The sequence below is a fragment of the Campylobacter concisus genome (genome assembly GCF_003048575.1).
GTDB lineage: Bacteria > Campylobacterota > Campylobacteria > Campylobacterales > Campylobacteraceae > Campylobacter_A > Campylobacter_A concisus_U.
In genome coordinates, this window is sequence record NZ_PIRZ01000003.1 from 173,014 (window position 1) to 230,684 (window position 57,671).

51 protein-coding genes (2 of these 51 only partly in view) are annotated in these 57,671 nt (G+C 37.7%); 42 read left to right on the top strand and 9 right to left on the bottom strand.

Annotated features, from left to right (window positions below):
- The 9 genes from fliG to CVS84_RS05085 form a co-directional block, all read left to right on the top strand.
- On the top strand, positions 1 to 895 hold the 3' portion of the coding sequence (fliG, locus tag CVS84_RS05045) for a flagellar motor switch protein FliG (RefSeq protein WP_021091747.1). 137 nt of this gene lie to the left of the window's left edge; 895 of the gene's 1,032 nt are visible here — the last part of the coding sequence; its start codon lies beyond the left edge, outside the window; the stop codon is at positions 893 to 895.
- Positions 892 to 1,755 carry a flagellar assembly protein FliH gene (fliH, locus tag CVS84_RS05050; protein ID WP_107691422.1) on the top strand — a complete coding sequence of 288 codons (864 nt, stop codon included), beginning with the start codon at positions 892 to 894 and terminating at the stop codon, positions 1,753 to 1,755. The genes fliG and fliH overlap by 4 nt, the downstream gene beginning before the upstream one ends.
- Positions 1,748 to 3,574, top strand: coding sequence for a 1-deoxy-D-xylulose-5-phosphate synthase (gene dxs / locus CVS84_RS05055; protein ID WP_107691423.1), 1,827 nt, complete (start codon positions 1,748 to 1,750; stop codon positions 3,572 to 3,574). The genes fliH and dxs overlap by 8 nt, the downstream gene beginning before the upstream one ends.
- A 72-nt stretch (positions 3,575 to 3,646) precedes the next feature.
- Positions 3,647 to 4,057 carry a Fur family transcriptional regulator gene (locus CVS84_RS05060; RefSeq protein ID WP_054197019.1) on the top strand — a complete coding sequence of 137 codons (411 nt, stop codon included), beginning with the start codon at positions 3,647 to 3,649 and terminating at the stop codon, positions 4,055 to 4,057.
- 139 nt (positions 4,058 to 4,196) lie between these two features.
- Positions 4,197 to 5,603 (top strand): CHAD domain-containing protein, encoded by a 1,407-nt coding sequence (locus CVS84_RS05065; RefSeq protein ID WP_234411903.1) that lies wholly within the window; start codon positions 4,197 to 4,199, stop codon positions 5,601 to 5,603.
- Positions 5,604 to 5,615: 12 nt separating this feature from the next.
- Entirely contained in the window at positions 5,616 to 6,338 is a 723-nt protein-coding gene (gene ubiE / locus CVS84_RS05070; RefSeq protein WP_103618784.1) for a bifunctional demethylmenaquinone methyltransferase/2-methoxy-6-polyprenyl-1,4-benzoquinol methylase UbiE, read from the top strand.
- Complete coding sequence (xseA, locus tag CVS84_RS05075) at positions 6,331 to 7,497, top strand: exodeoxyribonuclease VII large subunit (protein ID WP_107691424.1); 1,167 nt, start codon at positions 6,331 to 6,333, stop codon at positions 7,495 to 7,497. The genes ubiE and xseA overlap by 8 nt, the downstream gene beginning before the upstream one ends.
- A gap of 2 nt (positions 7,498 to 7,499) precedes the next feature.
- Entirely contained in the window at positions 7,500 to 8,579 is a 1,080-nt protein-coding gene (gene serC / locus CVS84_RS05080; RefSeq protein ID WP_107691425.1) for a phosphoserine transaminase, read from the top strand.
- Complete coding sequence (locus tag CVS84_RS05085; RefSeq protein WP_107691426.1) at positions 8,579 to 10,039, top strand: class I SAM-dependent methyltransferase; 1,461 nt, start codon at positions 8,579 to 8,581, stop codon at positions 10,037 to 10,039. The genes serC and CVS84_RS05085 overlap by 1 nt, the downstream gene beginning before the upstream one ends.
- A 29-nt stretch (positions 10,040 to 10,068) precedes the next feature.
- On the opposite strand, the gene CVS84_RS05090 is transcribed toward CVS84_RS05085, so the two are convergent.
- Positions 10,069 to 10,809: a sulfite exporter TauE/SafE family protein gene (locus tag CVS84_RS05090; RefSeq protein WP_107691427.1), complete on the bottom strand. Its 741-nt coding sequence runs from the start codon at positions 10,807 to 10,809 to the stop codon at positions 10,069 to 10,071.
- Between the two features lie 152 nt (positions 10,810 to 10,961).
- Here CVS84_RS05090 and CVS84_RS05095 point away from each other — a divergent pair, with 152 nt between their 5' ends.
- Positions 10,962 to 12,233: an anthranilate synthase component I family protein gene (locus CVS84_RS05095; RefSeq protein WP_107691428.1), complete on the top strand. Its 1,272-nt coding sequence runs from the start codon at positions 10,962 to 10,964 to the stop codon at positions 12,231 to 12,233.
- On the opposite strand, the gene CVS84_RS05100 is transcribed toward CVS84_RS05095, so the two are convergent.
- Genes CVS84_RS05100 through CVS84_RS05115 form a run of 4 tightly spaced genes read right to left on the bottom strand, consistent with a single transcriptional unit; the run spans position 12,230 to position 18,102 of the window.
- A complete protein-coding gene (locus tag CVS84_RS05100; protein ID WP_107691429.1) occupies positions 12,230 to 15,100 on the bottom strand; it encodes a response regulator in 2,871 nt (956 codons plus the stop codon). The two genes, CVS84_RS05095 and CVS84_RS05100, sit on opposite strands and share 4 nt — an antisense overlap.
- Entirely contained in the window at positions 15,090 to 15,845 is a 756-nt protein-coding gene (locus tag CVS84_RS05105; protein WP_087577586.1) for a hypothetical protein, read from the bottom strand. The genes CVS84_RS05100 and CVS84_RS05105 overlap by 11 nt, the downstream gene beginning before the upstream one ends.
- A complete protein-coding gene (gene uvrC / locus CVS84_RS05110) occupies positions 15,842 to 17,659 on the bottom strand; it encodes an excinuclease ABC subunit UvrC (protein ID WP_107691430.1) in 1,818 nt (605 codons plus the stop codon). Before uvrC ends, CVS84_RS05105 begins: the two co-directional genes overlap by 4 nt.
- The gene (locus CVS84_RS05115) at positions 17,653 to 18,102 is read right to left on the bottom strand and encodes a hypothetical protein (RefSeq protein ID WP_107691431.1); all 450 of its coding nucleotides are present in this window, start codon (positions 18,100 to 18,102) and stop codon (positions 17,653 to 17,655) included. The genes uvrC and CVS84_RS05115 overlap by 7 nt, the downstream gene beginning before the upstream one ends.
- Before the next feature lie 30 nt (positions 18,103 to 18,132).
- On the opposite strand from CVS84_RS05115, the gene CVS84_RS09520 reads away from it, so the two are divergent.
- The 15 genes from CVS84_RS09520 (at position 18,133) to CVS84_RS05190 (ending at position 37,052) form a co-directional block, all read left to right on the top strand.
- Positions 18,133 to 18,300 carry a hypothetical protein gene (locus CVS84_RS09520; protein WP_199906111.1) on the top strand — a complete coding sequence of 56 codons (168 nt, stop codon included), beginning with the start codon at positions 18,133 to 18,135 and terminating at the stop codon, positions 18,298 to 18,300.
- Positions 18,301 to 18,415: 115 nt separating this feature from the next.
- Positions 18,416 to 19,804 carry a sodium:proton antiporter NhaD gene (nhaD, locus tag CVS84_RS05120; protein ID WP_107691432.1) on the top strand — a complete coding sequence of 463 codons (1,389 nt, stop codon included), beginning with the start codon at positions 18,416 to 18,418 and terminating at the stop codon, positions 19,802 to 19,804.
- 10 nt (positions 19,805 to 19,814) lie between these two features.
- Complete coding sequence (guaA, locus tag CVS84_RS05125) at positions 19,815 to 21,347, top strand: glutamine-hydrolyzing GMP synthase (protein ID WP_107691433.1); 1,533 nt, start codon at positions 19,815 to 19,817, stop codon at positions 21,345 to 21,347.
- A 1-nt stretch (position 21,348) separates the two neighbouring features.
- The gene (locus CVS84_RS05130) at positions 21,349 to 21,951 is read left to right on the top strand and encodes an NAD(P)H-dependent oxidoreductase (RefSeq protein ID WP_107691434.1); all 603 of its coding nucleotides are present in this window, start codon (positions 21,349 to 21,351) and stop codon (positions 21,949 to 21,951) included.
- A gap of 106 nt (positions 21,952 to 22,057) precedes the next feature.
- A complete protein-coding gene (locus CVS84_RS05135; protein ID WP_107691435.1) occupies positions 22,058 to 22,702 on the top strand; it encodes a cupin domain-containing protein in 645 nt (214 codons plus the stop codon).
- 110 nt (positions 22,703 to 22,812) lie between these two features.
- Entirely contained in the window at positions 22,813 to 23,973 is a 1,161-nt protein-coding gene (locus tag CVS84_RS05140) for a multidrug effflux MFS transporter (protein WP_107691436.1), read from the top strand.
- Positions 23,966 to 24,604, top strand: coding sequence for a uroporphyrinogen-III synthase (locus tag CVS84_RS05145; protein ID WP_107691437.1), 639 nt, complete (start codon positions 23,966 to 23,968; stop codon positions 24,602 to 24,604). The genes CVS84_RS05140 and CVS84_RS05145 overlap by 8 nt, the downstream gene beginning before the upstream one ends.
- A gap of 232 nt (positions 24,605 to 24,836) precedes the next feature.
- Entirely contained in the window at positions 24,837 to 26,081 is a 1,245-nt protein-coding gene (purD, locus tag CVS84_RS05150) for a phosphoribosylamine--glycine ligase (RefSeq protein WP_107691438.1), read from the top strand.
- Positions 26,078 to 26,527, top strand: a complete 450-nt coding sequence (locus CVS84_RS05155) for an RDD family protein (protein ID WP_107691439.1) — start codon at positions 26,078 to 26,080, stop codon at positions 26,525 to 26,527. The genes purD and CVS84_RS05155 overlap by 4 nt, the downstream gene beginning before the upstream one ends.
- A complete protein-coding gene (locus CVS84_RS05160; RefSeq protein ID WP_107691440.1) occupies positions 26,520 to 28,679 on the top strand; it encodes an LPS-assembly protein LptD in 2,160 nt (719 codons plus the stop codon). The genes CVS84_RS05155 and CVS84_RS05160 overlap by 8 nt, the downstream gene beginning before the upstream one ends.
- Positions 28,680 to 29,378, top strand: coding sequence for a hypothetical protein (locus CVS84_RS05165; protein ID WP_021091548.1), 699 nt, complete (start codon positions 28,680 to 28,682; stop codon positions 29,376 to 29,378).
- Positions 29,368 to 31,566 (top strand): polyribonucleotide nucleotidyltransferase, encoded by a 2,199-nt coding sequence (locus tag CVS84_RS05170; RefSeq protein WP_021091746.1) that lies wholly within the window; start codon positions 29,368 to 29,370, stop codon positions 31,564 to 31,566. Before CVS84_RS05165 ends, CVS84_RS05170 begins: the two co-directional genes overlap by 11 nt.
- Positions 31,567 to 31,583: 17 nt before the next feature.
- Positions 31,584 to 32,435 (top strand): universal stress protein, encoded by an 852-nt coding sequence (locus CVS84_RS05175; protein ID WP_021091781.1) that lies wholly within the window; start codon positions 31,584 to 31,586, stop codon positions 32,433 to 32,435.
- Positions 32,436 to 32,745: 310 nt separating this feature from the next.
- Positions 32,746 to 36,363: a DNA polymerase III subunit alpha gene (gene dnaE / locus CVS84_RS05185; protein WP_107691441.1), complete on the top strand. Its 3,618-nt coding sequence runs from the start codon at positions 32,746 to 32,748 to the stop codon at positions 36,361 to 36,363.
- Positions 36,364 to 36,377: 14 nt separating this feature from the next.
- Complete coding sequence (locus CVS84_RS05190) at positions 36,378 to 37,052, top strand: DUF6882 domain-containing protein (protein ID WP_199906112.1); 675 nt, start codon at positions 36,378 to 36,380, stop codon at positions 37,050 to 37,052.
- On the opposite strand, the gene CVS84_RS05195 is transcribed toward CVS84_RS05190, so the two are convergent.
- Genes CVS84_RS05195 through CVS84_RS05205 form a run of 3 tightly spaced genes read right to left on the bottom strand, consistent with a single transcriptional unit; the run spans position 37,049 to position 39,530 of the window.
- Entirely contained in the window at positions 37,049 to 37,711 is a 663-nt protein-coding gene (locus CVS84_RS05195; protein WP_107691443.1) for a cysteine hydrolase family protein, read from the bottom strand. The genes CVS84_RS05190 and CVS84_RS05195 overlap by 4 nt on opposite strands.
- Before the next feature lie 2 nt (positions 37,712 to 37,713).
- The gene (locus CVS84_RS05200; protein WP_107691444.1) at positions 37,714 to 38,697 is read right to left on the bottom strand and encodes a sensor histidine kinase; all 984 of its coding nucleotides are present in this window, start codon (positions 38,695 to 38,697) and stop codon (positions 37,714 to 37,716) included.
- Positions 38,694 to 39,530, bottom strand: coding sequence for a DUF234 domain-containing protein (locus CVS84_RS05205; protein WP_107691445.1), 837 nt, complete (start codon positions 39,528 to 39,530; stop codon positions 38,694 to 38,696). Before CVS84_RS05205 ends, CVS84_RS05200 begins: the two co-directional genes overlap by 4 nt.
- Positions 39,531 to 39,640: 110 nt before the next feature.
- Between CVS84_RS05205 and CVS84_RS05210 the strand changes: the two genes are divergently transcribed.
- The 4 genes from CVS84_RS05210 to CVS84_RS05225 all read left to right on the top strand — a co-directional run bounded on the left by CVS84_RS05210 (position 39,641) and on the right by CVS84_RS05225 (position 43,705).
- Positions 39,641 to 40,972 carry an aminotransferase class V-fold PLP-dependent enzyme gene (locus tag CVS84_RS05210; protein WP_107691446.1) on the top strand — a complete coding sequence of 444 codons (1,332 nt, stop codon included), beginning with the start codon at positions 39,641 to 39,643 and terminating at the stop codon, positions 40,970 to 40,972.
- The gene (locus CVS84_RS05215; RefSeq protein WP_107691447.1) at positions 40,969 to 41,715 is read left to right on the top strand and encodes a hydroxymethylpyrimidine/phosphomethylpyrimidine kinase; all 747 of its coding nucleotides are present in this window, start codon (positions 40,969 to 40,971) and stop codon (positions 41,713 to 41,715) included. Before CVS84_RS05210 ends, CVS84_RS05215 begins: the two co-directional genes overlap by 4 nt.
- Positions 41,708 to 42,313 (top strand): thiamine phosphate synthase, encoded by a 606-nt coding sequence (gene thiE / locus CVS84_RS05220; RefSeq protein WP_107691448.1) that lies wholly within the window; start codon positions 41,708 to 41,710, stop codon positions 42,311 to 42,313. Before CVS84_RS05215 ends, thiE begins: the two co-directional genes overlap by 8 nt.
- A gap of 69 nt (positions 42,314 to 42,382) precedes the next feature.
- Positions 42,383 to 43,705: an aminotransferase class V-fold PLP-dependent enzyme gene (locus CVS84_RS05225; protein WP_107691488.1), complete on the top strand. Its 1,323-nt coding sequence runs from the start codon at positions 42,383 to 42,385 to the stop codon at positions 43,703 to 43,705.
- Positions 43,706 to 43,719: 14 nt separating this feature from the next.
- On the opposite strand, the gene CVS84_RS05230 is transcribed toward CVS84_RS05225, so the two are convergent.
- The gene (locus CVS84_RS05230) at positions 43,720 to 44,826 is read right to left on the bottom strand and encodes an FtsW/RodA/SpoVE family cell cycle protein (RefSeq protein WP_107691449.1); all 1,107 of its coding nucleotides are present in this window, start codon (positions 44,824 to 44,826) and stop codon (positions 43,720 to 43,722) included.
- 52 nt (positions 44,827 to 44,878) lie between these two features.
- Here CVS84_RS05230 and CVS84_RS05235 point away from each other — a divergent pair, with 52 nt between their 5' ends.
- From CVS84_RS05235 to CVS84_RS05295, 13 genes are all read left to right on the top strand, one after another.
- Entirely contained in the window at positions 44,879 to 45,850 is a 972-nt protein-coding gene (locus CVS84_RS05235; protein WP_107691450.1) for an RluA family pseudouridine synthase, read from the top strand.
- Positions 45,783 to 46,457: a fibronectin type III domain-containing protein gene (locus CVS84_RS05240; protein WP_199906113.1), complete on the top strand. Its 675-nt coding sequence runs from the start codon at positions 45,783 to 45,785 to the stop codon at positions 46,455 to 46,457. The genes CVS84_RS05235 and CVS84_RS05240 overlap by 68 nt, the downstream gene beginning before the upstream one ends.
- A gap of 106 nt (positions 46,458 to 46,563) precedes the next feature.
- Positions 46,564 to 46,989: a hypothetical protein gene (locus CVS84_RS05245; RefSeq protein ID WP_234411904.1), complete on the top strand. Its 426-nt coding sequence runs from the start codon at positions 46,564 to 46,566 to the stop codon at positions 46,987 to 46,989.
- Complete coding sequence (trmB, locus tag CVS84_RS05250; RefSeq protein WP_107691451.1) at positions 46,989 to 48,176, top strand: tRNA (guanosine(46)-N7)-methyltransferase TrmB; 1,188 nt, start codon at positions 46,989 to 46,991, stop codon at positions 48,174 to 48,176. The genes CVS84_RS05245 and trmB overlap by 1 nt, the downstream gene beginning before the upstream one ends.
- Positions 48,160 to 48,831 carry a cell division ATP-binding protein FtsE gene (locus tag CVS84_RS05255; RefSeq protein ID WP_084109431.1) on the top strand — a complete coding sequence of 224 codons (672 nt, stop codon included), beginning with the start codon at positions 48,160 to 48,162 and terminating at the stop codon, positions 48,829 to 48,831. The genes trmB and CVS84_RS05255 overlap by 17 nt, the downstream gene beginning before the upstream one ends.
- Entirely contained in the window at positions 48,818 to 49,633 is an 816-nt protein-coding gene (locus CVS84_RS05260; protein ID WP_107691452.1) for an FtsX-like permease family protein, read from the top strand. Before CVS84_RS05255 ends, CVS84_RS05260 begins: the two co-directional genes overlap by 14 nt.
- The gene (locus CVS84_RS05265; RefSeq protein WP_107691453.1) at positions 49,630 to 50,850 is read left to right on the top strand and encodes a murein hydrolase activator EnvC family protein; all 1,221 of its coding nucleotides are present in this window, start codon (positions 49,630 to 49,632) and stop codon (positions 50,848 to 50,850) included. The genes CVS84_RS05260 and CVS84_RS05265 overlap by 4 nt, the downstream gene beginning before the upstream one ends.
- A gap of 73 nt (positions 50,851 to 50,923) precedes the next feature.
- Positions 50,924 to 51,640, top strand: coding sequence for a UMP kinase (gene pyrH, locus CVS84_RS05270; protein ID WP_054196984.1), 717 nt, complete (start codon positions 50,924 to 50,926; stop codon positions 51,638 to 51,640).
- 18 nt (positions 51,641 to 51,658) lie between these two features.
- Complete coding sequence (locus CVS84_RS05275) at positions 51,659 to 51,874, top strand: DNA-directed RNA polymerase subunit omega (protein WP_021091717.1); 216 nt, start codon at positions 51,659 to 51,661, stop codon at positions 51,872 to 51,874.
- Positions 51,861 to 54,050, top strand: a complete 2,190-nt coding sequence (locus CVS84_RS05280) for a RelA/SpoT family protein (RefSeq protein WP_107691454.1) — start codon at positions 51,861 to 51,863, stop codon at positions 54,048 to 54,050. Before CVS84_RS05275 ends, CVS84_RS05280 begins: the two co-directional genes overlap by 14 nt.
- Positions 54,051 to 54,060: 10 nt before the next feature.
- Positions 54,061 to 55,266: a tyrosine--tRNA ligase gene (gene tyrS / locus CVS84_RS05285; protein WP_107691455.1), complete on the top strand. Its 1,206-nt coding sequence runs from the start codon at positions 54,061 to 54,063 to the stop codon at positions 55,264 to 55,266.
- Entirely contained in the window at positions 55,267 to 56,358 is a 1,092-nt protein-coding gene (locus CVS84_RS05290) for a nitronate monooxygenase (RefSeq protein ID WP_021091713.1), read from the top strand.
- On the top strand, positions 56,355 to 57,671 hold the 5' portion of the coding sequence (locus CVS84_RS05295; RefSeq protein WP_107691456.1) for an N-acetylmuramoyl-L-alanine amidase family protein. It continues 126 nt past the right edge of the window; 1,317 of the gene's 1,443 nt are visible here — the first part of the coding sequence; its start codon is at positions 56,355 to 56,357; the stop codon falls past the right edge of the window. Before CVS84_RS05290 ends, CVS84_RS05295 begins: the two co-directional genes overlap by 4 nt.

Genomic DNA, 57,671 nt, shown 5'->3' on the forward strand with positions numbered 1-57,671 from the left:
CACTGAAATTTCAGGCTATATCGCAACCGCAAAAAACATAGACAAACAAGTCGCAAGTGCTGTGCTAGAAGAATTTTACGCGCTAATGCAGTCAAATCAATATATGAGAAGTGGCGGTTTAGAGTACGCAAAAGAAATTCTTTACCGCACATTTGGTCCAGAGGCAGCTCAGAAAATTTTAGACAAGCTTGCAAAAAGTATGGAGAACTCAAAAAGCTTTGGCTATCTTGATAAGATAAAACCACAACAGCTGGCAGACTTTATCATAAAAGAACACCCTCAAACCATCGCGCTAATACTAGCTCACATGGACTCAACGAGCGCTGCTGAAACGCTTAGCTTTTTCTCAGATGAGCTAAGAAGTGAAGTCGTTATTAGAATGGCAAATCTTGGTGATATTAGCCCATCTGTAATTAAGCGTGTTTCAACCGTGCTTGAGGGCAAGCTTGAAAGTCTTACATCATACAAAGTCGAAGTTGGCGGTCCAAGAGCTGTGGCAGAAGTGCTTAATAGACTTGGACAAAAAGCTAGCAAAAGCACGATCGAACGCATTGAACAAAGTGATGATAAACTTGCAACAACGATTAAAGAGCTTATGTTTACATTTGAAGATATTATCAATCTTAATGCAACTGCGATTAGAGAAATCCTTAAAAATGTCGATAAAAAAGACCTTATGGTCGCATTTAAAGGCTCAAGCGATGGTATCAAGGATAAATTTTTATCAAATATGTCTCAGCGTGCAGCAGAAGCCTTTAAAGAGGAGATGCAATATCTTGGTGCGGTGCGTGTAAAAGATGTTGAAGAGGCTCAAAGACGCATAGTAGAGACAGTACAAACTCTAGCTGATCAAGGTGTGTTCCAAGTCGGCGAAGCAGATGAGATGATAGAATGAAAAGCAGCGTAATAACCAGTGAAACTTCTCCAGCTCACTTTATAGAAAATTACAGATTTAAAGTACTTGGAGTTGGAGAGCGAGCTGCAGATAGTGCTCCTGTATTGATAGAAGAAAATAATCTTAGTGAAGAGTTAAGCGAGCAAAATTTTGGGCAAAAGGGTGAAAATTTCATTCCTCAAGCTAGCCACCAAACGCAGACAAACTCACAAAACCACTTTGCTTCTCAGGCTCAAAGTCCACAAATACAGCAAGCAGGCGAGTCAAGCTTTGTCGAAGAACTGCTTAAAAAAACAGATGAGCTAAGCAGCAACATCATCAAACTTCAAATGCAAATAGAAAACCAAGAGAGCGAATTTGCTAAACGCCTTGAGGCTGAAATTTCTCGTGCAAAAGAAGATGGTAAAAATGAGGGTATCGCCCAGGCAAATGCAGCAAATGAAGCAAGGATAAATGAGTTAGAGGCTAGATTTAGCGCTTCAGCTGCAAAGCTAGATGAGCAGTATGTTAAATTTGATGAGTTTTTAAAGAAGATCGAAGAAGAGCTTGGGCAAACTGCTATAAAAATCGCAAAAGAAGTAATCGATAAAGAAATTTCAACCTCTTCAAATCAGATCGCTCATCATCTAGCAAGCTCGCTTATAAAAGAGCTAAGTAATGTCAAAAATATAGAAATTCGCGTAAATCCCGAAGATAGCGAATATATAAAAGAGCAATTTAGCAAGAATGAGCACGTCAAAATAAGCGCTGATGATGCTATAAGCAAAGGCGGTGTGGTTATTATAAGTGATGGTGGCAATATCGATGCGACTATGCAAACAAGGCTAGAAAAACTAAAAATGCTGGTAAATAATGAATAAAGACGTTAAAAGTTTAGATGTTGATGAACTAAACGCGCTTTGTCATGACATCAGGGATAAAATTTTAGCCACCGTTAGCAAAAATGGCGGTCACCTTAGCTCAAATATCGGTGCAGTTGAGATCATTGTAGCGATGCATAAAATTTTTGATGTGACAAAAGATCCATTTATCTTCGATGTAAGCCACCAAAGCTACGCACATAAGCTACTAACTGGACGCTGGGAGAGCTTTGATACGCTTAGAAAATTTAATGGCATCAGTGGCTATACAAAGCCAAGCGAGAGTAAATTTGACTACTTTGTAGCAGGGCATAGCTCTACATCTATATCGCTCGCAGTAGGTGCAGCAAAGGCGATAAAACTTAAAAATGAAGATCGTATCCCAGTGGCTGTCATAGGTGACGGCTCGCTAAGTGGCGGCATGGCGTACGAGGCGCTAAATGAACTGGGCGATAGAAAATATCCTTGCGTCATCATCCTAAACGATAACGAGATGAGTATAAGCAAGCCAATAGGCGCACTTAGCAAGTATCTCAGCCAGATGATGGCGGGGCAGTTTTATCAAAAATTTAAGGGTAGGGTTGAGAAATTTCTAAGTTATATGCCAGATTCAGCTGCATATATGGCTAGGCGTATCGAAGAGGGCATTAGACTCATTACTCCTGGTATGTTTTTTGAAGAGCTTGGGCTTGAGTACATTGGGCCAGTTGATGGACACGACTTAGGCGCACTTCTTAGTACATTTGAAACTGCCAAAAATATGAAAAAACCAGTCATAGTGCACGTGCAGACACTAAAGGGCAAAGGGTATGAATTTGCTGAGGGGTGCTACGAAAATTGGCACGGAGTTGGGCCATTTGATCTAAAAAGTGGCGAATTTATTAAAAGACAGTCGAATAAGTCAGCCACGGCGATCTTTAGCGAGCAGCTATTAAAAATGGCAAGAGAGCACAACGATATCGTTGGTGTGACGGCTGCGATGCCAACAGGCACTGGCATGGACGCTTTGATACAAGAATTTCCAGATCGTTTTTGGGATGTGGCGATAGCTGAGCAGCACGCAGTCACCTCAATGTCAGCCATGGCAAAAGAGGGCTTTAAACCATTTGTCGCGATATACTCGACATTCATGCAAAGAGCCTATGATCAGGTCATTCATGACGCTTCTATTTTAAATTTAAACATCACATTTGCGATGGATAGGGCTGGCATTGTGGGCGAAGATGGCGAAACGCATCAGGGCGCCTTTGATATTAGCTTTTTAAACGCTGTGCCAAATATGGTTCTTTTTGCCCCAAGATGCGAAGAGAGTATGAAAAATGTTATGGAATTTGCCTACTCTTACAAGGGTGTTAGCGCATTTAGATATCCGCGCGGAGCGTTTATCTTAAGAGATGAGTTTGAAGCTCAGCCGCTTGAGTTTGGCAAGGGTGAAATTTTAGCTGACGCAAAGAGTGATATTGTATTTTTAGGCTACGGTAACGGCGTTGGCAGAGCAAATTTGGTCAGAATTTTACTAGCTGACAAGCTTGATGTGATATTGGTTGATCTAGTTTTTGCAAAGCCGCTTGATAGTGAGCTTTTACTGGATCTTACAAAACGCACTAAAAAATGGTACATCTTTAGCGATAGTGCTAAAAGAGGCGGTATTGGTGAGATAGTAAGTGCATTTTTACAAGAAAATAAAATTTCAAATATAAGCGTCATTAGCTTTGAGTATGAAGATAAATTTATCCCCCATGGTTCAACCGCCGAGGTTGAAAAACATCTTGGTATAAGTGCCGAGCAGATTACCAAAAATTTACTAGAAAATAATTAATATCATTTAATAAAGTAACGTTTAATATTATTTTTGCTAGCATAAGCCAAAATAAAAACAAGGAAAAGTATTATGCAATACGTATCATTATTAAAGCAATCTGGGCTAAAAGTCACGCCACAGCGCCTTAGCGTTTTAAGAATTCTTGATCGCCACACGCATCCAACGATTGATGAGCTTTATGATGAAATTTTAAAAGAGAGTCCATCGGTTTCTCTAGCAACGGTTTATAAAAATTTAAATACTTTAAAAGACGAAGGTCTCGTAGTCGAAGTAAATATCGTCAATCAAAAGGCTAGATACGACATCTACGAATATCCACATATTCATGTTGTCTGTGAAAGCTGTGGAAGCGTCGAGGACGTGAGCTACGATGATGCTGAGCTTGGCAAATATCAAGAGGCACTAGAAAAGAAGATTGGAAATATAATAGAACGTCTAAATATCGTAGCTAGCGTAAAAAGCTGTAAACACTGTAAATAAAATTTATGTTGCTATTTAGCAGCATAAATTCCATCTTTTTTCTTATAAAAATACTTTTAAAATAAGCCTAAATTTAGCATTTTTCTCATTGTTTTAAGCACTAACTTGCTAAAATGAACAAAAAATTTTGGAGAAAAATGTGAGTTTGGAGATAGAGCGTAAATTTTTACTCAAAAATTCTCAAATTCTAGATTTTTTAAAAGAAGCTGGAGTAGTCTTTAAGCATCTTGAAATTTCTCAATTTTATACCAAGATAACGCAAAATGAAGAGATCCGCTTTCGAAGTGAAGAGGATAAATTTATAAAAACTGTAAAGATAGGCAAAGATCTAATCAGAGAAGAAAATGAAGAATTTTGCGAAAAAGTGGAGTTTAAAAAGGCTCTTAAAAACCGCATCGGTAGCGTCATCTTAAAAGATAGATATATTTTTAAACTAAATAACAATCCTTGCAATATCGATATTTTTAAAAATGAACTAAACGGGCTTTGTACATTTGAAATCGAATTTAGTGATGAAAATGAAGCCGTCTTTTTCAAACTACCACCGTTTTTAGAAAATTTTTGCCTAAGTGATGTAACTTGCGATAAAAGATATAAGAACAAATTTCTTGCCATCCATGCTAATGAAAATGAGCAAATCGACTACAAAAAAGCCTATAAGATCATAAAAGAAAAAGAAATTCTGCCAAATTTTGCTGCAAATCTAAAAAGTGGTGAGGCGCTAAGAGTCCTTTTTGTTAGTATTTTTAAAGTAATAAAAAGGCTAAAAAGCCAGTATTTGATAGATAAAGATGAAGAGGTCTTGCATGAGCTTCGCGTAAATTTAAGAAAGGTTAGATCGATCCTTAAAATTTTTAGTGGCGTTTTTGATGAGAAAGTGACACTTTTTTTTGGTGAGAATTTTAAAATGCTTGCAAACTCGACAAACAAAAAGCGAGATTTGGATGTATTTTTAAGCTTTTTAAATGAGCAAAAACATGCAAATGAGCCTATATATTTTGTGAAAAAGGCTCTAGATTTAGAGTATGAAAATGTAAAAAGCTACCTTGGCGATGAAGAAAACTACGCATTTTTAAAAGAGTGGGAGATATTTTTAAATGAGGGTGAATTTTATAAGTCAAAACTCTTTGATGTAAGCCTTTCGCGCCTTGGTTCATTCAAGCTTAGAACGCTTTTAGTTTTAGCTCAAAAAAGGCTAAAAAGCCTTAATCAAGACTGCCCAAATGAGAGCTTTCATGATCTTAGGATAGAGCTTAAAAAGATGAGATATACATACGAGTTTTTATGTGAAATTTTCTATTTTGAAGGGCTTAAAAAGTATGAAGAGAAGCTAAAGCAGATGCAAGAAATTTTTGGCAATCTTCAAGACTATGACGTCTGGCTCGGTATCCTTAAAAGACTTCCAGAAATGCCAGATAAAGAGAGGCTTGAGAGTAAAATTTACAAGCAAATTTATAAAAGTAGAGAAGAGATACTAAAAAAGCGTCTTAAATTTATAAAAGCAACTCGTAAAATTTCAAGAAATTTAAAAATTTACTACATATAAAAGGGCAAATTTATGCAAAAACAAGAAAAAATCGTTGATATGTTTAACCAGATCGCTCCGACTTATGACGTCGCAAACAGAGTGCTAAGTCTTGGTGTGGACGTGAGTTGGAGGAAATTTGCCTGCAGATATATGCTAGAAATTTTTAAAAATAAAAGCATAAATATCGTAGATGTAGCTTGCGGTACTGGCGATATGATGGGGCTTTGGAGTGAAATTTCAAAAGAATTTGGCGTTGAGGTGAAAAGCCTTACTGGCATCGATCCCTCAAGTGGTATGCTAAAAGAGGCGAAGGCAAAATTTCCAAATTTTAAATTTATAGAGGCCTATGCTGACAACACGACGCTTGCAAGTGGAGAGGCTCAAATTCTAAGCATAAGCTATGGCATCAGAAACGTGGTCGAGCGAAAGGCTGCGCTTAGAGAGTTTAACAGAGTGCTTGCTCTAAATGGCTACGTAGTCGTACTTGAATTTACAAAACGTCAGAAAAAGGGCCTTATAACCTCGCTAAGAGATTTTTACCTAAGTAAAATTTTGCCAAAAATTGGTGGCTTTATCTCAAAAAACAAAGAGGCATACGAATATCTGCCAAGCTCGATCGAAAATTTCTTGGATGCTAAGAGCTTTTGTGATGAGCTAGTCGAAGCTGGTTTTGAGATAGAGCTTTGCAAGGGCTTTAGTATGGATATCTCGACGCTATTTATCGCTAAAAAGGTAAGAGAAATCAATGCTTAGTGTTTCTGAGCTAAACGAAAAAGCAAAGGCACTGCTTGAAGCCACACTTGACTATGTCGAGGTAAGTGGCGAAATTTCGCGCCTTACTAAGCACGCCTCTGGACACTGGTACTTCACGCTAAAGGACGAAAAGTCAAGCATCTCAGCTGTGATGTATCGCATGAACAACCAAAAAGTGAAATTCCTGCCAAAAGATGGGTTAAAAGTAAAAATTTATGGCAAAGTGACTATTTACTCGCCAAGTGGGTCCTATCAGCTAGTGGCAAGTGCGATGCTGCCTGATGGCGAGGGCGAGCTTGAGCTTGCGTTTAGGCAGCTTAAAGAAAAGCTCGAAAATGAGGGTCTTTTTGATATCGGCGCAAAAAAAGAGATACCAAATTTACCTAAAAAAATAGCCCTTGTCACAAGCGCTACTTCGGCGGCGCTTCAGGATATGTTAAAGGTCGTGACGAGCCGTTGGAAATTAAGCGAAATTTATATTTTTGATGCTTTAACTCAAGGTGAAAATGCCTCAAGCTCGCTTATAAAAGCCTTGCGCAGAGCCGATAAATACGGCGTAGATGTGATTGTTTTAGCTAGAGGAGGTGGCAGCAAAGAGGATCTTTGGTGCTTTAACGACGAGGGCTTAGCTCGTGAAATTTATGCTACAAAGACGCCAGTCATAAGCGCTATCGGACACGAGATCGACTACGTTATAAGCGACTTTGTAGCAGACCGCAGATCGCTTACGCCAAGTGCAGCTATGCTTGATCTGTTGCCTGATGAAGAGGCATTTTTTCAGTATCTTGACAGGCTCAGCGATGATCTTGATAGCGCTTTAAGCTTAAAGATCACCAAAAAGCAAAATTTGCTAAATGTTCTTCTTTCTAAATTTTCATCAAACGCCCTAAAAGCTAGGATCGAGCTAAAATTTAGCGAGGTAGCAAACAAGCAAAACGCTCTAGTAAATGCCGTGCAAAGAAAGATCTTGCTTCTTGGCTCGGCCCTTGGCTCGCTAGAGAAGGCTTATGAGATGAGAGAGCTCTTTTTTGAGAGCACGAAGGGGCTTATCGAGGTTAGAAAAGACGGCAAGAGAGTTGATCTTAGGGATTTAAAAATAGACGATGAGATAGAGCTTATCTCGCAAAATACACATAAAAAAGCAATAATTAAGGAGTAAAAATGAGTAGAAAAATCAACTTTAGCGCAGGTCCAAGCGCGATACCACTAGACGTTTTAGAGCACGCAAAGGTCGAATTTACCGACTATAGAGGCGAGGGCTACTCTATCATGGAGATCAGCCACAGAAGCAAGACCTTTGAGGAGATCCACTTTGGTGCGATGGATAAGATAAGAAAGCTCTATAAGATCGGCGATGAGTATGAAATTTTATTCTTGCAAGGTGGCGCACACTTGCAATTTAGCATGATACCGATGAATTTATACCAAGGCGGCAGGGCCGAGTACGCAAACACCGGCGTTTGGACAAACAAAGCCATCAAAGAGGCAAAAGTGCTTGGCGTAAATGTAGATGTCGTCGCAAGCAGCGAGGATGAAAATTTCTCTTACATCCCTGATGTGAAATTTAGTGATGACGCCGATTACGCCTACATCTGCTCAAATAATACGATTTATGGCACGCAGTATGGGGCTATGCCAAAGACAAAATCTCCACTTGTTGTCGATGCTTCGAGCGACTTTTTCGCTAGACCGCTTGATTTTAGTAGCATTGGCCTACTTTACGGCGGTGCTCAGAAAAATGCAGGTCCAAGTGGCGTTACGATCGTTATTATTAGAAAAGATCTGATAGAGCGTGTAAGTAGCCAAAACGTCCCTATGTTTTTACGCTACAAAACGCACGCAGATGCCAGCTCACTTTATAATACACCGCCAACATTTGGAATTTATCTTTTAAACTTAACCATGCAGTATTTGCTTGATCTTGGCGGACTTGCTGAGGTTGAGAAGATAAATGCCAAAAAAGCAAGTACGCTTTATGACATCATCGATAGCTCAAACGGCTTTTACATGGGACACGCAAAGACCGGAAGTAGATCAGATATGAATGTTAGTTTTACTATCCCAAAAGATCACGCTCTTGAGCCGATTTTTGTAGAAGAGGCGCTAAAAGAGGGCATGATAGGGCTAAAAGGTCATAGACATCTTGGTGGCATTAGAGCGTCTATCTATAATGCTGTTAGCCAAAGTGACGTTGATAAACTTGGCGAGTTTATGAGAGAATTTGCAAGAAAGCACGGTTGATGAACAAAGCGAAAAAAGCTTACGATGAAATTCCTTACTTCTCAGCCGCATTTAGTGACTGCTCGCCAGTTAGGATAGAAGCGGTTGCTAAATTTCTGGGGCTTAAAGCAGCTAGCCTAAAAGAGGCTAGGGTGCTTGAGCTTGGCTCATCATACGGTGGCAATATCTTGCCATTTGCCATTTCACATAAAAACGCAAAAGTCGTTGGTATCGATATCTCAAGCCATCAAGTGGCTGAAGGTAACAAGGTAGCAAAGCAGATAGGTTTAGAAAATTTTACTCTGCTTGAGAGAAATTTTTTGCACATGAACGAAAGCGATATAAAAGAGCTTGGGAAATTTGACTATATTATCGCTCATGGTGTTTATAGCTGGGTGAGCCCAAATGTAAGAGATGCGATGCTTGCCACGATTAAGGCACTACTTAGCAAGGATGGCATCGCTTATGTTTCGTATAATACCTATCCAGGTTGGAAGAGCCTTGATATTTTAAGAGATTTTATGCTTTTTGTAAGCTCAGGCAACGACAGCAAAGAAGCACTTGCTCGCGTAAAAAGCGAGTTAAATTTTTTACAGGATTATTTGAAATTTAGCTTGCAAAACCAAAGCGATGTCGTATACAAAGATAGTATGAAACTTCTTTTAACACAGCTAAATTTCTTACAAGGTATCATCGCAAAGGGCAATGATTATTATATATTGCATGATTTTTTGGAGGCTAGCAATGAGCCAACTTACTTTCATAAATTTGCTAAACATATCGATAAGCATGGACTTTGCTACGTCATAGACGCTTCGCTAAATGATATCTTTGCAAGCTCAACTGGAATTTACCGCTTTGACGCACATATCGAGCAAAATTACAACCCTCGCATCAAAAAAGAGCAACTAAACGATTTTTTATTTAATAGATCATTTAGAAAAAGCCTCATCGCTCACAAGGAGAGGCTTGGCGGTGCTGAGGACTTTGATGCGGTACTTGGAGAGAGCGAGCTCGATAGAATTTATTTTTCATATTTTAGCGAGCAGCCAAGGACAAAAACGCAAGAAATTTTAAGCAAAAGCTATCCACAAAGCTTAAATTTAAGTGAAGTAAAGGCGACACTTGGCGAGAATGCAAATGAAGCTTTTGTGGGACTGCTTGAAATTTTAAATGACGCAAATACAAAAATCTCTTCATCAAAGCTTGTAGCACTCGCTTATGAGCCTAGTAAAACCAAACTAAAGCCTAGAGCTGCTGCGTATCTTAAGTATTTTTTAAATGCTAGCTCACCAGTTATCTCTTTGGCAAATGAGCTAAATGGCAAGCTAAGCTTAAGCCATGAAGAGATCAAAATCGCCTTAAAATTTGATGGCAAAGCTAGTTTAAAAGATATCGCAAAGAGCGTAAATTTAAGTAAAGACGAACTAGATAAGCTTGCTTTTAAATTAAGCGAAGCCTACTTTTTTGAGGAAATTTAAAAAAGAGCGTGGCAAATTTAGCCATGCTCTTACTCAAAAAACATATCTTTTAATATCAAACATATCATCGCTATGTAAAAGACCAAAAACCATTTTTTAAGTGTTTTTTTGTCGGTATTTTGCGTTTTTTTGGTACCAAAGTATGCGCCTATTAGCGAGCCAAGACCTAAAAATGCGCCCTCAACGTATGAGATATGACCATTTAGTGAGAGTGAGATGAAGCCAGCGATGGCCGCAAACATAACGAAAAATACGCCCATAGAAACGGCTTTTTTCAGCTCATAACGTAAAAAGCCAACCAAGATCGGCGCGATAAAGACGCCTCCGCCGATGCCGATACTAATGGCAAAAACACCAACAAAAACACCAACTAAAAATAGCAAAAAGAGCGAATTATTCGCATTTGAGCCGTCGCTGTTTGGTGAGAAGTATAGTTTTATAAGCGAAAAGACAAATGTTGCTAGAAGCATAGACTCAAGTAAGAGTGCAGGCGCGTGCGATACTATGATACCACTAAAACTTGCTCCCACAAGACCCCCAAGTCCCAAAAATACGCCGCGGTTTAGCTTTAAAAGTCCAGCTTTGTAGTTTAGATACGAGCCAAAAGTCGCACTAAATATCATTTGCATAACGCTTATGCCAATAGCAGTTTTTATGTCATATCCAAAGGCGACCATTATAGGAACAACGACTGTGCCGCCCCCGATGCCAAAAAAGCCAGCGATATATCCAACGCCGATACCAATTATAAAAAGTTCAACAAAAAGCATAAATTTCCTTTTATGAGTGCCAAATTTTAGCCAAGTGGTGTTAAAAAAATAGTAAAAAGGTGAAATTTAGGCATAAATTTAGAAATTTGATAAAAATTTTAAAAAGTAAAAGCGAACTTTTTTTATAATCATCAAAAATTTAAAGGAAAAAAATGCTCTTAGAACAACCACTTTTTTATTATGAAGCGATCAGAAAGAAATTTAAAAATAGCTACCTTGCTGAAGACAAGACGCAAACGATAATCGGCATCGACTGCGAATATATTGACGAAAAAGATATGGACTTTTACGGACTTAGAAGCTACTTTGATACTAATCGTAACAGATCACTCGCACCTTTTGCTGGGCTCTTTGGCGTTTTTGCTTATGATGGTGTGAGATATTTTGAATATATCGGAGAAGAGAAAGCTAAAAAGTACGAATTTCCAAAATTTATCTATGCCGATGCAAAAGCTTATCTACACTTTGACAAGATGAGTAAAATTTATACATTTTATGGAGATAAGAATAAATATTATGACTTTTTGCTTGATATGAAAGTTGAATGTAAAAGTAAAGAGCAGAGTAAATTTAGTATAAAAACCGATCTTGGTAAAGAAAAGAAACACTTTGAGGATATGGTTGAGTTAGCAAAAGAGTATATAAGAAGCGGCGATGTCTTTCAGGTGGTGCTTGGTGAATTACTTGAAATTTCAACGAATATGAGCAGTCTAGACTTTTATAAAAAGCTCTCACTTACAAATCCAAGCCCATATATGTTTCATTTTCCTACACCTTATGGCGATGTGGTTGGCTCTTCGCCAGAGCTTGTTTTTGAGATGAAAAGTGAGCAAATTTTTGTGGCACCAATTGCAGGCACAAGGCCTAGAGGAAGCGATGCAAATGCAGATGCAGCACTTGAAAGTGAGCTTTTAAGTGACGAAAAGGAACTGGCTGAGCACAAAATGCTAATTGATCTTGCTAGAAATGACATCGGCAGGGTTTCGGAACCAAAAAGCGTAGCTGTAAAAAATGCTATGCATATCCAAAAATATGAAAAAGTAATTCATATCGTAAGCGATGTCTATGGCAAGTGCGCCAAAGGGCTTGATCTTTTTGATGTCTTAGCTAGTATCTTTCCGGCTGGCACACTAAGTGGTGCACCAAAAATAAGAGCTATGCAGATAATCAATGAGCTTGAAATTTCTGAGCGAAATATCTATGGCGGCGGCATTGGATTTTTACATTTTAATGGCGATGCTCAGGTTGCTATTCTTATTCGCTCAGCCATCTTTGTGTCAGGTGAAAATGGCTTTAGTGATGTATTTGTGGGGGCTGGAGCTGGTATAGTTTACGACTCAAAGAGCGAAAGAGAATACGCTGAAATTTGCCATAAGCGAGCAAGCGTGCTAAATGTATTTAAAAATAACGCAAAAGAGTTTTAGGCGTTAAACTTAATAAATTCATAAGAGCTTTTAGCGTAGCTAGTGCCCATAGAATCGATTTGCTCTCTTACGGTAGCTGAAAGCTCTGCTTTTGTGATATTTTTAGCTAGCACTTTTACAAAAGGAAATTCACTTCTTTCTTGTGCGCCAAATATCAGCACTCTTGTATCAACCTTTTGGCTTTGTCTTATCTTATCAACAACTCTTGTTAGCTCTTCGTAGTTGAAGCCTTTTACGTTTTCATCTATAAGAACGATACCGTAAGTTTTGGTTTTTATCTTTGTTAATAGCTCATCAAAGCTATTTGTGGTTTCAAGTGTGTTGTAAAATTCCCCTAAAGCTGAGCTAAATATTTTATTTTCCATTGGCGATTTCTTAAATAAAATAATATTTTCGCTTTTTGCTAGATAGCTTTCGTCTATTGCAATCTCACCAAAATTTGGCAAAAATTTTCTAAAAATTTGAGCCAGTTCGTCGCTATTTATTGGCGTTTTTATATAGGCATTGAAGTATTCTTTGACGCTGTCTCCATCTATATTTGAAGTATTTGAAAGCATTAGTATAATTGGAATTTTCGCATTTTGTATGGCTGTTTTTATAAGATCAAGATTTTTTTGAAGGCTATTTTTTTCAGCTTCGAAAAATTTTGAGCCAACAAATATAAGGTCAAAATCACCTTGCTTTATGGCTTGTTTTAGATCTTTTTTATTGCAAACTCCAACAACTTCACAGTTAAATTTACTAAAACCACTTGCTGTTATATCTATGTAAATTTCGTTAGTATCGCAGATTAAAATTTTTGGTTTATCGTTTAAATTTTTATTCATAATATCAGCTTCGCCTAAGCAAAGTAGCCTTGTAATGCTTAACGGAGTTAGCGGATCTTTTAAAATGAGCGGATTTTTAATATCTTGGCCTTGCTTATTGGTGTTTCTTAAAAATATAGCATCATAATTTTTTGTAATAGATGGACTAGTGCTTGTTAGCATATCTACTTTGAGCCCAAGGTCTTTTGTAGTCTGCTCAAAAGCTTCGTTGTAAGCGACATTTACATCTTGCAAGAATGCTAATTTATGATTGCATTTTATATCAAAGTCTTTATAGTTTGATGTTGTTTTAAAGATGACTACAAATTTAAACTCATTGCCAATACTTGGAAATGAGTTAATCTCCAGCTTACTTTCTAAATTTTTTAAATAAATTTGAGCGATTTTTAGATAAAACTCGCTCTCATCATTATTTAAGCTATTCTCATCATCTGAAAATATATCTGAAATTTGCTTTTCACTCATGGCAGCTGAGCTATTTTTTATGCTAAAGCTTACAGAACAAAGTCCGCTTCTATCAAACTCTTTTTGAACTTTTTTGATAGCGATGATAATGTTTTGATGTCTTAAAGACATTGATAAAGATGCCAAAAAGATAGAGTTAAATGCGGTTTTTAATGAATTTAGATTTCCTTCTAGTTCATTTGTAAGGCTTGGATCAAGGTAGCTTATAAAATTTATCTTTTTGCTTTGCGAATAGACAATGTTTGCTTGCAAAATTTCTTCAAAGCTTTTTTGAGGATCAAATATCTCGGTTTTATTGCATTCGCTATATTTTTTAACATTTGAGATATTTTTAGCATTGTTATAAAGCGAAGTCATGATATTTGCTTTTTTTTCTATCGTGTCTATAAATACTTGCTTTTTGCTATTATTTGTTTCTATTTTTAAAGCCGCGGTCGATGTAAAAATTTCTTTATTAATAGACTCTAGCTTCTTGCTCACTGATAAAATATATCTATCTTTTATCTGAAAAAAGCTGCTATCTTTTATATAGGTTTCTTTTAGATCTTCATAAGTTTTTATGAGCTTTGATATCGCGTTATCCGCACTTATCTCTTTTGATGATAGGATATAACTCGATATGTATTTTGACTTATCGATAAGTATCTTTAAAAATTTCAACCTAGCAGAAATACCAAGCAAAGATAAAATGAGCAAGCCACAAAGCAAAAACTCAAAAAAGGTCTTTATACCAAAGCTTATTTTCTCGCTCTTGGTAAGTTCTAACAGCTCATTTTTTATATTTATGGCACTATCTAATAAAAGTATAAATTTATCATCTTCATACTGTTTGATTAAGATGATATCTTCGATATTTAGTTTTTCAGAAAATGCGATCTTGGCTTTAGTTTCTCTTATTTTTTTAGCTTGATAGTTGGCTTCAAACTGATTAAAGTCTTTGTAAATATTCTCTTTTAGCTCACTTTTTGGAAGCATATCAAGATTTGGCGTGTTGTCCTTTACGGAATATATATTTTCTCTCACATTACTATTTATTGAAAATAAAGGGCCATTTATAAAGATATTTTTTACGTAGTATTTGGTGTTGTTTGCTAAAGAGAGTTGATTGTAAATTTTACTTAAAGTTGCGGCATAAGCTTTTATTATAAGCGGAAAGTCTCGGTCTAAATCTTGTTTAAAATCGCTATCTATTTCTCCATTTATATTTTGGAAAAATTCGTAAAATAGTTCATCAAATTTATCATTTTGGTTAAGATTTGCTAGCAATTCTTTTAATTTATTTATATTTCGTATCTCAGTGCGATCGTCTTTTCTTATAGAATTTATAAATTTTTGTGTATTTTTTAAAGTGTTATCCCGCAACCTTCTTATATCTTCTTGGCTTTTGCCTATTAGCGTATCGTGCTCTTGTATTACAGATTTTATAGTTTGAAATACTAAGGATTGTTTATATAGTTTTTCATTTAGATCTTTTAGATCTGTAAATTTTTTATAGCTTTCATTTCCGCTATATGCGCAAAAGATCGCTGAAATTATTATTGGCGCTAACAATATATAAAATTTATTATTTTTCATGGATACTCTTTTTGCTATATTTTTTGACGATATTTTCTATCTCGATTAGTCTTTTGGTAAAAAGAGACATCTCTTTCATTTTTCCATTTTGATTGTTATCTAAAAGAGCGTTAAGCTCATTTGCAAGGTTATTAAGCTTTAAATTTAATGCAGCTTCCCTTATCTCATCTACGTATTTTTTGAGCATTATCTCGTCTTTTGCGATTATGGCTGATTGGATCTGGATAAGAATTTCTCTTGCGTTGTGCAAAAATATATTTAAATAGGATGCAAAATCTTTTTTATTTAAATTTAGTATTTTAAGCGATGTTTCAAACCAGGAATCATCGATAAGTGATTGTGTCTGCGTGTCAAAAAGATACCATGCGTTTAGTTTAAAAACAGGCAGTCTTAATGTAGGTTTTACTTTTACCGCTGCTATTAGATTTTGGTTGTTTATTATGTCTTGCTTCTCTAAAAGAACGATAAAAAATTTCTCGCCATTTTTTAAAATAGCATTTTGCAATCTCGCTTCTAGTAAGATCGCACCACCATCTTTTCTTTTTAAATTTACTCTAGCACTATTATCTTTCGTATTTTGTAAAAATTCCAAGAAGCTGTAGTTTGTACTTTCTTGGCTTGTTATGACTAGCTCACTTATATCTTTGTATTGCAACAAAAAATCATCTAAACTATCAAAACCCAATAGCTCAAGTGAATCTTGCGTTATCGCAGATATTTTTAAATTTTCATCATATATTATCACTTCAAATTTCCTTCTTTGAGTACTGCAAGCTTTTCTGCTACGCTTTTATTTGTTATTTTTGCCACTTCGTCTAAATTCGCTTCGCTGATTTTATCAAAACTTCCGTAAAAGCTGATTAATTTCGCGATACTGCCCTCAGATACGCCAGCTTGCTTTAGAATTGATCTTTGCATATCATTTTTCTGCCTTGTTTTTCTGTGAAAGCTGATGACAAATCTATGGCTTTCATCACGCATTTTTTGAAAAAACTGAAGCTTTTTATCGCTCGTACTTAGGCTAAAGCTACCATTTTTTGTGTAAATTTTATCCTTTGCCTCGCCCTTTGCGCGGTGAGCTTTGGCATCGATCTTCTCTTTTGAAATGGCTATCACATCGACATTTGAGCCACTACTTGCTAAAATTTCACAGGCTAAGTTTAAAAGCACTTCGCCTCCGTCAATAACCCAAAGATCAGGCGGGCTAAGCTTGTCAAATCTAAGTGCTCTAGCTGTTAGGCTCTCTTTCATCTGATCGTAGTCGTTTTTAGAGCTTAAGTGCATGTGGCGGTAGTTTTGCTTCGCCCACTCGCCATGCTCATAGCGCACCATCGCTCCAACGCTAGCCTCACCAAAAAGGTGTGAGTTGTCATATGCCTCGACTACGTAAGGCGTGTGAGCTAGGTTAAAGTACTCTTTTATCTCATTTAGTAGCTCATTATCGTGCGTTTTTAGGTATTTTTCGATGCTAACTTCAGCGTTTTTGGTGGCGATCTCACAAATTTTTCGCTTATCGCCTATTTTTGGGCATGCGATATTAAATTTACGTTCGAATCTCTCGTTTAAAATTTCCTCCACCAGCTTGCTATCTTCAAAGTCCTCTTGGACGTAAATTTTGGTGCTAATAATAGGCTGACCAGCTATGAAGCTTTTTAAAATAGCCTGCTTATAAGCCTCGTTTATCTCATCTTTTTGGGCGTTTTTAGCCTGCGCGATGTCAGTTTTTACTCCAGTTATCTTGCCACTTTGTACGCTAAATCTCACCGCACAGATCATATCGTGCACGCAAGCGACCGAGTATGCCTCAAAGTCCTCAAGCTTAGCAAGATCGACCTCGACCTTTGTTTGCATATTTTTAAGCGTTTGCATCTTATCTCTAGTCGCGGCTGCTTGCTCGTAGTCTTCGGCCTTGGCGTAGTTTAGCATGAGCTCTTCAAGGCGAGCGATGAGCAAATTTGGATTTTGTAAGGCCGCGATAGCTTCGTTTACGATCTTAGCGTAGTTTTCTTTTGAAATTTTGCCTTCACACGGGGCATAGCAGCGTTTTAGCTGATAAAAAAGGCAGGCTTTTTTGCCTTTGATGCAGGATTTTTTCTGAACGAGGTTGAAATTTAGATAAAGTGCCTCAAGCAGCTCGCTAGCTCCACTAAAATATGGCCCAAAATAGCGGATATTCGAGCCTTTTACCACCTTTCTAGTGATCTCAAATCTTGGAAAATCATCATTTAAATTTATAAAAATATAAGGGTAGGTCTTGTCGTCACGAAGCAAGATGTTGTATTTTGGCTTAAGCTGCTTGATGAAAGAATTTTCAAGTATTAGAGCGTCTGCTTCGCTTGGCGTGACGATGTATTCAAGATGCACCGCCTCGCTTATCATCTTTGAAATTCTAGGGCTTAGTTTTTCAGCCGGAGCTAGGCTTGGGGTAAATTTAAAGTAGCTTTTGACCCTATTTTTTAAAATTTTGGCCTTGCCAACGTATAAGAGTCTGTTTTGCGCGTCAAAATACTGGTATACGCCAGGCTCGTTTGGAAGCGTTCTTATCTCGTCTATTAGCATCTTGCCTGCTCATTTTTCTTGAGCAAAATTTCTCTTAGCTCTTCAAATTTTTGGTGTATTTGCTCGTCTTTTGCTAAATTTTTAAACTCGCCTTTACTAGCTGGCGCATAAAAGATAGCACCTTGCTCTTTTTGATTAAAAAATTTTAAAAATTTGCTCACGACAAATCTTATATTTTCTTCTTTTTTGTTCTTTGTATAGTTGATTTCGTTAATAGGTTTTGGAGTAAGAATACTGTTAAAAACGCTATTTTTATTAAAATTGCAAAAGGTTTTTAATAACCTTTTTATATCATTTATACTACTATCACGCCTAAGCTCTAAAAGCCCAGTGGGATGAGTAAGAACAAAGGTCAAAACACCTTCTCTAACGTAGCAAAAAGCTATATAAAATCGTTTTGCTTTCCCCATAAGCTCTAAAAGCTGTTGGCACTCATTTGCCATGCTTAATTTTTCTTTATACAAAGGATTTTCGTGGATAGTATCTATCAAAAATTTAGCGTTTTTCATGGGCTTATCTTATCATCTTTTATTTTAATTTTTACTCTTTTTGCATTTAGCGGTTGTGGATATAAAGATGATCCATTTTATGGAAATGCTCCCGTAAAAGAAAAGAAAACTGACAAGATAAACAAAATCTAGTAAAATTTTCGTATTTAAATAAAAATGTAATGTAAGCTTAATAATTTTAACTAACCTAATTTTTAGGCTCATTTAAGTAATATACCAAGATTTTTTATTCTACAAGGAGAGTATAATGAGGTTTTTTGGACTTCTAGGCTTGTTTTTCGCGATGGCTTTTGGTGCTGATGGAGAAACCGCAGCTATTGACTTAACTACTACATGGGCAGGAATTTTATCGCTTATAATTTTTGTTGTTGGATATTTTTTTATAGCAGCGGAAGAAAATTTCCACATTGATAAGGCAAAACCTGCTATTTTTATCGGTACGTTCATGTTTCTACTTATCGGTATTTATATGCTTATAAATGGCATGGATGTGCATTCGCTTGAACATGAGGTAAATCACCTGATTTTAGAGATTGCTCAGATCGTATTTTTCTTGATGGTGGCGATGACATTTATCGAAGCGCTTATAGAAAGAGACGTATTTAACGCACTTAAATATAATCTCGTATCAAAAGGCTATACTTATAGAAAGCTGTTTTGGCTAACTGGTGTTTTAGCATTTTTTATAAGCCCAGTAGCTGATAACCTAACAACAGCGCTTATTCTTTCAACCGTTCTTCTAACGATAGATAGAAATAATACAAATTTCCTAGTGGCTGGCGCAATAAACATCGTCGTAGCAGCAAATGCAGGTGGGGCATGGAGTCCATTTGGCGATATCACTACGCTTATGGCTTGGGCTGCTGGAAAAGCACCGTTTGTCGACTTTTTCGCACTTTTCCCAGCATCTATCATAGGTTGGTTTGTAACGGCATTTTTACTTTCTCGTGTAGTGCCAAGTACTGCACCACATTTTGATGTGGCAAACGAGCCAAAAGTGGTTATGAAAAAAGGTGGCAAAGCGGTTATCTTTATAGGCGCATTTACTATCTTTTGTGCTGTTATGATGCATCAGCTTTTCCACTTGCCAGCGATGTGGGGAATGATGTTTGGCTTCTCGCTACTCAGCCTTTATACTTACTATTTCAAAAAAGCTCACAAAAATGAAGAGCCAATGCATGTATTTCACTATATGTCAAAGATCGAAAACAACACACTATTTTTCTTCTTTGGAATTTTAGCTGCAGTTGGCGCTCTTCATTTTGCTGGATTTTTAAATTACGCTGTATCACTTTATGATAAATTTGGCTCAACTGCTGTAAATATTGGCGTTGGCTTCCTTTCAGCAATCGTTGATAACGTCCCTGTTATGTCAGCTGTTTTGAAAGCAAATCCAGCAATGGGAGCTGATGCAGGCGAGGCAATGAGTCAGTGGCTATTAGTGACACTAACTGCTGGTATTGGTGGTTCGATGATCAGCTTTGGCTCAGCGGCTGGTGTTGGAGTAATGGGTAAATTAAAAGGAATTTATACCTTTGGTGCACATATGAAATACGCTTGGATGGTGGTTCTAGGATATATCGTATCGATCATTGTTTGGTATGTGCAGTTTGAAATTTTTCATATCTATTTTTAAAAGGTTATAAATGAACAATACGATTATAGTTTTGGATTTTGGTTCGCAGTACACTCAGCTAATAGCTAGAAGGCTAAGAGAAGAGGGCGTCTACACTGAAATTTTGCCATTTAATGCAAAGCTTAGTGAGATAAAGGCGAAAGAGCCAAAAGGTATCATTTTAAGTGGCGGCCCAGCTAGTGTTTATGCTAAAGATGCTTATTTTTGTGATAGTGGTGTCTTTGGGCTAAACATCCCTATACTTGGCGTTTGCTACGGCATGCAACTACTTGCTCACACGCATGGGGCTGAGGTTTTGGCGGCTGATCAAAAAGAGTACGGCAAGGCAGAGCTTAACGTTATTAAAGAGCATGAGCTATTTAAAGATACACCTTCAAAACAAATCGTATGGATGAGTCATAGTGACTACGTAAAGGACTTGCCAGAGGGCTTTGAAGTGATCGCTATTAGTGAAAATTCGCCTTATTGTGCTTTTGGCGATGATAAACGAAAATTTTATGCGATCCAGTTTCACGCAGAGGTGCAACACAGCGAGTATGGCACGCAAATTTTAAAGAATTTTGCTAAATATATTTGCGGCTGCGAGAGCACGTGGAACATGGGAAGCTTCGCTAAAAATAAGATAGAAGAGATCAGAAAAATAGTGGGCACTCACAAGGTGCTTTGTGCAGTTAGTGGCGGTGTGGATAGCTCTGTAACTGCGGCACTTTTAGCAGCTGCTGTGCCTGAAAATTTGATCCTTGTCTTTGTTGATAACGGACTTCTTAGAACAAACGAAAGAGAGCAAGTTGAAGCTACATTTAGAACAAAGCTTGGCGTTGAGCTAGTTAGCATAGACGCGAGCGAGATCTTCCTTGGCCGCTTAGCTGGTGTGATAGATCCTGAGAAAAAACGCAAGATCATAGGTGAGACCTTTATAGAAATTTTTGAGCAAGAGGCCAAAAAGCATGGTGATGTGAAATTTCTAGCTCAAGGCACTCTTTATACTGATATCATCGAAAGCTCAGTTGTTGGCTCAAGCAAGACGATAAAGAGCCACCACAACGTTGGAGGTTTGCCTGATTGGATGACTTTTGAGCTTATTGAGCCACTAAGAGAAATTTTTAAAGACGAGGTTAGAAAGCTAGGCCTTGAGCTTGGACTAAGCCGTGATTTAGTATTCCGCCATCCTTTCCCAGGACCGGGCCTTGCGATCCGCATCATGGGCGAGGTAAATAAACCAAGCCTAGAGCTACTTCGCAAAGCTGACGTGATCTTGCGCGATGAGCTAAAAAGTACTGGCTGGTATAACAAAACTTGGCAGGCGTTCTGCGTGCTTCTAAACGTAAATTCAGTCGGCGTAATGGGCGATAACCGCACCTATGAAAACGCCGTTTGCGTGCGCGTAGTGGATGCTAGCGACGGCATGACGGCTAGCTTCTCACGCCTACCGTACGACCTGTTAGAAAACGTCTCTCGCCGCATCATAAACGAAGTAGACGGCATCAACCGCGTAGTTTACGACATCTCGAGCAAACCGCCTGCAACGATAGAGTGGGAATAAGATGAAACAAATCTGCATCATTTTAGCGCATCCTTACGAGAGAAGTCTAAATGCGGCTATTGCAAACGTAGCAGCAGAAAAGCTGCAAAATAGCGGCTACGAAGTTAAATTTCACGATCTATATAAGGAGAAATTTAATCCGATCCTTAGCGGTGCCGAGCTCGTGAGCGATGAAAGCGACGACGAGCTGTTAAAGGCGCATCAAAAAGATATCGTAAGCGCTCACGGTATCGTGATCGTTCATCCAAATTGGTGGGGCGAGCCGCCAGCCATCCTAAAGGGCTGGATCGACCGCGTGCTAAGGCAAGGAGTAGCTTACGATTTTGCGCCGGGCGATAACGGCGGCGGGCTTCCGATAGGGCTTTTAAAAGCTGAAGCCATCGTAGTCTTTAACACATCCAATACCCCAGAGACCAGAGAAAACGAGATATTCGGCGATCCGCTGGAAAGAATTTGGAAAAGCTGCATTTTCGATTTTTGTGGCGTGAAAACCTTTGAGCGGCTGATGTTTAGAGTGGTCGCAGACAGTGACGAAGCTAAGCGAAAGGTCTGGTTAGAACAGGTCAAAGGGGTGCTAGATAGACGCTTTCCTGGGCTTACGTAAATTTGTAAAAAAATGGCTTAAATTTGCCTAAAAGAGATAACCTTTATCAACAAATCCTCCGAAAATTTTAGCTACAATGACGCGTAAATTTACGAAAGGAAGAAAAATGAGTAAAATTTACAATCTAAACACTGACACGAAAGTTGTTTCTAAAAGCGTCGTTAGCAAGAGAATTTTTGATTGCGAGAATGCTCATGTCGATGTATTTGCTTTTGATACGGGTGAGGAACTAGATCATGAGATGCTGTTTTGCGACAGCCTTGCATGGGTTGTAGAGGGCGGTGCTAGCCTATACTATGGCGAAAAGCAGATGCATATAGGCAATGAGCAAGCTTGCCTGATAGAGAAAAAAGTGTGGCGCAAGCTAGTTTTTAAAGAACCAACGAAATATATTTCAATTGATTTTAAGGAGGACTTAATGATAGATCATTTACCTAAGGCAGCTATTTTTAGCTTAGTTGATGCAGTCGAATACGAAAAAGGCAAAATCGTGAGCAAAACGCTCGTAAAGAACGAAAACGGCTCAATGTCATTACTTAGTTTTGACACAGACCAAGAGCTCTCAACTCACGCAGCTCCAGGCGATGCACTACTTATCGCACTTGATGGCGAGATGAAGCTAACTATTGGTGATGAACATTTTGATATCAAAAAAGGCGATACCATCGTGCTTCCAGGCAAAATACCACACGGATTAAAGATAAAAGATAAATTTAAAATGCTCTTAATCGTCACTAAAGACAAAATGTAATACCAAGCCCTATTTTTAGGGCTTTTTCTCTATAGTAACAATAGTAAATTTATACTTAATAAAGCAAAAAGTAAAACCATAATATAATCGCTCCAAAAAAAAGAAAAACTATGAAAAAAGAAAATTCCAAACTATTTTTGTTGCTATTTTTAGGCGCTCTCTCTGCCTTTGGACCATTTGTTACAGATCTTTATTTGCCAGCACTTCCGGCTATTACCGAGTGGTTTAAAACAAGTGTTACAGCTACGCAATTAACGATCACGACATCGATGGCAGGTTTAGCCATAGGTCAGCTCATAGTTGGCCCAATAAGTGATAAATTTGGACGAAAAACGCCACTTACTATCTCGCTTATCGTCTATACGATAAGCACTGTTTTTATATTTTTCTCGCAAAATATCCAGTTTTTTATCTTTATGAGAATTATTCAAGGGCTTGCGAGTGCTGGTAGCTTAGTCATCTCAAGAGCCGTTGTGAGCGACCTTTATAAGGGTCACGAGATGACTAAATTTTTTAGCCTTATGATGGTCGTAAATGGTCTAGCCCCGATACTTTCACCAATTGGCGGTAGTTTTCTACTTAAATTTACCGACTGGCGTGGCATCTTTATGGCGCTTACTATCATTGGCATTTTGCTTTTTATCGCAAATTTTTATTTCAAAGAGAGCTTAAGTCAGTCAAATCGCTTAAAAATGCCTTTGCTAGTGACTTATAGTGTTTTTGGCAAAATTTTAAGAAAGAAAAAATTTATACTTTTTGTAAGCATTCAGACATTTGCGATGGGTGCGATGTTTGCTTATATAGCGTCATCTTCGTTTATCTTTCAAGAATTTTATTCTCTAAGTCCAGTAAGCTATAGCTTTTGCTTTGCTTCAAATGGTTTAGGGCTTGTTATAGGAGCAAGGCTTGCTAGTCTTTTAAATGAGAGAAAAGCGCTCAAAACCGGGCTTTTTGGCACCTTGTTTGCTAGCATTTTTATTGCTTTCATACTTTGCTCTAAATTTGAAGTGATCGGCGTCATTATCGCATTTTTTTTATTGCTTCTTTTTACAGGATTTGTCTTACCAACTGCTTCATCGCTAGCTATGAACGAAGGCAGAGAATACGCAGGCTCAGCCTCAGCGATACTTGGATTTTGTCCATTTTTCTTAGGCGGCGTCGTCTCTCCGCTAGTTGGGCTTGGCGATATATTTTATTCGACTTCTATTGTTATTTTAGCTTGCACATTACTTGCTTTGATATCATTTTTTAGGTTAAAAAGAGTTGCGTAAAATTTATCTTATTTCAAATACAAAAACGACTGATGAGAGCGTTGTAAATTTAAGCGTTAGCAAGATCGAGTTTTTAAAATTTGAACTAAATTTAAGTGACTATGACGTGCTGGTAGTTACTTCTAAAAATGCTTTTAATGCATTAAAATTTAATGGCATTTCGCCTATAAATTTGCCAGTCTTTGCCATCGCAAATAGTTGTGCGGCGGCCGCAAGAGAGTTTGGATTTAGCGAAATTTATACCGGAAAGAACGCTCACGGAGATGACTTCGCAAGAGAAATTTTGCCACTTTTAAAAGGTAAAAAAGTTCTTTATCTAAAAGGTAAAGATAGTGCTTCAAATTTCTTAGAAATTTTGCAAAATGGCGACGTAAATATAAAGGCAATCGTCGCCTATGAAAATGTCTTAAATCCTTGCAAAATGGAGCTAAAACCACCAAAAAATAGTATCTTAATCTTCACTTCTCCGCTAAATGTCAAAAATTTTCTTAGTAATTTTGGCTGGGATGAGAGCTATCAAGCGATAAGCATTGGAAAGGTCACTGCAAAAGAGCTAAAATTTACCGAGCCAATAGTGAGCCAAAGTCAAGATATAAACGCCTGTATCGCGCTTGCCAAAACATTACTTTAAGCAAAAAATTTATATAATTTTATTGCCTGAGTGAAGCGAGTCAGCATTTTACGGGGTCCAACACTTTTTTGTTAGCGAAAAGGTATGGGTGCCTTGTGATGTGGCTTCGTTTGAGTCTGAAAAGGCGAGAAGTTGCAACCGTTTGGTATCCATCTATTTGCAAGATTGGCTTTGTTTATGGGCCACTCTTCTATGCGACGCCCACTCGGGTTTTTAAATTTACGGAGATGAAATGAATATTCTCATAATAGGAAGTGGCGGCCGCGAATACGCCATTGCTCTAAAACTAAAAAGTGAAAAAAATATAAATTTATACTTTGCACCGGGAAATGGTGCGACCTCACGCCTTGGTGATAATTTAAACATAAAAGACTTTTATGAGCTTGCAAAATTTGCTAAACAAAATGATATTGCTCTAACTATCGTAGGCCCTGAGGCACCGCTTAGTGAAGGGGTAGTGGATATCTTTAAAAAAGAGGGTTTGCTCATCTTTGGACCAAGCAAGGCAGCTGCTAGACTTGAAGCTAGCAAGGTGTATATGAAGGATTTTTTAGCTAGAAATAACATAAAAACTGCAAAATATTTAAACACAGATGATAAAGAAAAGGCATTTAAATTTATTGATACCCTAAGCGCGCCGATGGTCGTAAAGGCAGATGGTCTTTGTGCCGGAAAAGGCGTTATAATCGCAAATTCTAAAGAGGGGGCCAAAGAGGCAGTTAGTGACATGCTAAGCGGAGCTAGCTTTGGTGATGCTGGTAAATTTGTGGTGGTTGAAGAGTTTTTAGATGGTTTTGAGCTTAGCTTTTTTGCTATTTGTGACGGCGAAAATTTCGTAAGCTTGCCAGTGGCACAAGACCACAAACGCCTGCTTGATAACGATGAGGGTCCAAATACTGGCGGTATGGGCGCTTATGCTCCAAGTCCGCTTGCTTCAAAAGAGCTGATAAAAAGAGTTGAAGAAGAGGTGGTAAAACCCACTTTAAAAGGGATGAAAAACGAGGGCAGTCCATTTTGTGGAGTGCTTTTTGTAGGACTTATGATCGTAAAAAATGAGCCTTATGTGCTTGAGTTTAATGTGAGATTTGGCGATCCTGAGTGCGAGGTCTTGATGCCATTAATTGACGGAAATCTAAGTGAAATTTTACTAAATGCTGCAAAGGGAGAGCTAAAGCCTATTAGCTTAAAAGATGAATTTGCGGTTGGTGTCGTAATGGCTAGTAAGGACTATCCGTATAAAAGCAGCCCAAAAGCTAAAATTTCAGTTTTAAATGATGTAAAAGATGCTCACATCGCTTATGCTGGTGTTAGTGAGCAAGATGAAGAAATTTATGCAGATGGTGGCAGGGTATTAGTCTGTGTGGCCACTGCGAAGAGCATAAAAGAGGCACGTGATAGAGCTTATGAGCTTTGCGAAAATGTAAAATTTGATGGAGCACATTATAGAAAAGATATTGCCTGGCAGGCATTAAAATGAGTATGCAGATAGTTGAAAAACTTGAAAAAGAAGAAATTTCTCTAGCGCCATTTTCAAAAAGAGTGCTAGCTTACTCAATTGATGAATGTATTGTTTCTTTTTTGTTTTTGATCATTTACTGGGATGCCTTTTTGTCGGTTATGAGCTATGATGAAGCCAGAAATTTGACTTTAAATTTCTTTTGGCAAATAGTCGCATTAAAGATTATATATCATGCATTTTTTGTTTGGTATTATGGCGCGAGTCTCGGACAAATGCTAACAAAGACGATGTGCATTAATGTAGAAATTTTAGATAGACCAAATTTTGTTTCAAGCTTGGTAAGAGCGATTTTTAGGTTGGTTAGTGAAGCTTGTTTTTATCTTGGTTTTGCATGGGCATTTGCAAATCCAGCTAGGCAAACTTGGCAAGACAAAATAGCAAAAACAGTGGTGATAAATGCGTAAAATTTTATTTTTAGTTCCGGTATGTATTTTAAGTCTAAGTGCAGCTGTGCAAGATGTGCAGCTTTTGGCCGATGATGTAAAGCAAGATAAAGGCATTGTCACGGCCAATAAAAACGTCGTTGTATATTCACAAGATTATCTTGTAACAGCTGATTGTGCAGTTTATGATCAAAATAATTCGGTTATAGAGCTCTTTGGAAATGTCAACATGATGAAAGGAAAGAGCGAAGTCTCTCGCTCAAACTATGCAAAGCTAAATTTAAAAAATAATGACACTGCTTTTGAATCGCTTTTTATGATGAATAAAGACATGGAAGTATGGATGAGAAGCGATGAGAGCAGCTCTGACAGTGAGTACTATAGAGTTAAAAAAGCGATGGTTTCAAGCTGTAATGTTCAAGATCCTGACTGGAGTATCACCTCAAGCTCAGCTATGCTAAATAAACAAAGCAAATTTTTACACCTTTTTAATCCAGTCTTTCGTATAGCTAATGTGCCAGTTTTTTATTTGCCATATTTTGGTTTTTCAACAGATACCACAAGAAGAACAGGCCTTTTACCGCCTGAACTTGGATACGGAAAATCTGAAGGTTTTTATTACAAGCAGCCGATTTATTTTGCACCTTATAATGAGTGGGACTTCGAGCTTGATCCGCAGATAAGAACAAACAGAGGTGCTGGAATTTATGGTGCATTTAGATTTACTGAGTCGCCTGATTCAAGGGGTGAAATCAGCTTTGGTATGTTTGACGATAAAAAAAGCTATCAAGATAGACAAAGAAGTAAGACTTCAAATAAGGCTGAACTAAAAAATAAAACACATAAAGGTATTGGACTAAAATACGAAAGAGATAAGCTTATAAGATACCTTAGTGAAGCAGATTTACAAGAGGGAATTTGGATAGACGCAACGAAGCTAAATGATATAGATTATTTAAATTTAAAGGGCAGAGATGATGATTATGATTCGCTTGTAACTTCTAAATTTAACTATTTCATTGCAAATGACGATCATTATTTTGGTGCTTATGCAAAATACTACATAGACACTGAAAAAATTGGCTCAAAAAATGAGAACAAAGACACGCTTCAAGAGCTTCCATCGCTTCAGTATCATAAATTTACAGATAATATTGTCTTGCCAAATATCTTATATTCACTCGATCTTCAGTCACATAGATATGATAGAAAAATAGGAGTTAGAGCGACTCAGTATGAATTTACGCTTCCAGCTTCAGTGCATGTGCCACTGCTTGATGATAGCTTAACTTTTTCATTTTACGAGTATCTATACGCTTCAAGAATAAATTACGAGAATAAGATAAATTCATTTGATGATAAAAGAGAAGATAAACATACAAATTTTGTAAATAATTACCATAAATTTACTCTTCACACTGACCTTGCAAAAGCGTATGAAAGCTTTTATCACACTCTAAATTTTGGGGCCGAATACCTACTACCAGGTTATAGAAAAGGAAATTTAGATGATGAGTTTATCTATGATAAAAATCTAAATGAGTATGAAAATTTTTTGACTCAAGAGCAGAGTAAGGAAGAAATTTCTGGTTATCTGACTCAGTATTTCTTTAACTCTAATGGTAGAAAGATTATAAAACATAGTATTTCTCAAGGATATTACACAAAAGAAGATGAATATTCGAATTTAAAAAATGCTATCTATCTATATCCATTTGAAAATTTAAGCCTTTATAATAAGCTTGAGTATTCGCACAAGAGCAAAGAGCTTAAAAAGATACAAAGCGGATTTTCATACACAAATGATTTATTTTGGCTAAATATGCTTCACACCATGAAGAAAAATGATAGCAAAATAAAAAATAGTGCAACAAAAGATAGCTATTTTACAAGTGGTCTTGGAGTAAAATTACCTCATCAATATAGTCTTATTGGCGGCTGGCAATATGATATCGAGCGAAGCTACACAAAAAGCTGGAGAGTTGGTGTACTTCATCAAAGAAAATGCTGGAATTACGGGATAATTTATCAACAAGATGTCGAGCCAACAACAACAATAAACGGCTCAGCATCAACCAGAAAAAATGGTATTTATTTCACGATAAATTTCTATCCAATGGGTGGTTTGCACTATGACTTTTCGCAAAGCAGCACAAAATCGAGTGCCAACTAAATGATAACGGCTAAATTTAAGGATCAATTAGAAGCAGCTAGCAAGCTAATTGAAATTTTGCCAAAAAAAGAGCTCGTAGATAAAAAGACGATAGTTGTTTGTATGTCGCTTGAGTCAGTTATACTCACAGATGCAGTTTGTAGGAGCTTAAATTTAAGCTACGAGATGCTCTTTAGCGAGCCAATACCTGCGCCAAATAATAGCGAATGCGACGTTGCAATAGTTAGCGAGACAGAAGATATAGTATTAAATGATAAGCTTATAAAGGCTTTTAATATAAGCTATGACTATATTTACGGCGAAGCACATAGAAAATATGAAGAGAAAATTTTAAAAAACGTTTATAAATACCGAAAAGGAAATTTGATAGGAGAGCTAAAAGATAAAAATATTTTACTAATCGATGAGGGGTGCGAGACTGGTATGACGGCACTCATTTGCATAAAGACGTTGCTTGATGTGAAGGTAAAATCCATCTCATACGCAACGCCAGTGATTGCTACTGATGTCTTTACAAATTTAAATGATATGGTTGATGAAATTTACACGATAAACAAGATCGTTGATTTTATCGATGTGGATTCGTATTACGAGAAAAAGATCGAAGCTACGAGTGAGCGTATCATGTCAATATTAGAAGAGAGCCCTTATTATTTGCCGTTACAAAAACAACAAGGAGATAAAAATAATGCAATATAGTATAGAAGTCAATAATCAGGTTGAAATTTTTGACCTTAATAAAGTAGCAAAACAAGCTAGCGGAGCGGTACTTTTAAGGGTGAAAAATACCGTAGTTTTAGCAACTGTTGCAAGAGAGGACACACAAGTTGAGGAGGATTTTTTACCTCTAACGGTGCAGTACATCGAAAAAGCTTACGCCGCTGGTAAAATTCCAGGTGGTTACGTTAAGCGCGAGACAAAGCCAGGCGACTTTGAAACGCTAACAGCTCGCATCATCGATAGATCTCTTAGACCGCTCTTTCCAAAAGGTTACGCATATCCAACTCAAATAGTTGTAATGGTACTTTCAGCCGATCCTGAGGTTGATTTACAAGTTGTAAGTCTAAATGCAGCCTCAGTTGCACTATATCTTAGCGACATCCCTGTAAATCGCCCAGTTTGTGGTGTTAGAGTTGGTTATATAGATGAAAAATTTGTGATCAACCCAAGCAACTCTGAACTAAAACAGAGTGCGATCGATCTTTATGTAGCTGGAACAAAAGATGAGCTTTTGATGATCGAGATGAGAAGCTTACCTCAGCAAACTACGCAGCTTATCCCGATGGTTGCAATCGAGCCGATGATAGATCCGAGCTTAAGTGATAGCATGGCTCAAAAACAGCTAATGAACGAATTTAGCGAAGATATGATGGTTGAAGCGATTGATTTTGCTGGTAAGGCGATATTAAGAGCTAGCAGTGCTTACGAAGAAGCATTTAAAGAGCATAAAAAAGAGGACGCTGCGCTTGAGCTAAAACCTGAGATAGAAAATGAAAATATCGCTATTTATATCGATAAATTTTATAAAGCTGAAGTCAAAAATGCGATCAATCAAATGGCAAAAAGCGAGCGCGCGAGCGAACTTAGCAAGATCGCGAAACAAATTTCAAGCGATGAGGTAGCTCAAAAAGAGGGCTGGGATGAGGCTGTCATCACAAATGTCCTTGGTAAATATAAAAAGAAAATCGTTAGAGAGCAGATCATAAACGAGGGCGTAAGAGCTGATGGACGTGGTCTTGAAGAGGTTAGGCCTATTAGTATCGAAACAAATGTGCTTCCAAATGCACATGGCTCATGCCTCTTTACAAGAGGACAGACACAAGCCCTAGTTGTCACTACTCTTGGCACTGACAGTGACGCTCAAATGTATGACATCCTCACTGAAAAAGTGCCTTTTGTAGAAAAATTTATGTTTAACTACAATTTCCCAGGCTTTAGCGTAGGTGAGGCAAGCCCATTAAAAGCTCCTGGTAGACGCGAGCTTGGACATGGAAATTTGGCCAAACGTGCCCTTGCGCCAAGTATCGATCTAGCTTCTCCATACACAATAAGAGTTGTTTCAGAAATTTTAGAGAGCAACGGCTCAAGCTCGATGGCTAGCGTTTGTGGTGGCTCGCTTGCACTTAGAGCAGCTGGCGTAAATACTTTAAAACTTGTCGCAGGTGTCGCTATGGGATTAATATTTGAAGGCGATAAACACGCAGTGCTAACAGATATCATGGGGCTTGAAGATCATGACGGCGATATGGACTTTAAAGTAGCGGGTACAAGCGATGGTATCACAGCACTTCAGATGGATATTAAGCTTGGTGGCATTAGCTTAGAAGTGCTAAAAGAGGCACTTTATCAAGCAAAACGTGGTAGAGAGCATATCTTATCTTTGATGACAGAAGCGGATAAAAATATAGAAATAAATGAAGATGTGCTTCCAAAGCTTGAATTATTTAGTGTCGATCCAAGCAAGATCGTAGACATCATCGGACAAGCTGGCAAGACTATAAAAGAGATTATTGAGAAATTTGAAGTTTCAATCGATCTTGATAGAGAAAAAGGCGAGGTAAAAATCGCAGGTGGAGCAAAGAAAAATGTCGATGCCGCAAAAGATTACATCATCTCTATCACTTCAAAAGACAATGGACGTTCATTTGGCAAAAAGCCTTTTAAACACGACAAAGAGCGTTCAAAACCAAATTTTAATATCGGTGATGAGTTTTTGGGAACTGTAAAGAGCGTAGTTGATTTTGGTGTGTTTATCGAGCTAAAAGATGGCATTGATGGCTTGCTTCACATCTCAAAGATAAAAACTCCATTAAACGTAGGTGATCAGGTCAAAGTATGTGTGAGCGAGCAAAAAGGAAATAAAATTTCGCTCTCTTTGGTTGAATAAATTTTAAAGGACAGATGATGAAATACAAAAAGTTGCTTTTTCCAATAGGAGCTGGAGACGATATCGAGCCAAGAATTTATGGTGCCCTAAAGGTTGCTCAGTGGTTTAACACACATATGGAAATTATGACTTGCCAGCTTGACCCAAGCGTAGTTTATAATATGAAAATGACGCTTCGTGGAGGAGTGCTTTTTGAAGAATTTCTAAAATCAGCTAAATCTGAACTAGCTGTCGAGCATGAAGAGAATGAGAAAATTTTCAATAAAATTTGTGCTGAGCTTGGCATAAAAGTAACTAGTGAAATCATTGAAGATGTTTGCACTGCAAATTTTACGATTCACAGTGGCAAAAGAAGTGCCATAGTTGAGCAAGAAAGTAAATTTTGCGATCTAGTAGTGGCTGCTGTACCACTTGATGGAAAGATCACTGGTACATTTGAATCAGCTGTTTTAAAAAGTGGTAAAAATGCGATTGTAATCCCTAGAAAAATGCGTGAGTTTAAAGCCGATAATATCCTTGTTAGCTGGACTGGTACGACGCAAAGCTCAAGGGCATTAACAGGCTCGATCGATCTTTTAAAAAAGGCAAAAAAGGTTCAGTGCATTACCTCAAAAGCAAGTCTTGGCGACAATGCTGAGCTAAATCTTAAAAAGCTTGAAGAGTACTTCAAAATTCATGGCATATCGGCCACTTTTGAAGTGATTGCTACTACGATGATACCTGGTGAAGCGCTTTTAAAAGCAGCTATTGATAGAAATGCTGATCTAATCGTTGCTAGCAGATATGGTGAAAATGGTCTTATGGAAATGGTGCTTGGTGGCACTTCAAGATTTTTCTTAGAACACACAAATATCCCAGTTTATCTATAATGGATTGCGGCTTAGTCCGCGATCTATTTCTTTTTCACTTTATAGATTTTAAAATTCCATTCGCTCGCAAAAATTGACTACTAAATTTGGCTTCATTGACCACTTAGCTCAAATTTTAGAGCCGAAATTACTCGTTCATGAAATTTTAAAATTTACAAGACCTTAATAGCATAGTGCGTTAGATGATGGCGCGCTTTGTTCTTAGCCACAAACTACAAATTCTATAAATTTTAAAGCTCCCATTAAGTTTTCATCAAGCACCTTATTAGCCAAAATTTTGTAAAATCCACTCATTAAAAAAGGATAAAAAATGAGTGAAAATTCTAGCTTTACACACCTGCATTTACACACCGAATACTCCCTACTAGACGGAGCAAACAAGATAAAAGAGCTAGCTCACGTACTTCATGATAGAGGCGACACAGCAGCGGCGATTACTGATCACGGCAATATGTTTGGAGCGATAGATTTTTACAAGGCGATGAAAAAAGAGGGGATAAAACCACTAATTGGCATCGAAGCTTATGTACATAATGGCGAGCAGCTTGATGACAAGAGTACTAAACAGCGTTTTCACCTTATACTAATCGCCAAAAACGAGACTGGCTATAAAAATTTAATGTATCTTAGCTCCATGAGCTACATCGAGGGCTTTTACTACTATCCTCGTATAAATAAAAAAATTTTAAAAGAGCACAGTGAGGGCTTGGTTTGTAGCTCTGCTTGCTTGCAGGGAGAGGTGAGTTGGCATCTAAATTTAAGCGATCGTAACGTCAAATTTGGCGCAAAGGGCTACGAGAGAGCAAAAGAGGTTGCACTTGAATATAAAGAAATTTTTGGAGATGACTTTTACCTTGAGATCATGCGCCACGGCATCGGCGATCAAAAACGCATTGATGATGATATTTTACGCATCGCTAAAGAGACTGGCATAAAGGTTATCGCCACAAACGATACTCACTACACTTTTAAAGAGCGAGCCGACGCACATGAGGTTTTTATGTGTATCGCGATGAACAAAACTTTAGATGATCCAAATCGACTTCGTCACAGCGTTCATGAGTTTTTTGTCAAAAGCAAAGAGCAGATGAGTGAGCTATTTTTAGATATCCCTGAAGTGATAGAAAATACCCAAGAGATCGTGGATAAGTGCAATCTTGAGATTAAGCTTGGCAACCCAACTCCGCCAAATTTTAAATTTACTCTTGAATATGCCAAAGAGAGAAATTTAACACTTCCAGAGCCTGAAAATAGATATAGCTTTAAAAATGATGCTGTATTTTTTGAATATGAATGTAGAAAGGGGCTTGAAGAGAGGCTAAAATTTGTCCCTGAAAATTTACATGACGAATACAAAAAGCGCCTTGAGATAGAGATTGGCATAATTAATAAAATGAATTTCCCAGGCTACATGATGATCGTTTGGGACTTCATAAATGAGGCTAAAAGTAGAGGTGTGCCAGTTGGTCCAGGACGTGGTTCTGCGGCTGGTAGCTTGGTCGCTTACTCGCTAAAGATCACTGACCTTGACCCGATCCCATACAACCTACTTTTTGAGAGGTTTCTAAACCCAGAGCGTGTTAGCATGCCAGATATCGACGTGGATTTTTGTCAAAGTAGGCGTGGCGAGATTATCGACTATGTTACGCAAAAATATGGAAAATTTAACGTTGCTGGCGTTATTACCTTTGGTAAATTGCTCGCAAAAGGTGTTATTAGAGACGTTGCTAGGGTTTGTGATATGCCTTACGCCGAAGCCGATGCGATGGCAAAGTTAATACCTGATGAACTTGGTATTACACTAAAAGATGCTTACGAAAAAGAGCCAAAGATAGCTGAGCTCATCAGTCAAAATCCAAAGGCAGCTAAAATTTGGAAATTTGCACTTGATCTTGAGGGGCTAAATAGAAACGCCGGTCAGCATGCAGCAGGTGTTGTTATCTCAAATGAGGAGCTGTGGAATAAAACTCCGCTATTTCGCCAGCCAAACAGCCCAGAAGATCGCTATGTTACGCAGTATAGCCTTAAATATCTTGAGGATGTGGATTTAATTAAATTCGACTTTCTTGGACTAAAAACACTAACGGTTATCGATAATGCCATAAAGCTAGTAAAACAACGAACTTGCAAGGATATTATTTGGGAGCAGATCGATAAAAACGATTCTAATGTTTATAAAATGATACAAAGCGGCCAAGCGATAGGAATCTTCCAAATCGAGGGCGAGGGCATGAGAAAGCTAGGAACTAGCTTGCGTCCAGACTGCTTTGAGGATATCGTCGCGATGCTAGCGCTCTACCGCCCAGGACCGATGGAGAGTGGCATGCTCGATGACTTTGTCAAAAGAAAACATGGCGAGGCAGAGATAACCTACTCATTTAAAGAGCTTGAGCCGATCCTTGCGCCAACATACGGCGTGATCGTCTATCAAGAACAAGTTATGCAAATCGTTCAAGCCATAGGCGGCTTTAGCCTTGGCGGGGCGGACCTTGTACGCCGTGCGATGGGTAAAAAGATCAAAGAAGAGATGGATAGGCTAAAGGGCGAGTTTGTAAAAGGTGCTGAGGCAAAAGGGCTAAATGGACAAAAAGCAGACGATCTTTTTGAGCTAATTGTAAAATTTGCAGGATATGGCTTTAATAAATCTCACTCCGCAGCTTACGCTTATGTTACCTTTCAAACAGCTTATCTTAAGGCCTATTATCCAGCTGAATTTATGGCTGCACTTCTTACAAGCGAAGAGAGCAACGTCGATAAGATCGTTCGCTATATCGATGAGATAAAACGCATAAATATAGATACTTTGCCGCCATCTATAAATAAATCAACTAAAGAATTTAGCGTCGTTAAAAATGGCGATCATGACGGCATTATCTTTGGGCTTGGTGCGATTAAAGGCGTTGGTGGAGCGGCTATTGAAAATATTATCACTGAGCGTGAAGCAAATGGCGAATTTAAGAGTATGGACGACTTTGTCTCAAGGATAGATCCATTTAAAGTAAATAAAAAGGTCTTTGAAAGCCTTATAAAAGCCGGATGTTTTGATGAGTTTGGCTTTAGTCGTAAGATGCTTATGCAAAATGTAGAAAATATCATAGAAGCTTGCAAAAGTGCTGCGCAGATCCGTAAAAATGCAGTTGAGAGTTTATTCGGCGAAGATGAGAGCATGAACGATGTGAAGATAAATTTTGTCACGATAAATGATGAATTTGACATCAAACAAATTTTAAAATTTGAGCAAGAGAGCGTTGGTATCTACCTTTCTGGTCATCCACTTGATGACTATAAAGATGAGATTAATAAGATAAAATACACTCTAAGTTCAGAATTTGAGAGCTTGCCGCAAAGCGCTGAAATTTTAGTCGTTGGCAAGATCGAAGACTTTAGCACAAGGATAACCAAAAGCGGCAAGAAAATGGGCACTATAAACGTGCTTGATTTTCATGGAAATATCGAGATCGCAGTCTTTGAAAGAGAGCTTGGTAACATCGAAGATATAGTAAAAGATGAAGCAAAACGCGACCTGCCTTATGCTTTTAGGATAAATATCACAAAAGATGATCAATTTGTAAGGACAAATTTAAACGAGGTTTATAGCCTAGAAGATGCGCAAAATTTAGACTTTAAAACAAGAAAACTAAAACAAAACTCTAAATTTTCTAAAAATGAAGAATCTAGCATGCCTCAAAGAGCAAGAGAATATGCTGAGCTAGAGGTGCTTTTATGCCTTAGTGAGCTTAGCAAAGATAAGATAACTAGCCTTTATAATCTTGGCTATAACGAACATATAAAAAGTGGCACAAACAATGATAAGCGTCTTGTTATTAAGATAAAAAATGAAAATACGGCTCAAATTTTTGTCTATAAGACAAAATTTGTTGTAAATGACAGCTTTAAAGAAAAAGCACTTCAAGCAATAGCTTGCTAATGCCTGGAGAAGCGATGTTTTTAGATAAGCTTGGCATAGATAAAAGTAACTGGAGCGAGCTTTTTAGCGCATGTGTCGGCAAATCGACATTACTTCAAAAACGTGCATTTAAGCTACTTGTTGAAGGTAGCAACTGGCAGGTTGATTTTGATAGTGGCAAAATTTACTTTGATGGGCGTGAGTTTGACATGCAGTTTATTGGCTCTGAAAGCTTCTCGTCAAATACGTGGCTTTGGGGTTATGAAAATATAAATGGCTTTGATGAGCGTTTGCTCGAGCTTGCAAATAAAGCACGGGAGTTTGGCGAGAAATTTGGACTTAGTGCATTTAGCACGCCACAATTTGAGCTAGATGAAAATTTTAATGGCCACACGATTAGTATGGTTGCTTGCACCGCTTTTGATGAGCAAAATTATTATAGGATAGAGTACGAGGGCGGAGCTGCGTATGTGGCTTTTAGATCAGATGTGGTCTTTGAGGAACCAGTGCTAGCAAATGAGCTTTTGAGCGCAGTAAATGAGTGTTTAAGCACTTACGAACTAGATCACAAAATCCTTGTAAAAGGACTTTTGCTAAGTTGTGATATGAAATTTAGCGAAAGTCCTAATGAGATCGTAGCGAATAAAAACGAGCTTAGCTTTAAATTTGACGAGCTAAATAGGCTCATAAATATTTCAAGTACGCTTTAAAATTTAATGCTCTTTACCACATCAGCACCAAGTGCTAGCTTCATATGAAGAGAGAACATCTCGTGATAAAAGTCGCCGTTATGTCCTGGTATGTCATATGTTTGCGTAAGATCAAACGGTACAATAACTCTTACTTTTTTGTTGTATTCATTGGCTCGCAACTTAAGATAACTAACACACTGATAAACGCACATATCAGTGCAATCCCCAGTGACTATAAAGGTGTCTAGCTCTGGATGCTCTTCTAAAAATTTCTCAAATTCTTTATTGAACGCAATGCTTAAAGAGTTTTTATAAAATGCTTTGATCTCTTTAAAAAAGCTTAGATTTTCTATCTCTTTTACGGTTTTTATCTCATTTGTATCAAGCATAGCGTGAGGTAAAAAAGTCTCAAATTCTTTTGAATCACTGGTGTGCCTATCTTCTATAAGGATAAAATTTCTAAAACCAAAATCTTTCCACGCTCTATCAAAAAGTGTTGCGATCCCTTTTGATAAGTCGGCTACTCTTTGACTAGAGAGCGCACCACTGCCAGCAAATGCTTCTATCATATCAATGCAAATAAATGCAACGTTTTTTGCTCCATCGTTTGAAATTTCTCTCAAATCAAGCGTCTGAAGAGATTCTTTAAAAACCTCAAGTTCGTTGTGTATGTTCATTCTTACTCCTTTATTGGTAAATTTATGCAAAATGTTTTTGGATTTAGTGTGATCTCAATACTGCCTTTGTGAGCCTCTATGATCTGTAAGCAAAGATGTAGTCCAAGGCCGTTTCCTTTTAGCTTGCTACTTTTAAACGGCTCAAAAACTATGGCTTTATCTTTGATAGGTTCGCCACTATCATAAATGATAAATTTATGTTCACTTGGTGTTTTTTCATAGCTTAAAATGATTTCTCCTTCATCATCATCGCTCTCTTCGATGGCATCAATAGCGTTAAATAAAATATTTTGAAAGACGATGGCTAGTAGATCAAGATCGCCCATATATTTGCCATCTGGAAATTCTAGGCTAAATTTAATATCCTTTGAATAGTCATAAAAATTTATAGCCTCTTCACACTCTTTTTTAAGCTGCAAAAAGTCAAAAATTTGTGCATTTATATTAAGGCCTTTTGTAAAAAGTAGTGTAGCTTTGATTATGCGTTCGACTCGCCATGTAGCTTTTTGTATTTGATTTACGATAGGCTTTGTGCGCTCATCAGCTCTTTTAAGTAGAGTTGAAGCTAAAAGCGAGATAGAGCCTACCGGATTTCTGATCTCGTGGGCTAGGTGAGCTGCCACTTGACCCATAGATGCAAGACGCTCGGTGCGTTTTTCTACTGTTATGTTTGTTGCAGAGATTATTAGTTTATTGTCTTTAGAGCTTGTTTTAAAAAGATAAATTTGCCCATCTACATTTATCTCACCCTCTTTTTTTGGTATCTCTTTAAAAATTTTACCAAGTCTTACTGCTTCTGAGTTTTGTAAAAAGATCTCATCATTTTCATCTAACACCCATATGGCATTTGGCAAAATTTCTACAATATCTTTAATGAAATTTTGCAAGCTTGCATAAGATGATGTTAAATTTTTATATTCGTTTTCTATCAGATAAGTCTGCTCTATCAGGCTTTTTAATCCAGCTTGGATATCGTGTTCGTTCATTTTAAAAGTTCCTCAAAATCGCTAATTTCATAAAGCTTTAGCCTTTCATCCTTTAAATTTCTTAGCTCGCTACTAAATCCACTCTTTGAAAAAAGAGCAATAATATCTGGCCTAATGTTTAGTTTTTCGCATTTTTTTAATAGTAAATTTAGCACATTTTTACAAACTTTTCTCTCTTTGTATTTTGCCTCGCCGACTATTATTTTGCCACCTATATTTAATAGCATATCAAGCTCTATATTTTTGCTCCAAAAGCTACTTAAAAATATGCCATTAATCAGAAATTTTTTTGCCATGAGTTCACCGCATAAAATTTCAAATCCAAGACTTGCATATTCGTCAAATTCTTTTTTTATGATGGCTAAAATTTCATCATTTTTACCAGCTTTTAGCAAGCTTAAATTTGGCTCTATAAATCTAAACCAAAACCTTGAAAAATGGCTATTAAAATGTATTTTATCCTCAACTTTATAGCCCCTTTCTTCCTTTTTTAGCATTTGGTTTTTTGATCTTTTTGGCAGTACTTCTCTACTTTTCTCAATCAGTAAAAAATTCTTTTCAAAAAGCTTTGCATAGACTTTGCCAGCTAGGCTTTGAGGTAAAATTTTATGTACGTTAAATTTTTTTCTATCACTTCGTGCAAGTTTTATGAGGGCAGATTTTATAGCATCGTTTGTATCGGATTCGAAGTAAAATTTTGGCATCAAAGCTAAGAAGTTGTTTAAAATTTCAGCCTCGATCGCTTCAAAAACATCATAATATGAGTGCTTTAAATCAAACTCATCAAAGACGAGATGAAATTTAATAAGTTCATTTATATCAAGATGTTTCATTCGCTCAAATGTTGATTTTAAAGCTTTTATATCGGCTCCTTTATTTGGGCATTGTAGTATATTTTAGCTAAAGTAATCTATAATGATACGCAAAAAACAAGGGTTATGATTTGGTAAATTTAGAGCACATTAGAGAAAATATAATTTTAAAAAATGGCATTTATTATTTTGATTTCACAGCTTCAGGACTAGCTTATAGGCCTATCGAAGATGAGATGGCAAAAATACTTCAAACATACGCAAATACGCACTCTATTAGCTCATCAAATGCTTATAAAACTGCTCAAATTTATGAAGATTCAAGACGTGAATTAAAAAGCTTACTGGGACTTGATGAGAGCTTTTATCTTTTTACTTGTGGCAATGGAGCTACTGGTGCGATAAAGAAATTTCAAGAAATTTTAGGAATTTATGCACCACCAGCGTTAAAAAAAAGATATGCGTTAAAGCCAGATGAAAATTCTCCGCTCGTGGTGCTTGGCCCTTATGAGCACCATTCAAATGAGATAAGCTTTAGGCAAGCACTTTGCGAGGTTGAGCGTATCAGGCTTGATAAAAATGGAGGGATCGACTTTAATCATTTGGAGCAAATTTTAAGGATAAATGTCGGTCGTGAGATCATCGCAACTTTTAGTGTGGCTTCAAATGTGACTGGGGTTTTGAGTGATTATAGAAAAATTTATACTCTTATAAAATCTTATGGTGGCATTGTGGCATTTGATGCTGCAAGCTTTAGTGCTTATGGAAATATTGATTGCGACTATTTTGATGCTCTTTTTTTATCGCCACATAAATTGCTTGGTGGAGTTGGAAGTTGTGGGCTTCTTGCTATAAAAAAGATACTTGCAAACTCAGATGAGCCGACATTTGCTGGTGGTGGAACGGTAAGTTATGTCAGCAAAAACTACGCTATATTTGTAAAAGATAGTGAGCAGCTAGAAGAGGCTGGCACTCCGCCTATTTTAGGACTTATAAGGGCAAATTTGGCTTATGGGCTAAGAAATGAGATAGGATTTGAGGCAATATATGAAAACGAGAGCGAGATTGGAGAGTATTTGGAAAAAAGACTAGCAGAAATTCCTGAGCTTACTTGCTATCATCCAAATAATGCAAAGCGTTTGCCGATATTTTCTTTTAATGTAACCGGTGTTTCGCCTTATGAACTAGCCAAAGTTTTAAGCAAAGAATATGGTATTCAAACGCGTGCAGGATGTTCTTGTGCTGGACCGTATGGACATGATTTGCTTCATTTAAAAGAAGACGCACTATTTACCCATAAGCCAGGCTGGGTAAGGGCTGGGCTTCACTATACGCATACGCCACAAGACGTGGATTATTTAGTAGATGCATTAAAAAATAGCATTAAGAAGTATTCAAGCATTTGGAAGGTCGATGATCCTTTTAGTGTTGATAAAATTTCAGGTTGCAAGGGAGATAGATGAAAAATATATTAATCATTGCAGGAAGTGACAGCGTTGGCGGAGCTGGCGTGCAGGCTGATATTAAGACATGCGAGGCATTTTCTTGCTACGTAGCGACAGCTATCACGGCTCTTACAGCACAAAATACAAATGGCGTTAGCAATATCTTTGCTACAAATGTTACAAATCTAAATGAGCAGATCAAAATGATAGACGAGGAGCTAAATATAGATGCTATCAAGGTTGGAATGCTTTTTAACCAAGAGCTTATATCTTGCGTTGGTTCTTGGCTTGAAAAATTTCATAAGCAAGGCATCAAAATAGTAATAGATCCAGTTTGTGTAGCAAAATCAGGCTCAAAGCTTCTTGAAGATGACGCGATAGCAAGCTTAAAAGAGCTTTTTAAATTCGCAGACATTATCACGCCAAATATCGATGAAGCCAAAGTTTTGGAACTTGATAGCAAAAATTTACCTTGCGATATGATCTTAAAGCGAAGCATGGTTGCAGAAATTTGCGAAGATACTCTTTTTAAAAAAAATGGTGACGTGCTTAAATTTAAAGAGCCACTAATACAACCAGAGATCATGCACGGGGCTGGATGTAGTTTTGCGAGTGCGCTGGCCTGCTTGCTGGCAAATGGACACACCAAAGAAGAGGCTATAAAACTAGCCAAAAAATACATTTTAAATGCTATTAAAAATGCAATTACGACAAAATTTGGCAAACGTCTACTAAATCATAAAGTTGGCATAAGTGATTGAAATTTACGCGATTAGCGACGATGTATTGATGCCTGAAAATTTAGCCTTGCAATACACTAAAGAAATTTTAGAGTGTGGGGTAAAATTTTTTCAATTTCGCTCTAAAAAAATACCCAAAGATGAGAGGCTAGCTGGTGAAATTTTCAACCTATGCGAAAAATTTGGAGCAAGATTTATCGTAAATGATGATATTTTATTTGCTGCTAATATCGGGGCAAAGTCCGTGCATTTGGGAAAAGATGATGCGAGCATAAAAGAGGCGTTTGAAATTTTAGGGGATGATGCTTACGTGGGAGTTAGCTGCTATGATAGCTTGGAGCTTGCCCTTAGGGCAAAACAAAATGGTGCTAGCTATGTGGCTTTTGGAGCTATGTTTAAAAGCTCAACAAAACCAAATGCTCCACTTTGCAAGGCTCAAACTGTATCACAAGCAAAAGAAATGGGAATGAATGTGTGTGTCATAGGTGGCATAAATTCTTGCAACATTGCAAGTGTCGCTAGAGTAAAGCCAGACATGGTCGCCTTAATATCCGCTATCTATAAAGATGGCACGATAAAGAAAAATATAGAAAATTTACAAAGAAATTTATTGCTTTAAAAGATGCTTGTTTTGCAAGCTTTTTATGAAAATTTAATTATAATCCCTGCTTTAAATAAAAGGAAAACATTGCTAAATATCGATGAAGTAAGAAAAAATATCATTTTAAAAGAGGGTCTTTACTATTTTGACTACACGGCTTCAGGTCTTGCTTATAAGCCCATTGAAGATGAAATTTTAAAATTTTTAAAAACCTACGCAAACACTCACTCAGATAGTAGTTCAAGCGCAGTGCTAACGCAAAAATGCTATGAAAATGCAAGGGCTGAGCTAAAAAGCTTATTAGGCCTTGATGATAGTTTTTATCTTATCGCGACTGGTCAAGGAGCAACGGCTGCGATAAAGAAATTTCAGGAGATAGTGGGAATTTATATCTCACCAGCTACAAGAGCCTTGATCGGTGAAGCAAATTTAAGAAATTTAAACTTGCCATTAGCGATCATTGGACCTTATGAGCATCACTCTGTTGAAGTTAGTTTAAGAGAAGGGCTTTGTGATATAAAACGTATAGAGCTTACTGAAAATAATAAGATAGATTATGCGATGCTTGAGAATACATTAAAGCAAAATGCAAAAAGAAAGATAATAGCTAGCTTTAGCGCTGCCTCAAATGTCACTGGCGTTAAAACTGATTATAAAAAAATTTACTCGCTGATTAAAAAATATGATGGCATTTTAGCACTTGATGTGGCTACTCTTAGTGCTTATGAAAATGTTGATTGTAAATATTTTGACGCACTGTTTCTCTCTCCTCACAAGCTGCTTGGTGGAGTTGGGAGTTGTGGGCTTTTGGCTATTAAAAAAGAGCTTTGTAAAAATTTGCCTACATTTGCAGCAGGAGGCACAGTCAAGTACGTAAGCAGGACATCGCATATTTTTACTAATGAAGTTGAAAATTTAGAAGAGGGAGGCACGCCACCGATAATGCAACTAATGCGTGCAAATTTAGCCTATAAATTAAGAAATGAGATCGGACTTAATAAGATAAAAGAGACTGAATGCGAGCTAGGTGCTCTCTTTTGCGAAGAGCTAAAAAATATAGATGAAGTGATAAATTATTGTCCAAAAAATGTAGATAGATTGCCTATTTTTGCTTTTAATATACAAGATGTCTCGCCTTATGATTTTGCGGCTAGCTTAAGCAATGACTTTGGCATCCAAACACGTGCAGGCTGTGACTGTGCTGGCCCATACGGACATGATCTGCTTCATTTAAAAGACAATGCCGTTTTTGATGTAAAACCTGGCTGGGTACGAGTTAGTATCCATTATACTCACACTAAAGAAGATATCAAATACCTTGCAAATGCCATAAAGTCTTGCATCAAAAAACACAAAGAGACATGGGGTGAAGAAAAAGCAATGTATTCGATGTTTGGAGATAAATTTTAAATACTAAATTTAACTTAGAAGCGAAATTTTACCAAGCTATATGTTCTATCAAATCTAAAAGTTAGCAAATTTTGCAAAATTCCAAAAAGCACCATAAATGTAACAAAGCTGCTTCCGCCGTAACTAAAAAATGGTAGCGGCACACCTACAACTGGTGCAAAACCGATCGTCATTGAGACATTTACACCCACATAAACGAAAATAAGTGCAGCAATCCCCGTCGTGGTAACTTGTGTAAAATAGTCATTTTTTAGGCCGTAATTTAAACTTAAAAGATGTGTTATAAGTGCTCCATAAAGCCCAAGTAGAAATAATCCACCATAAAAACCAAAACGCTCTATATTGTAGGCAAATATGAAGTCACTAGTGGCGATTGGCAAAAATTTAAAGTGCGTCTGAGTCGCCTCATCTTTTGGTTTGCCTTTGAGTCCGCCGCTACCTATGGCGATGATACTTTGTTTGACGTGATAGCTTGGCTCTTCAGCGATAAAATCGTGGATCCTTTTCTTTTGATAGTCATGTAAATTTTCATACAAAACTGGCGCCAAAAAGCCTATCGCAAGGATGATAGTGATCCAAATTTTCTTATTTACACCGATGACAAAAAGGATAGTATAACCAACTATCAAAAGTATGAGTGCGGTGCCAAGATCAGGCTCTTTCATAATGAGCGCAAATGGCAAAAGTATGTAAAAACTAAGCTTTAAAAAATCTTTTAGCCCGTATCCATTAGCCTCTGGAGGGCGCTGCTTGATGAGATAGGCTAGCATCAGTAAAAAGGCTGGCTTCATCAGTTCTGATGGCTGAAGTGTGAAATGAACAAATGGAATTTCTAGCCAGCGTTTGGCTCCAAGCTTACTAACACCAAAGAGATCGACGCTTAAAAGTAGCACGATACAGACCCAGTAAAACATAGGTATGATCCAGTCTATACGTCTAATAGGCAGCAAAAATGCGACAAAAAATGAAATAAAACCAATGCCAAAATATACAAGCTGTTTGTTTGCTAAGACGTCGTTTGCTTCGGAAACTAGTATGTAAGATATGGCTATGATTGGGATTATTAAAAACGGCTGAATAAAATCAAAATGTGTTAAAATACGCCGATCTAGTTTTATCAAGAAGCAAACCTTAATTTTTGGGCTAGATTATATCACAAACAAGGCTTTGATTTTGGTTAAATTTAATGTTTTAAATAGCTCAAGACTAGACGTTGCAGTAGCGCAGGAGCTTCAAATTTCACGCAATCAAGCTTTAAATTTGATAAAAGACTCCCTTGTAAGAGTAAATTTAAAACCAGTCTCAAAACCAAGCTTTTTACTGAGCGAAAACGATGAAATTTGCGTAAATTTTGCCCCAAAAAAAGAGGTGCAAAACGAGTATGAAGTAAATTTTGACATCCCGATCATTTATGAAGACGACGATCTCATAGTGCTAAACAAGCCCCCGCAAATCGTCGTTCACCAAGCTCCAAGTGTCAAAGAGGCGACACTTGTCGAGTGGCTAAACAAAAAGGGCTTTATGCTCTCAAATTTAAACGGCGACGTAAGAGCTGGCATCGTCCACCGCCTAGACAAAGGCACAAGTGGTGCTATTGTTGTTGCTAAAAACAACTTCGCCCACGCAAAACTAAGCGAGCAGCTAAGTGATAAGAGCATGGGGCGAATCTATCTAGCACTCACCGACCTACCGCTAAAAGAGGATGTCATCATCGACAAGCCAATCGGCAGAAATCCAAACAACCGCCTAAAAAAAGCGATTGTCGCAGATGCTAAATTTGCAAAAAGTGCCTTTGTAAATTTGCTAAGCGAAGGCGGAGTAAATTTGATAGCAGCAAAACTTTTTACGGGTAGGACTCATCAGATAAGAGTGCACCTATCTAGCATAAATCGCCACATTTTAGGCGATGATTTATACGGATTTAAGAGCCAAGGCGATAAAATAAGCAGGGTTATGCTTCACGCTTATATGCTCTATTTTATCCATCCACGAACTGGCAAAAGGGTAGAATTTACCGCAAAAACGTATGATGATTTTAACCAAATAATTTATAAAAAAATTCCCAAGGAGATTTTTGATGAAAAAATTTGCCCTACGCATATTGACACCATTTTTAGCAGCTTTCTTGGCGGGATGCGGCTCTAGCGTACCGACTCAACAAAGCATGTCGCTACCAACTATCACAAGCTTAAAAACCATTTCAGACATGACAGAAGTTGGTTTTGAATGGAATCCAGTAACCGATGAAAGCGTTGTTGGATACTATCTCTACCGCTCAAATCCAAATGATGCCAACTCAAAAATGCAGCTAGTTGCAGACATCAAAGACCGCTTTGCAACGCACTATGTAGACCGCAACTTAGCACCGGAGACCACATACTCATACCAGATGAGGACCTACTCAAGCAACGCCATCTCTCAACCGGGCACGATCGCAACAGCAACTACAAAGCCATTGCTTGACTCAGTACCATTTTCGCAAGCTATTACAGGGCTTCCAGGACGTGTGAAAGTGATCTGGAGACCGCATCCTGATAGCACCGTGGCAAGCTATATCATTCAAAGAAGTGATGCCGGAGTTAATAAATTTAGCCAAATCGCAGAGGTAAATGGCAGACTAAATGCCGAATATATCGATACTGAGGTAAAACCTGGTAAGTCTTATGAGTATAGAATTTTAGTTAAAACTTCTTCAGGCGTTGTTTCAAAACCAAGCCAAAACATAAGTGCAACGACAAAGGAGTTACCCTAAATCGGTAACAAACCTTCAGGCAACAAAAAATGCACCAAAAAAGATAATTTTAACTTGGGATTATGCGCCAGCTGAGGATTTTGCTTATTTTAAGGTTTATAGGACAGTGAGTAAAATTTTGCCTTACACATATCTGGCAAAAACGACTAGCAACACCTATGAAGATCTCATAAATACAAATGCAGCGACGAGGTATTACAGAGTCACAGCTGTTGATAAAGACGGCCTTGAGAGCTTAAAACAAGAAGAGCCAATCGTGGGGATAACACTTGGCGCACCAAAGACTCCAAATATTAGCGCTAGCTACGATGGTATCGGCGTAAATGTAAACTGGAGTGTAGTTGATAGAGCTAGTTCGTACACTGTTTATAGAAGTGGTGCAAGTGAGAAAATTTTTAGCGGCATAGATGGTACTGGACTTAGAGATGATAGCGTGCAAAAAGGAGCTAGCTATTCTTACAGCGTCGTAGCTATCGATGAGTATGGCATCGCCTCTGATAAGTCATCAAAAGCAGAAGTTAGCATAAAATAATGCCAAATTTCATCGCTTCGTCTTTAAAAGAGCTCTCGTTTCCATTTGGTAATGACAAAGTCAAATTTCTTTGGCAGGCAAATGGGCGAAACGAGAGGCTCATCTACACAAAAAATGAAGAAGAGAGTTTTTTTCTAGTTGTAAAACCCGGTAAAAGCGGCATCGTCGTAAAAGGTGAAAAGCTTACAAAGCCAGCTAAAGTTGGTCTTTTGCAAGAGGCACTGGAGCTTTTTAAAGAGCAAAATTGCAATGATGTAATTAGTCAAGCATTTGCTGTAAAAAAGACAAATTTGACTAAAAAAGTGAGTGAAATTTTAAGCCTTGAAGAATTTGTGCCAGCATTTTGCGAGCTAAAAGATAAATTTAAAGAGATTTTTATCGAGATCGGCTTTGGTTCTGGCAGACACTTGCTTTATCAAGCTAAAAACAATCCAAATGCCCTAGTTATCGGAATAGAAGTCTATAAACCAAGCATTGAGCAAGTAGCAAAGCTAGCTAGGGCAAATGGCCTAGAAAACGTACGTCTAATCAATACTGACGCCAGACTTTTACTCTCACTTATTGGCTCAAATTTAGTTGATAGAGTCTTTTTACACTTTCCAGTGCCGTGGGATAAAGCAGAGCATAGACGTGTGGTCTCATCGGTATTTGCGCTTGAGTGCGAGAGGATACTAAAAGTAGACGGTAAATTTGAGCTAAGGACTGATAGCAAGGAGTATTGCGACTTTAGTTTAAGTAAATTTTTAGAGCCTACAAACTCAAAAATAGAAGCTTTCAAAAATAGAAATTTAGAGGTAACTAGTAAGTACGAAGACCGCTGGAGACGCCAAGATAAGGATATTTATGATGTCATTTATACTTGCGAGGTTGAAAGTAGCGAGAGTGTTTTAGCTGGAGATTTTAGCTTTAAAGAAAAGACAAGCGTAAAAAATATCATTAAAAATTTCAAAAATTTCATCATCAAAAAAGAGGATTATTTTTTACATTTTGAAGAAATTTACACCATAAACGAGGGTGAAATTTTGCTAAAAGTTGCTTTTGGAGCATTTAATAAACCTGAGCAATGTTTTATCAAAATAAGCGATGAGAAAAGCGAATATTTTATAAAAAAACCGATCTTAATTCGTGAGAATTTAGCTGCACACGAGCTTTTGAAGGAGTATTTGGCTGATGCAAGAGATAATTAGTGCAAGGAATTTGAGCCTAGCTTATGAACGCGATGAAATCGTAATTAATAGCGTCAATTTAGATATTTATGCAAATGATTTTGTCTTTATCACAGGCAAGAGCGGAAGTGGAAAAAGCACGCTTTTAAAATCATTTTATGGAGAAATTTCACCTCTTGCTGGAGAGCTAAATGTCTGCATGACACAAATGGATGACATCGACGATAAAAGGCTTTGTGAACTTAGACAGCGAGTTGGCATTATATTTCAAAATTATCGTTTGATAAATGAATGGAATGTGGAAAGAAACGTTATGTTGCCCCTCATCATCAAAGGCATCAATCAAAATGTGAGTAAAAAGCAAGTAGCAAAGCTTTTAAAGCATGTAAATATGCTTCATAAAGCTGACAAATATCCAATGGAGCTAAGCGGTGGTGAGCAGCAAAGAGTAGCGATGGCAAGAGCTCTAGCACACAATCCAAATTTGCTCTTATGCGACGAGCCAACTGGAAATTTAGACGAATACTCAAGCGATGTCATCTGGTCACTTTTAAAATCAGCTAGGGAATTTTTAGGCACGAGCGTGGTAGTTGTAACGCACCATATCCCATCTACACTTCGCATCCCATACCGTCACTTCGTCATAGAAAATGGAGGCGTGCATGAGATCGCTTAAAAACCATCTTGGATTCATCTTGCCGCTGATCGCACTTTTGTTTTCCGTTCAGTTTAGCCTAACTGCTGATAAGGTTGTAAGGGATTATGAAAGACTCATGGGAAATGACTACAATATCGTCATAGTTTCAAACAAAGAGCTAAGCGAGCCTGTGCTAAAGCCGATTGTGAGTAATCTAGCTAGCCTCGAGCCACTAAGTCCACAAAAGATCATCGATCGCCTCTCAAATGACATCTCTGCTAAAAATTTATCCATACTGCAAAATGCGCTACCTAAATTTTACTCACTAAAACTTAGCGAATTTCCGACACCGCAGTACATGGATGAGCTAAAGCAAAAGCTTTTAAAATTTGATGGGATTACAAAGGTTGAGACATTTTCAAAGACTCATGATAAGGTCTTTAAAATACTAAATTTAGCCAAAAGTATATCGTATGCTTTTATGGCGATACTTTGTGTAATAGGGCTTATGCTTATGCTAAAGCAGGCTAAAATTTGGCTATTTGAGCATAGAGAGCGCATAGAGATTATGACGCTTTTTGGAGCACCATTTTGGCTAAAATCAGCCATGCTTTACAAATCAGCTATGGTTGATAGCCTAGTTGCTACCGTTGCAGTTGGTGCATTTTTCTTTTTCTTACCTGGTATTGAAATTTTTAGAGAAAATGCCGCAAGTATTGATGTGGTATTGCCTAGTCTTGATCCTTCAAGGGATATTTTTATTTTATTTGGCGTGGCTATGTTTTTAAGTATTTTTGCTGTTAGTTTGGTGATGAGTAAAGCTAGAAAAAGCACGATATGAGAAAAGGAATTTTTATATTTTTGCTAGCTTTTAGTCTAGCTTTTGCGTCAAATACCAAAGAGAAGATCAAGGACTCCAAAAACTCGCTAAGATCGAGTCAAGCGATGAGCGAGCAGCTTAGTAAAAAGCTAGACGATTTGGCTGGCGATATCGTAAATGGCGAGAAAAAACTTCGCGGTATAAGTGGCGATATCACAAATTTAAAGGGTCAAATTTCAGTCCTTGAGACAAATGCTTCCAAGGCGCTTATTGAACTTGATGATCTAACGAAACAAAACAAAGAGCTAGAACGCACACAAAAAGAGCTAGAGCAAAATATGATAAGGATCATCGCAGAAGATTTGTCGTTTGATCTTTTGATGTCTGCAACTGAGGGCAAGCAAAGCGAGGAGAGCATCATCTCGTCTCAAATTTTAACCAAGCTAAATGCCATCACAAAAGAGGATTTTAAAAGACTTAGCCAAAACTATGAAGATACGATCGAGAAGATAAAAAATAAATCAAACAAAATAAGCGAGATAAACTCAAGCATCAAAAACTATAGACGCAAGCAAAGTGACTTGCAAAATTTAGAGAGTACGCAGAAAAATACTATAAACGGACTAAAACGTGATAAGGAAATTTACAGCAAAAAGCTAGCCAAACTTCAAGCCCAACAAGATGAGCTAAGAAAGACGCTAGAGCAGCTTGCTATCATGCAAAAACAAGAGGATGAAGCCGCACGTGCTGCTAGAGAAAAACAAGAAAAAGCAGCCACAAGCAAAGGTGGTAAAAAAGGCGAAAAAAGCCAGCCAATGGGTGGAGGCTATCAAACAAGCTCAGTTAAAAAATATTCAGGTGCAAAGACAATCGCTCCTCTTGATAGCTACACTGTAAAGCAAAAATTTGGAAATTACGTAGATCCGATATATAACATCAAAATTTTTAATGAGTCAGTCACGCTTCGCTCAACCACGTCAGATGCCAAGGTCAAAAGCGTGCTAAATGGTAAAGTGGTCTTTGCAAAAGCAACTCCGATTCTTGAAAATGTAGTCATCATTGAAAACGAAAATGGCATCCACACGATCTATGCTCACCTAAGTCAGATCGCACCGACGGTTAAGGTAGGCTCAGTTGTGCAAAAAGGCTACGTTATAGGTCGAGTTAGAAACGATCTAACCTTTGAAGTGACGCAAAGAAACTACCACATCGATCCACTTGAGATGATCTCAAAATAGCCGCTTTGCAAGTACTATTAACTAAATTTAAAGCCTTTTTGGCTAGAATGCGTGAATTTTAAGGAGCAAGACAATGAGTAAAAGAAAACGCGTATTAGTTAAATTTTCAGGCGAAGCTTTAGCGGGAGAGAATGGTTTTGGCATAGATACGGCGGTGCTTAAATTTATAGCAAATGAGATAAAAGAGCTTGTCGAAAATGGTATCGAGGTTGGCATCGTTATCGGTGGTGGCAACATTATACGCGGTGTGAGTGCCGCAAAAGATGGTATCATTAAACGAACGAGTGGCGATCACATGGGCATGCTCGCAACTGTAATAAACTCAATCGCGATGCGTGAAGCTTTAGAGCGAAGCGGGCTAGAGGTAAGAGTGCAAAGCGCGATCAAGATGGAGGCGATCTGTGAGACTTTCATCGTTGGACGTGCGCAGCGCCATTTGGAAAAAGGCAGAGTTGTCATCTTTGCTGCAGGTACCGGCAATCCTTTCTTTACAACTGATACGGCAGCTACTTTAAGAGCTATTGAAATTGGCTCAGATATGATCATAAAAGCAACAAAGGTTGATGGCGTTTATGATAAAGACCCTAAAAAATTCAAAGATGCAAAACTATTAAAATCACTAAACTATGAAAAGGCAATGAGCGATGATATCAAGGTTATGGACGATACTGCTATAGCTTTAGCAAAAGATAACTCACTGCCTATTTTGGTTTGTAATATGTTTAAGGCTGGAAATTTATTAAAAATAATAAATGAAGAAGAAGCAGCCCTATATTCAGTAGTAAAATAAATTTTAAAAAGGATAAATATGAGAACAGAACAAATAACAGCAAGAGCATTAAAACAAGTTGGTGATGATAGATATAAACTTTCACTTATCGTAGCAAAGCGTGCAGAAGCACTAGCAAATGGAGCAGTAGTGCTTGTAGAAGCCGATACTTCAAAGATGAAATTTGCTGACATTGCACTACTTGAAGTAGCTGAGGGCAAAATAGGCTTAGAGGCAATAGTTGAAGGAAAATAGTCTTTTTTTAGAGCAGCTAATAGAACAAATTTTACCTTGTAAAAATGTTTCAGAAGCTATAACGCTGCTCTTTTCCCTTTGCGAACGAAGCGAGAAATTAGACAAAGCTATAGATAGCTGCGTCACATCTCATGCTGGTCAATACCGCAAAAGTGGCGAGCCATACGCAATCCATCCTATCTTGGTAGCATCAATAGTAGCAAATATGGGTGGAGATGAGAATATGGTCATAGCTGCACTACTTCACGATGTAGTTGAAGATACTGAAGTTACACTTAGCGAAGTCCAGGCTGAATTTGGCGATGAAGTGGCAAAGCTGGTTGAAGGACTTACAAAGATAGTTGCTATAAGAGAAAACAAGCTTGCAAGCTCAAGTAGTAACGAAAAACTAGCAAGCTCGGCACTAACCTTTAGAAAAATGCTTTTAATCTCCATTGAGGATGTTAGAGTTCTTGTGGTTAAGCTTTGTGATAGACTTCATAATATGCTAACCCTTGATGCATTAAAAGTAGAAAAACAAAAACGAATTGCTGAAGAGACGCTTATGGTCTATGCTCCGATCGCTCATAGGCTTGGAATTTCATCGATTAAAAATATACTTGAAGATCTAAGTTTTAAATATGCTATGCCAGAAGAATACGCCAAGATTGATAGTTTTTTAAATAAAAATAAGCAGCAGCTTAGCCTTAAGCTAAATGCTTTTTACGAGAAAGTAAATCAAATTTTGCTTGAAAATGGCTTTATTGAGGGCACTTTTGAGATACAAAAACGTATAAAGCATTACTATTCGATTTATTTAAAAATGCAAAGAAAAGGGATTTCGATTGAAGAGGTGCTTGATTTGCTTGCTATTAGAATTCTTGTGCAAAAGCCGCTTGATTGCTACCTTGCGCTTGGGAATTTGCATATAAATTTTAATCCTCTTATTTCAAGATTTAAGGATTATATTGCACTTCCAAAGCAAAATGGTTATCAAACGATACATACAACTATTTTTGATAATAAGAGTATTTTTGAGGCACAAGTTCGTACTTACGATATGCACAAAACAGCTGAATACGGTGTCGCAGCTCACTGGAAATATAAAAACGGCGAGGGTAGTTTACTAAATCCAAAACTTGACTGGCTAAACGACATTGGTATGCAAAATAATGAAGCTGAAAGTAACGTCGAAGAGCTTTATGAATATGCAAAAGATAGTCTTTATATAGAAGATATTGCGGTCTATTCGCCAAAAGGCGAGGTTTTTACGCTTCCGCGCGGGGCCACTGCACTTGATTATGCTTATGAGATTCACACAGAGATCGGACTTTACGCAAAAGAAGCTTATATAAATCGCGTCAGAATGCCACTTTTAACAGAGCTAAAAAACGGCGATATTGTAAGGATTGTAACTGGCGAAGAGGCAAAATTTCGCTGTTCGTGGATAAATAGTGTTCGAACTGGTAAAGCAAGGGCTACGATAAGAACATACTGCAAGCAAAAGATAAAAGATATAAATTATAAAATCGCAGTCGACATTTTAAAGTCGGTTTTTGGCGTTTCTAAAGATAGAATTTTAGACTGGATAGAGCATGAAAATTTAGGCAAAAAAGTTTTTCGTGCTGCAACTGAAAGCGATTTTTTGCAAGAGGTCGTAAATATGCTTAAAAAGTATATAAAAAAAGAGCGTCCTTTTATGATCTCTTTGGGTGATAAATATCAGGTTAAAAAACAAAAATTTGAAAATATCGTAATCTACTCAAATCACAAAATTTCAAATGTTGAGTTTGACTATTGTTGTAACCCAAAAAGAGGCGATAGCATAGTTGGCTTTAAAAATGGGCACAATGTGACAGTGCATCACAAGCTTTGTGAGCGTGCTGGAAAGCTTATGGATAAGGGCAATGAAATCATCTTTGTCAAATGGACTAGAAATGCCCCACATAGATATAAAATTTTATTAAATCTTGAGAACCGAAAAGGCGCATTGGCTGAATTTTTAACATATCTTGCTAGACTAGATGTAAATTTGGCTACAATCTCGCTAAACGAAGCAAATGACCTTAGCGGTGATACATTTGAGATAAGTGTTGAGATAGCTGAAAACATCGATGCAAACGAGCTAAGAGAGAAGATTAAAGATAGATATAAGATTATAGATTTCGTTTCGCAAAGCGATCCATACCATAACTAGGAGAAAGATAATGCAAGATATAGCTGAAATTTTACAAGAGATAAAGCGCGGTGTTGCCGAAATTATTGACTTTGAAAGAGTTGAGAATTTAATAAAAAACTATTATGAAAAAGGTGAAAATTTCTATGTAAAGGCTGGCTTTGATCCAACTGCTCCAGACCTTCACTTGGGACACACAGTTGTTTTAAACAAGATGGCACTTCTTCAAAAACATGGCGCGATCGTGCAGTTTTTAATAGGCGATTTTACCGCTCAAATAGGCGATCCAACCGGCAAATCAGCCACCAGAAAGAAGCTAGATCAAGAGACGGTTTTAAAAAACGCTAAAACCTACGAAGAGCAAGTTTTTAAAATTTTAGACCCAAAAAAGACTGTGATCATGTTTAACTCAAAATGGTCAAATGAGCTTGGAGCTGCTGGAATGATAGAGCTAACTAGTACATTTTCAGTCGCTAGAATGCTAGAGCGCGATGATTTTGAAAAAAGGATAAAAGCTGGTAGCCCAATTTCAATTTGTGAATTTATGTATCCGCTTCTTCAGGGTTATGATAGCGTTGCGATGAAGTGCGATATCGAGATGGGCGGTACGGATCAAAAATTTAACCTTCTAATGGGTAGAACTTTGCAGAGGACTTATAATGTCGGCAAAGAGCAAGCTGTCATCATGATGCCACTTCTTGAGGGGCTTGATGGTGTAAATAAGATGAGCAAAAGTCTTGGAAACTACATCGGCGTAACCGAAAATGCAAATGATATGTTTGCAAAAACACTTAGTATAAGCGATGAGCTAATGTGGCGTTGGTACGAGCTTTTAAGTACAAAAAGCCTTGGCGAGATAGAAAATTTAATGAACGATGTTAAAAACGGTAAGTATCATCCAAAAAAAGCAAAAGAGGACCTTGCTTACGAGATAACAGCAAGGTATCACGGTGAGGAGGCTGCAAAGGCTGCGATGGCTGAGTTTAACAGCGTGCACTCTCAAAATCAGCTCCCAACTGATATAAAAGAATTTAGCCTAAAAGCACCAGCGTGGATAGTGGAAGCTTTATCACAGTGTGAGTTAAGTGAGTCAAATTCTCAAGCAAGGCGTGATATAAAAGCAAATGCGGTTAGCATTAATCAAGAAAAGATTAGTGATGAGCAGTTAAAATTAGAGGCAGGTGAATATATCTTGCAAGTCGGAAAGCGTAAATTTGCAAAAGTAAAGGTTGAATAGATGGAGTTAAAGCCATTAAAAATAGGAAAATATGAGATAAAGTATCCGATATTTCAAGGCGGCATGGGACTTGGTATCAGTTGGGACAAACTAGCTGGCAACGTCAGCCTAGAAGGCGGTCTTGGGATAATCAGCTCAGTTGGCACAGGATATTATGAAAATCGTAAATTTATAAACAAAGAGCTAAATGCAAAGCCTTTTGGAAGTGAAAATTTCTACTCAACAAGAGGTCTTAGAGCAATTATTGAGAATGCACGAAAAATTTGTGGTGACCTGCCGCTTGGCGTAAATATAATGTACGCTGCAAATGACTATGCGAGAGTGGTAAAAGATGCTTGTGAAGCCGGTATAAATATCATCGTATCAGGTGCTGGGCTACCTACGAATTTGCCGGAATTTACACAAAACTTTAAAGAAGTCGCGCTAGTTCCTATTATCTCAAGCGCAAAAGCACTAAAGATCATCTGCAAACGCTGGCTACAAAGATATGACCGCTTACCAGATGCTGTCGTACTTGAGGGGCCACTAAGCGGTGGACACCAGGGCTTTACATACGAGCAGTGTCTTGACCCTGAGTTTTCGCTATTTAATCTAATCCCACAAGTAAAGGCCGAGATAAAAGAGTGGGGCGATTTTCCGCTCATAGCAGCCGGTGGAATTTGGGATAAAAATGACATAGAAAAGGCGATATCGCTAGGTGCAGATGGCGTTCAAATGGGTACACGCTTCATCGGCACTCATGAGTGTGACGCAGATATTGGCTTTAAAGAAGTGATACTAGCAGCCGAGGAAAAAGACATAGAGCTTATAAAAAGTCCAGTTGGCTATCCGGCTCGTGGGATTAGAACAAATTTGATAAATTTGGTAGAAAAAAGGATGGGGCCAAAGATCCAGTGTATAAGCAACTGTGTGAGCCCTTGTCAAAGGGGCAAAGGTGCTAAAGAGGTTGGATATTGCATCGCTGATAGGCTATTTGACTCATTTAGCGGTAAAAAAGAGACCGGGTTATTTTTCACTGGAGCAAACGGATATAAACTAAAAGAGCTAATAAGCGTAAAAGAGTTAATGCACAAGCTGGTACATGGTGAATGAAACGAGCGATAATCCTCTTTTTTATTGTTTGTAATTTTCTTTTTGCTGCGACAAATTCGGAGATATTTGCAAAATTTGATAAAAATTTTGCCAGCTTAAGCAGAAGCGCAAAGATTAAATTTCACAACGATATAAAAGACATCTATGTCGACGCGATCATCAAAAATGACAAAAATATAAAAAAACAAGCACTCACAAGACTCATAACCAGCTCAAAATCGCTTGGTTTTGACTCAAGCGCTTATGTAAAAGATCTAAACACGCTAAACGGCGTAAAAAGTGCCAGTGCCCCAGCTACTGCGGCTCTAACGCTACTAAGTGCGACAAAGGTAAATGAGACTTTGGTGCTTAAGTTTAATACAAAAATCGATACTGCAAAACTAAAAACATCCTTTTTAAAGCAACAAAATACATATAAAAACATTATGGACATTGATGGTAGATTAAATGGCAATCCGCTAACTTATAAAAATTTCATATCTGATTACATTCATATCTCGCAGTATGATAAAAACACTGTTAGAGTTATTTTTTCTGATAAGGTCCAAAAGACTATAAAAGCAAATGCAACAGGCGATCTGCTTGTAATCAGTGCTCAAAATTTTATCTCAAACGAAAATGTAAAAGCACCACTTCATAAAACTAAAAACAAAAATGAAGAAGTGCCACACAAAGAGCCTGAGCCAAATTTAAAGCCGCAGCCTGCACAAAGTGAGCCAGTGGCAGCACCTTTGCCATCAGTTGCGGCTAGTAAATTTTCACGCAACAAAACGATCGTCATCGATCCGGGTCATGGTGGCACTGATCCAGGTGCAGTAAATGGCAAACTTCAAGAAAAAACCGCGGTTCTAGGCGTAGCCAAAAAACTTGGCGACATATTAAAAGCGCGTGGTTACAAGGTCTTTTTTACCAGGTCAACCGATGTCTTTATAAATTTAAGAACAAGAACAAAATTTGCAAATGATAAGATGGCTGATCTTTTTGTTTCCATTCACGCAAATGCCGCTCCAAATGCCACAAAGGCAAAGAGTATGCACGGCATTGAGACATTTTTCTTATCGCCTGCAAGAAGCGAACGTAGCAAAAACGCGGCTGCACTTGAGAACAAATCAGATATCGAAGAGATGAACTACTTTTCGCAGCAGACATTTCTAAATGTGCTAAATCGCGAGAAGATCATCGCCTCAAACAAGCTTGGTATCGATATCCAAAAAGAAATTTTAGCAAGTGCTAGAAAGGTCTATGCTGCAAGTGACGGTAGTGTAAGGGAAGCGCCGTTTTGGGTACTCGTAGGCGCTCTTATGCCAGCAGTT

Excerpts from the sequence above, each read along its gene's own strand:
- fliH (WP_107691422.1), top strand. The coding sequence starts at position 892 with ATGAAAAGCAGCGTAATAACCAGTGAAACTTCTCCAGCTCACTTTATA.
- dxs (WP_107691423.1), top strand. The coding sequence starts at position 1,748 with ATGAATAAAGACGTTAAAAGTTTAGATGTTGATGAACTAAACGCGCTT.
- CVS84_RS05060 (WP_054197019.1), top strand. The coding sequence starts at position 3,647 with ATGCAATACGTATCATTATTAAAGCAATCTGGGCTAAAAGTCACGCCA.
- ubiE (WP_103618784.1), top strand. The coding sequence starts at position 5,616 with ATGCAAAAACAAGAAAAAATCGTTGATATGTTTAACCAGATCGCTCCG.
- xseA (WP_107691424.1), top strand. The coding sequence starts at position 6,331 with ATGCTTAGTGTTTCTGAGCTAAACGAAAAAGCAAAGGCACTGCTTGAA.
- serC (WP_107691425.1), top strand. The coding sequence starts at position 7,500 with ATGAGTAGAAAAATCAACTTTAGCGCAGGTCCAAGCGCGATACCACTA.
- CVS84_RS05085 (WP_107691426.1), top strand. The coding sequence starts at position 8,579 with ATGAACAAAGCGAAAAAAGCTTACGATGAAATTCCTTACTTCTCAGCC.
- CVS84_RS05090 (WP_107691427.1), bottom strand. The coding sequence starts at position 10,809 with ATGCTTTTTGTTGAACTTTTTATAATTGGTATCGGCGTTGGATATATC.
- CVS84_RS05095 (WP_107691428.1), top strand. The coding sequence starts at position 10,962 with ATGCTCTTAGAACAACCACTTTTTTATTATGAAGCGATCAGAAAGAAA.
- CVS84_RS05100 (WP_107691429.1), bottom strand. The coding sequence starts at position 15,100 with ATGAAAAATAATAAATTTTATATATTGTTAGCGCCAATAATAATTTCA.
- uvrC (WP_107691430.1), bottom strand. The coding sequence starts at position 17,659 with ATGCTAATAGACGAGATAAGAACGCTTCCAAACGAGCCTGGCGTATAC.
- CVS84_RS05115 (WP_107691431.1), bottom strand. The coding sequence starts at position 18,102 with ATGGCAAATGAGTGCCAACAGCTTTTAGAGCTTATGGGGAAAGCAAAA.
- nhaD (WP_107691432.1), top strand. The coding sequence starts at position 18,416 with ATGAGGTTTTTTGGACTTCTAGGCTTGTTTTTCGCGATGGCTTTTGGT.
- guaA (WP_107691433.1), top strand. The coding sequence starts at position 19,815 with ATGAACAATACGATTATAGTTTTGGATTTTGGTTCGCAGTACACTCAG.
- CVS84_RS05130 (WP_107691434.1), top strand. The coding sequence starts at position 21,349 with ATGAAACAAATCTGCATCATTTTAGCGCATCCTTACGAGAGAAGTCTA.
- CVS84_RS05135 (WP_107691435.1), top strand. The coding sequence starts at position 22,058 with ATGAGTAAAATTTACAATCTAAACACTGACACGAAAGTTGTTTCTAAA.
- CVS84_RS05140 (WP_107691436.1), top strand. The coding sequence starts at position 22,813 with ATGAAAAAAGAAAATTCCAAACTATTTTTGTTGCTATTTTTAGGCGCT.
- purD (WP_107691438.1), top strand. The coding sequence starts at position 24,837 with ATGAATATTCTCATAATAGGAAGTGGCGGCCGCGAATACGCCATTGCT.
- CVS84_RS05155 (WP_107691439.1), top strand. The coding sequence starts at position 26,078 with ATGAGTATGCAGATAGTTGAAAAACTTGAAAAAGAAGAAATTTCTCTA.
- CVS84_RS05160 (WP_107691440.1), top strand. The coding sequence starts at position 26,520 with ATGCGTAAAATTTTATTTTTAGTTCCGGTATGTATTTTAAGTCTAAGT.
- CVS84_RS05165 (WP_021091548.1), top strand. The coding sequence starts at position 28,680 with ATGATAACGGCTAAATTTAAGGATCAATTAGAAGCAGCTAGCAAGCTA.
- CVS84_RS05170 (WP_021091746.1), top strand. The coding sequence starts at position 29,368 with ATGCAATATAGTATAGAAGTCAATAATCAGGTTGAAATTTTTGACCTT.
- CVS84_RS05175 (WP_021091781.1), top strand. The coding sequence starts at position 31,584 with ATGAAATACAAAAAGTTGCTTTTTCCAATAGGAGCTGGAGACGATATC.
- dnaE (WP_107691441.1), top strand. The coding sequence starts at position 32,746 with ATGAGTGAAAATTCTAGCTTTACACACCTGCATTTACACACCGAATAC.
- CVS84_RS05190 (WP_199906112.1), top strand. The coding sequence starts at position 36,378 with ATGTTTTTAGATAAGCTTGGCATAGATAAAAGTAACTGGAGCGAGCTT.
- CVS84_RS05195 (WP_107691443.1), bottom strand. The coding sequence starts at position 37,711 with ATGAACATACACAACGAACTTGAGGTTTTTAAAGAATCTCTTCAGACG.
- CVS84_RS05200 (WP_107691444.1), bottom strand. The coding sequence starts at position 38,697 with ATGAACGAACACGATATCCAAGCTGGATTAAAAAGCCTGATAGAGCAG.
- CVS84_RS05205 (WP_107691445.1), bottom strand. The coding sequence starts at position 39,530 with ATGAAACATCTTGATATAAATGAACTTATTAAATTTCATCTCGTCTTT.
- CVS84_RS05215 (WP_107691447.1), top strand. The coding sequence starts at position 40,969 with ATGAAAAATATATTAATCATTGCAGGAAGTGACAGCGTTGGCGGAGCT.
- CVS84_RS05240 (WP_199906113.1), top strand. The coding sequence starts at position 45,783 with ATGAAAAAATTTGCCCTACGCATATTGACACCATTTTTAGCAGCTTTC.
- trmB (WP_107691451.1), top strand. The coding sequence starts at position 46,989 with ATGCCAAATTTCATCGCTTCGTCTTTAAAAGAGCTCTCGTTTCCATTT.
- CVS84_RS05255 (WP_084109431.1), top strand. The coding sequence starts at position 48,160 with ATGCAAGAGATAATTAGTGCAAGGAATTTGAGCCTAGCTTATGAACGC.
- CVS84_RS05260 (WP_107691452.1), top strand. The coding sequence starts at position 48,818 with ATGAGATCGCTTAAAAACCATCTTGGATTCATCTTGCCGCTGATCGCA.
- CVS84_RS05265 (WP_107691453.1), top strand. The coding sequence starts at position 49,630 with ATGAGAAAAGGAATTTTTATATTTTTGCTAGCTTTTAGTCTAGCTTTT.
- pyrH (WP_054196984.1), top strand. The coding sequence starts at position 50,924 with ATGAGTAAAAGAAAACGCGTATTAGTTAAATTTTCAGGCGAAGCTTTA.
- CVS84_RS05275 (WP_021091717.1), top strand. The coding sequence starts at position 51,659 with ATGAGAACAGAACAAATAACAGCAAGAGCATTAAAACAAGTTGGTGAT.
- tyrS (WP_107691455.1), top strand. The coding sequence starts at position 54,061 with ATGCAAGATATAGCTGAAATTTTACAAGAGATAAAGCGCGGTGTTGCC.
- CVS84_RS05290 (WP_021091713.1), top strand. The coding sequence starts at position 55,267 with ATGGAGTTAAAGCCATTAAAAATAGGAAAATATGAGATAAAGTATCCG.